The organism is Pseudomonas mercuritolerans, from assembly GCF_025706525.1.
Lineage (GTDB): Bacteria > Pseudomonadota > Gammaproteobacteria > Pseudomonadales > Pseudomonadaceae > Aquipseudomonas > Aquipseudomonas mercuritolerans.
In genome coordinates, this window is sequence record NZ_JAMSHA010000007.1 from 173015 (window position 1) to 230685 (window position 57671).

The window sequence follows — 57671 nt, forward strand, 5'->3', positions numbered from 1 at the left end:
GTTGCCAACCTCAAGTCATGGGCGCATGCCTGACCCAGCTCCGTCAGGCTGCGGAAGTATTAGTCGTCGAAGCGAATGCCGTTTCCGATAACCCACTGGTCTTTGCCGTTGAAGGTGACGTGATCTCTGGCGGCAACTTCCACGCTGAGCCAGTGGCCATGGCCGCAGACAATATGGCATTGGCCATTGCTGAAATCGGCTCGCTGAGCGAGCGCCGCATTTCGTTGATGATGGACAAACACATGTCACAACTGCCGCCGTTCCTGGTAGCCAATGGCGGCGTGAACTCGGGCTTCATGATTTCTCAGGTGACAGCAGCAGCGCTGGCCAGCGAGAACAAGGCGCTGGCTCACCCCCATTCCGTAGACAGCCTGCCCACATCCGCCAATCAGGAAGATCACGTATCGATGGCACCCGCCGCCGGCAAACGGTTGTGGGAAATGGCTGAAAACACCCGTGGAATCCTGGCTGTGGAGTGGCTAGCGGCCTGCCAAGGTCTGGACTTGCGTGACGGCTTGAAGACGTCGCCCAAGCTGGAACTGGCCAGGAAGAGTCTGCGAAGCAAAGTGGCCTATTACGAGAAGGATCGCTTCTTCGCGCCGGATATCAATGCGGCCAGTGAATTATTGGCTTCCGGCTGCTTGAACGACTTGGTATTGAACACATTATTGCCCAGCATCTCATAGATGATATCCGCCATGATCGCGTGAGTTATTCTAGCTGATAGTCCCGTACGCGTTAAATGCCCAGGCTGTTTTTTGCTCCACAGCTATGACGATAGATTCTCGTTTTGGCTGTGGAGCTTTTTATTGCTTCCCACTAATAGTCTTATGTAAGTGCGCGGAAAAATTAGCTTGACAACAGCATTACACCCCTAAGGCTCCTTATGCGCTCAAAATTCTGATACCAGCAGCATTCCCTGATCACGCGAACTCCGCTCAAGTATCTCCTGGTTCTGAGCCGGGAGAGCTCATCACTACAAATAAGGCATTAACGTCAATGCCCTCTCATCACACCAGCTCACCCCTTCTACGTCGACCGCACGATCAAGCCATTTGTAGGACACACTTGCATACCTACCAACTGGATGGTATGTTTTGATCAGTTTCACACCTCCCCTACACCTACAGGGCACCGCGCCCAAAGTGGAATATCCCATGCAAGATTGGAAGCAAACTCGAAAAGACGTCAGCGCCCGCCTAGTGCAACTGAATGGCCTATCCCCAGAGACCATGAAAGGTTTGGCTTCTTTAGGGAGCGCCGGCGAAAGAACAAACCACCTCGACGCTAAGACTCGTGAACTGATCTCACTCGCAGTTGCCGTCACCACCCGTTGCGACGGCTGCATCGCTTTCCACGCAGCTGAGGCCAAAAAGCTCGGCGTAACGACTGAAGAGGTCTCAGAAGCTTTGGGCGTTGCGATTAATATGAACGCTGGCGCTGCATTGGTTTACAGCACTCACGTTTTGGATGCATTCGATAAATCTTGATACCCAGCAGTGCGGAAGGATCAATAATAGTAGAGGCTTAGCTACCCCCGTCGCCAATTAAATCTGAGAAGCCGCTAAAGCCCTATAAGCTGTTCTGCATGCCATTAGCCAACCACGTCGTTGTGCTGATGGCCTGCCGATGAAATCAAAGTCTTTACATTATCCGAACTTCGTTATCGCTGATACTCCGGCTGAAGCGTAACTGTATTCAAGCAAAGGCTACGCTGGGCTAAACATGGCCTGGCCGGTCGCAAAGCGGAGCTTAGCTTGCCTATACGCCAGTCGGACACTTAGCCCAGCAACATCCTGACGCGCTTCCTACACTCACTCGGACAGTCAATTTGAGAGCGCATCGAAATTTTAGTCCGACCTACAGAACATCCTTTAAGTCAGCTAAGACTGCTTTCTTCAACGCGGCAGCCGATCGAGAGCCAGCCAAAACCAAACGTAATCGCCCTTCGTAGAAAATCGCCAAGGATGGAACCGACCGGACACCATGCATCTGGGAGATCGTGGGCGAAACAGCCACATCAATCTTCCCGAATGCGGCGCGCGACTGCAGCTTTTCTGACAGCTCATTAAAAACCGGTTTCATTTCTTGACAGGGCTTGCACCAGGACGCCGAAAACAGCACAGCGCAGTTACCTTTTGCAACGAATCGGGCGAACTCTCCGGCTTTCACGTCTACAATACGCCTCATCTGCACTTCACCCACAACATCATTCCAAACCCAGAAATTGCGGCACCAACAGTGCCGAAGCCTCTCTGGTATTAATTACATCCATCAAACCCGCAAACTTGACTGCTGGACGACTCATGTTCGTCACTTGGTTCGAAATACATTTGATTGAGTGCTTGAGAAAAGATCTCTTGAGGCTGAGCCCCCGAAATAGAAAATGAACTATTGAAAACAAAAAACGGGACGCCCGAGTGAAATTGGCCCATAGCACGCTCGTCTTCCTGCATCCGGTGAAACAATTCATTAGATGACCACGCGAGTCGAATCGACTCATCAGAAACACCTACAGATTTTGCAATCGACTCTAAACTACCTCGGTCAAATAGTGACTTACCCTGGGTAGTACTTTGCTCATAGAGCGCCTCCACCAAGTGCGTCTTCAATACTTCATCGTCAATCGCTTTGACGAGGACATGCGCACCCGCGGTGTCACCAAACATCATGGTTTCAAAACGGTAATCAAGCCCTGAAGATTGGCCATATTGCTTTACCGCACTCATCATATTCCAAGCAGCGGTTGAACTACCTAATTTGACTTTAAGGGCTCTCACCATAGGCTCAGCAGTATGGTTAGGGGCAAGACGATACGCTCTCACGTTTACCTGAACATCGTCTTTGTACGGAAAGTCCTCAAGCGCATTCTCAAAACGACGCTTGGCGACCCAACACCAAGGACAGACGAAATCAGACCAAATATCCACTACAAACTTTTTCGAAATAGCGCTCATACACCCCTCTATATTAAAATAAATAAAAAACGCTGCTACCCATTGAGCAAAGTTCAAAAACCGTTTAAAAACAGAGAGCAACGCGCTCAATTGCAATAGCAAAAGTAGCAACGCCAGTAGGCCTTGCCTACTGGCGCTCTCAAGGTTGTAAAGATGAAAGATCTGATAATTATCAGTCCTCACGAACCTCGAGGGTTGGCACCATGCGGATGGCTTTGGAGAAATTCGCGTAATTAACTGATGTTTTAATTACATTTTTGTGCAGTTCTTCTACACGCTCAAGAGGTGCATCGGTGTGAAGACGGATTACGACCCGCACTTGGTCGTACCCTGGGTTTACGCTCTCGTCGATGCCCAGAAAACCACGCAAATCGAGAGTGCCGTCGGTCTCAATTTCCAGACTGTGGATTTTAATGCCCATCATGGCTGCGTTAGCTGCGTAACCTACCGCCATACAGGCGTTCAGCGCGGCCATCAGCAGCTCTTGAGGATTTGGCGCCGAGTTCTGACCTAACAGTTCAATTGGCTCATCGGCGACGATTTCGAAATCACGCGAATAGGTTTCACCGGCTAAGCTGTAACGGCTGACTTTCGCCACAGAGCGCGTCTGGCCTTTCCACTGGGTATTGACGTTGAAGCTCGCGTGACGCTTATTCTCATCCTCCGCAACACCTTGAGCAAACTGCTGCAGAGCTACGACATCAATACCATTCAGATTAGTTGTCATTAAAAAACCCTCTATTGAACGCATTTTTTGGCTGGATAAATGTTACGCACAGCAATCCTACCTATTAGTAGGTTTGCTAGCAATAAAATTCTTTGACCTGGTACCCCACCTCCCACGTGCTAACGGTGCGATCAGCTCCTATCCCTAATTAAACGTAGCTTATGGCGAAGTACCGCCTGTCCGATCTGACAGGCGGAGAAACGCTTGGAAGGTGTGTGCGAACAGAAAACCTATTTGTGGGATTAGATCAGCTGTTGAGGTGGACTGCAGAGGGGGTAGAAATATGAAGCCCACCTAATAAGATGGGCAAACACAACGTGAAAGGCTTCCTACTGATTTTGGTAATCTGATTCTCAGTGTATATTACGAAACGACAATACTATTCAATATCAAATCAAACCCAGACTGATCAACAACTGTATCATTGAGCGCCCAAGATACAAAACTGCTACCCTCAAGCAAGCTCAATATTGCCCGTGAAACTGTTCTGGGATTAAGATCCGTCTTTATAACCTTTTCAGATTGACCCAATGCGAGATTATTTTCCAACCAAGCAATATGGATTTCAAAAAACCTCCTGGTCAAATCCTTAAGACTGTCCGGCAAAGCAGAAAGTTCGGCAGCGAGCGCACCACATAAGGGTAGCATTCCATTTTTTGAGCTATCAATAAACAGCTTAGAAAACTCTCTCAACCGAACGATCGTGTCGGAACTCTCTTCATTTATCAATTCTAGACTCTTCACAAACCTAAAAAGATAGCTATCAATAACGGCAATTCCAAGCCCTTCCTTTGTAGGAAAGTGATGATGAATACTCGCCTTTTTTATACCAATTTCGTTAGCCAAATCGGCATAGCTAAATGCAGCGTACCCTTTGGTACGCAGCAACAGCTCGGCAGTGGTTAAAAGGTCAGAACGAGTACTCATAAATCTTACCTTGCATTATTGACACACGCATATTAACTGCTTTACAGCAACGATTCAACTTAAAGCGATGAAAGCACGTCATAAACCGTGCTCTCATTGGCATTAAGCTATACTCCTACATGGCTCGAACTGTTCTCTATTTTTTCCGAGCGCACGGCTTTGGAACGGACGGCCTTTGCCCAACCCAGCATTAGAGCTCCAGCGACTACCGGTATAGATAAAACAGTATATGTTCCATTAGGATAATCGAAACCCAATAGCACCAGCACTACGAGCAAGAAACCCAGGGTCAGCCAAGAAGTAAACGGAGCACCTGGCATTCTAAACGAGACCATCTCGGCTTCACCTCTCTTCACCGCACGACGATACATTATTTGAGAAAGTACAATGAATGCCCAAGTGGAAAGGATCCCCAGAGAAACTAGATTAAGCAGCAGCTCAAATAGCTGGGACGGAATTAGAGAATTCAATAGCACGCCAAATACGTTGATCCCCATTGTCACCAAGATCCCCATATAGGGAACCCCTTGGGTGCTCATACGTTTAAACATCTTGGGGGCAGATCCTCCCATGGCTAGCGATCTCAGTACCCGCCCCGTTGCGTACAAGCCTGAGTTCAGACTAGAGAGTGCGGCAGTCATTACAACGATATTCATAACGGAGCCCATTCCAGGAATGCCGAGCGCTTCAAAGAACGTCACGAAAGGGCTGACATTAGCGCTGTAGGCCGTCCACGGCAATACAGTGACTAGCAAGAATACCGAGCCTACGTAAAAAAGCCCTATTCTCCAAACCACGCCATTGATTGCTTTAGGGATGACCCTTTTGGCATCTGCCGTCTCACCAGCAGCGGTTCCCACCAACTCTATACTCGCATAAGCAAAAATTACGCCTTGCACGATAATAATCGCCGGCAGAAAGCCATGGGGAAAAATACCTCCATTATCCGAGATCAAATGCAGACCCGGGATGTGCCCCGCCACCTCGTGGCCAGTTGCAAAAAAAAACGAGCCGACAATCAAAAAAATGCTGATAGCTGCCACCTTAATAACAGCAAACCAAAACTCCATTTCACCAAACCATTTGACACCAACCATGTTCATCAATGTCACAACGCCCAAGGCGCTAAGTGCGAATATCCACTGTGGAACGTCCGAAAAAACGCTCCAGTATTTCATGTATATCGCAATCGCTGTTATGTCAACTACACCCGTTAATGCCCAAACCAAGAAGTACATCCAGCCCGCTACAAAGGAGGCGCGCTCCCCCATAAACTCTCTAGTATAAGATACAAAACTCCCGCTGCTAGGGCGGTGCATAACCAGCTCACCCAATGCTCTTAGTATGAAAAAGGCGAAAACTCCACACACTAAATACACCACCGCAAGTGCAGGCCCGGCAATTTGAAGTCTGGCCCCTGCTCCCAAGAACAACCCAGTGCCGATAGCTCCGCCGAGTGCCATCATCTGCACATGGCGTTTTTTTAGGTGTTTTGAGTAGCCACTTTCATGAGAGTCAAGCCAGTTCGATCTGTCTCTCAATTCGCTTTCACACTGAACGGCTGGAACGGGCTGTACGTTTTTATTTTTCATGTGTCACCCAAACAATTAATTTGCAGTTATTTTTCTTATCCCTTGCAAACTTAAGTCTTTCCTCCCCAGCTTCAAAGAGAAGAAAGAGAGAGAGAGAGAGCGCACCGCGCCTTCACCATTACGGTTATTAGGCCTCGCTCTAGAAATGTCCTCGCGCGCCATAAGCATCACATTTCGGTCGAAAAAGTCCGAAACCATCAGGCACGAGAATCCTACCAACTACTCGGTAGCCATGCAATAGATTTTATAATACAAGGATAACTCTCTGTTTCTAAAGACGTTTTTACTAAACGCAAACCAAATGGTAGACATTTAATAAATTTAGTACTTTAATCTCAGTGACACGCGCAACGACACGCCCCCACTACTCAACAAATGGCAGCCTGTATGAAGAAATATAAAACCGTGCAAACCCTGCTCGCCCATGCTTCTATCAACCCCAATCAGCATCATGGTTTCGTGAATACACCGGTTTACCGGGGCTCCACCGTAGCTTTTCCTACATCGGAATCGATGCGCGAGGGTCGCCAAAAATATTCGTATGGCCGGTGGAACAACCCTTCGACAGAGGCATTGACTCAGGCCCTCCAGCAGTTGGAGGGAGCGGAAGGCACGGTTCTTTGTCCTTCAGGGCTCTCGGCATGCACGACTGCCATACTGTCTGTCGTGGGAACTGGGGATCATCTGCTAGTTGCCGACAATGTGTATGCGCCGATAAGGGCTTTTTGTGAGCAGGTGGGTCAACGGCTGGGGATTGAGGTCTCGTTTTACGATCCGACAATAGGAGCCGGAATCGTTGACTTGCTCAAGCCGAACACTAAAGCGATCTATACCGAATCTCCTGGCTCCTTGACTTTGGAAATACAAGACCTCCCTGCTATAGCCAAGGTTGCACATGATCATGACATCCTAGTTATTGCAGACAACACTTGGGGCACCCCGCTTTACTTTCCTTCATTGGAACTTGGTGTTGATCTGTCCATCATGGCAGCTACAAAATATATCGTCGGTCACTCCGATGCGGTTCTTGGCACCGTATCAGCCTCCAAGCGCGCGTGGGACAGCCTCAAACGATTCCATTTCAGCATGGGCTTATTTGCGAGTCCAGATGACGTGACGCTGGCGCTCCGGGGCATGAGAACACTTGATGTGCGACTGGAGCGTCATTACAGAAACGCTACGATTGTCGCCAAGTGGTTGGAGACACGCGAGGAGGTGAAAGCGGTTTATTATCCTGCATTAGAATCTCACCCTCAGCACCAGTTATGGAAGAGGGATTTTAGAGGAGCGTCCGGTTTACTCTCCTTCGTGACCAAACCTTCAACACAAGTAGCGGCAGATGCACTTTTGGATAGCCTATCGTTGTTTTCAATTGGTTACTCTTGGGGTGGTTTTGAAAGCTTGGCGATGATTGCCGACCCCAAACCCGTCAGAAGTGCGACCTCTTGGGAAATCGACGGGCACCTGGTGCGGCTTCATATCGGTCTTGAAGATCCATCTGATCTTATCTACGATCTCGAAGAAGGCTTTGCGAGGTTCAATATGTTACGTAGCCAGCAGATTATCGAATACTCATGAAACTGTGTTAGGCACAGCGCATTATGGGCTGTGCCTAACGCGTGAAGGCGATCAACCCGAAGGGTTTGGCCGCCCGGCACCAACTCATGTTCTCGCTTCATAACTCGACCCGGTGTCGCGGCAGCAAAAGTCGTTTTCCAAACAGGAGTGCGGTGTTCGAGGGAGGGCAGATGCAAAGTTTCCTGAAGTGGTCAACTCATCTCTCGTTTGTCAATGAGTAACACCTGACACACTCGAACGAACCAGAGGCGCTTTCTTGTCGGTCTTACTTTACTCAATGTTTGTAAACACTTGACACTCAAACCCACTGGGCCATCACGAGGATAACCGCTGGAAGTGCTAATCCTGCCAGCATGGTCTGGCAAGCGATGATCCCAGCCATAAGGGGGGCGTCTCCCCCTAATTGCCTTGCCATGATGTAGGAGGATGAGGCTGTGGGCAGTGCCTGGAATAGAAGGGCTGCAACCGCGGCCTTTCCTTCAAGTTCGAATAGGTGGCACGCCAAAAGCGTAACCAGTGGCATGATTAAAAACTTGGTCAGCGACGAGTAACCCACCGGGCGATACCATTGCCTTATGCTTCCGAACTCAAGCGCAGCACCAACGCAGAGCAATCCGAGCGGCAGTGACGCTTGTCCCAAGGCCTTGATCATCGGCTCAATACCGACAGGACAGGGAGAGGGTCATACGCGTGCCTTGGTTTTCTGTGCCGACGATTTACATACCACAATCAGTCGGCTCATCAGCGGCATGTCCACGGTAGGTCCGGTGATCATGGTGCCCTCGAGAACTCACTTGAATGAGGACCACGATAAGAGGTCGGACTCCAAAACAAAAACGTTTTAAACTTCAGCAATCAACAAGTATTGCTCATGGTTTACCGCGCAAGCTATGCGCTTTCACAGCGTTCGCCGCCGATGGTCAAATTGGACCTCGGGGTGCCTGACGTCTCCGACGCCAAGGCATGCCGCAAAACTGGCATTCCCCTCCCTGGCCGTGGCTATTGGGCGAAGTAGGAAAAGCAGCGTCAATGCAAACCCAAGCCTTCTGCCATCAAAGGGCGAAATTCAATTCCAAGTGTCGACCGTGCCCCTCCACATGTTGGCAATAACGCAAAGACAAACTCAGCCATAGTCCAGCGAATGATTGAGTTCCCGTCTCAATTGACCATGCCCCACGCCCTAGCGAGTCAATGGTTAAAAACGCAAAAGCAGTAAAGCTCAAAAATGGCTTCCTCGACTACGCAGGCAAGCATGTCTTAAATGCAATGATCTCCTCGTCGGTGATCGAACGCTGCGCAATCCTGTTTGATGCACTGATCAAAGAACGTGAAGCTGAAGGTTATACGTGGAAGATCAATGCTGAAGGAAAAACCATGGTCACTGTCAACGACGAGCCCATAGCCGTGCGACTCGTGGAACGCTTAGACAAACATCCGATACCGCCCCCCCAAGCGCCGCCCCGGCGCTCCTAGGGAACCTGATTTTATGTCTTTGCGAAGCCCACAGTTTGAGTGGGCCTCAACGGATGAGCTCCCTTTCAGATTGAAGCGCGGATGGATTATGGGTAACTGAAAAAATTGAAGGACAACAAGACCGCACCGTTCGAGAAAACTACCCAGCATTTTGTCCAGCCTCAAGTCCGCGTCAGCGTCCCTTTTAGCCCTTCGAGACAAGGAGGGGCGAGAAAACACCAATGGGTTGAGGACGAAAAACGTCGTCTTAAACGTGCCCGAGAAGCGGAAACACAACGTCGTCTCAGACGGTCATTCGTTAAGCATACGGAGTGCTGGGAACGCGCCAAGCGCTTAGTCCACGCCACCGTCCCCTGGGTTGGGATCATGATTTATTCTCCGGTGCTACATCGCTTTATCGACCAGGCCGAACGTGACGAACACAACGAGCGCCTGATCAACCGAGCGCTCAAGCTCGGTGCCAGCAGTACAATCATGTATCAGTGCTTCGGCTTGGCGCATTCGGAGACCGCCCTGCGCCGACGGCTGCTCAAGATAGAGCCCCGTAAGGGCCGCCCTAGAGCTTGAGCGAAGCGCAGGAACATGCACTCTGACAGCGTTGGTGCCAGCTACGCGCAGAGGAAGGTGCTAAGGATCAGCTCGACGCCATGATGATGTTGTCGGAGAAGCAACAGATCAGCTTGACCATCGTTTGGCAGCAGACCGATCATTACAGCAACAGAACATGACACTGCCCCGTCCGATCGCTGGCAAGGTGTCCTGCAGCATGCACCCAGCAACTGAGTGAACGCTGGCCCGCACGCCCTAGCACTGAGCATCCGTCCAATCAGTCCATGCTGGCGGGCTTTTTGTTCAGTGGCCAATCTTGCCAAGTCGTGCCGCGTCGCTTGCTGCTGAATAGTCGCTAACGCCATTGGAACGGAATGCCTGGCAGGTGTTTCGACTCATGCTGCAAGCCAGAGCGTGATTACGCCGCGCTATGAAGATCTGCAGCCTTACTTGTCGAGCGTGCCCTACGGTGCGTCAGCCTCCGTGAAACCATCGCTCTCATTTTGACGATGCTCAGGCTGACTCGCTGGCTCAGTTTGGTGAGGCGTGGTCGCGATCAGCTCAGCGGATGCCTACAAGGTTCTCTTTACGTCTTGCACGTTACACGATTCCGATTGGGTGGTGACCACCTCGTTCGAAATCGTGTGCAACCTCGTTCGGATTCCTAACCGGGTCTGAACGCAAAGGTTTCCGGCAGCGTTCGGAAATCGAACGCCGCCACTGTATTAAAAGAAAGTACTTGTACTGTACCGCGCGCGACCCCAGCAGCGGATAACCTGCGCTGGCCCGATCCACTGCATCTGAGCGCGGGACGATGCTTATGCCGACTGAGCGATCGTGCAGCTGGAAGAAATATTGATGCAGGCCAAGCCTGGGATGCTGGAACTGACCCGGCAGTTGGACCGGATCAGACAAGAGCTGCCCGCACAGATAGACATGAGCGATAACCTCAACATCCACCCTGTCACCTTGCCCTTGTACATCGGCAGCCAACTGGGGTTCCTCGCCGTCTACCTGCTGACTGACTACGACACGCTGGTGCGGCATACCCCGTTGGCCAATCAAACTGCTTGATCGGTCGTAGGGACATGGAAGCCTGGATCGATGACGGTGCCCATCTGCTGCGCAGCCTGTTTAGCCAGGCACAGCGTTATCGGCATGCCGGCGTCACCCGTGATGATATGGGAGCGAATAACGCTCGTGCGCTGGCGGCCATGGAGAAGTTTGGATTACTCCCTATAGACATCCTTGAGGGGCATCGCCGCTCCCATTTCGCGCTACCCATCGCTGTCGTGATGCTATGGCGGTCGATGACGCTGACGCGTTGGCGGACAACGCGGTAGAGCCAACCCCTCAGCGGAGCTTACTCATGTAGCTTTCAAGGGGGTCTTTGCCTAACACGCCCTGAGCTCCGGCCACCGAGTCGATAAACAGAGTAAACAATTCAGACTGCGCACCGATATCGAGCTTGGTGTAGATGTGTTGCGGTGGGACTTGATGGTGTCTTCAGAAACCTCCAGCCGCTCGGCCAAGGAGCGCGTGGAGTGACCGCGCAGGATCAACTGGGCGATCCGGCACTCGCGCTCGGTCAGCATTGATGATGCCGAAGTTGTTGAGCGCCGAATGGCTGGGCTGTTCCAGCGCGTTTTCAAACCGGGCTTCCTGGGCATCCAGGCCAACGAAGTGCTTACCCAGCAATACCAGCACTCAAGGTGCTATGAGCTTGAATTGCTGGGTCATCGCTGCGTCGAGCTTTTGGGTGAACGCCAGCGAGACGGCTAGGCTCGAGCCGTTGCTCGATTGCAGGATATAATTGAGCTCATTCTCTAGGTGTGAGTGGCGATAAACGACTGGAAGTACTCGCTGAGCTCGAGTGATCGTGGGTGACGTCGATCAGGTCGTAACAGCCCGATCCGCCCCCTTCCACGCACGCGCCGTAAAAAGGATCACGCAGATACAATCCGGACAGCTACTGGCGGACATTGCCTTGGGGCAACCACGGCTCATCCAGCTCAAATACACCACTTAGTACGCCGTCGAGTGGGTACAGTTACAGCGTGGTCGCCTGGATTGGCCATACGCAGCCCAGCGCCTCGGACAACGAGGCAGCAATCCTACCTAGCCGATATTCTCGGTCACGCAAGCCATCTGCTTGAACCATCGGAAAGAGAAAACCGATCGTCGTCTATGTCCAAGACTTGCTCAAATAACTTCCATAATGGTCCCACAGCGGCGCAGTCACCGAAATCACCCGACAGGGTGAGCCTGCATACGATACTTATGCTCACTTCCTAGCTTAATAATATTTTATTTATAGCCCCCCTCCCCCTAGCCTTGAAGTCATGCCAACGCTGAATCCAACTGCATAACGCAAGGACAGAGACATGACTCAAGCAATAACAAAAACAGACACCCTGGTGGTGGGCGCCGGCCAAGCGGGCGTGGCCATGAGTGAGCATCTGAGCAAGCAAGGCGTGCCGCACCTGGTGCTGGAGCGCAGCCGCATCGCCGAGCGCTGGCGCACCGGGCGCTGGGATTCGCTGGTGGCCAACGGGCCGGCCTGGCATGACCGGTTTCCCGGCCTGGCATTCGACACCGTCGCCCCGGATGGCTTTGCGCCCAAAGAACAGGTGGCCGATTACTTTGAAGCCTATGCCCGCAAGTTCAATGCGCCGATCCGTACCGGTGTCGAGGTGCTGTCGGTTGTACGCAATATTGGCCGTCAAGGCTTCACCGTGCACACCAGCGAAGGCGTGATTGAGGCCAACCGCGTCGTGGCGGCGACCGGGCCGTTCCAGAAGCCGGTGATCCCGGCCATCGCGCCCACCGACACGGCGCTGCACCAGATCCACTCCGCCGACTATCGCAACCCTGCGCAACTGCCGGCTGGCGCCGTGCTGGTGGTGGGAGCGGGCTCGTCCGGTGTACAGATCGCCGATGAGTTGCAACGCTCCGGCCGTCAGGTGTACCTGTCGGTCGGTGCCCACGACCGCCCGCCACGCGCCTACCGCAACCGCGACTTCTGCTGGTGGCTCGGCGTGCTGGGCGAGTGGGACCAGGCGGCGATGAAGCCTGGCCGTGAGCACGTAACCATCGCGGTCAGCGGCGCCCACGGCGGCAAGACCATTGATTTTCGCGAACTGGCCCAGCAAGGCATGGTCCTGGTCGGCCTGACGCAAGCGTTCAACGGCAGCGTCGCCACGTTCCAGCCGAACCTGGTGGAAAACCTGGCGCGCGGCGATGAAAACTACCTGGCCCTGCTGGATGCGGCGGATGCTTACATCGAGCGCAACGGCCTGGACTTGCCGTCGGAGCCCGAAGCGCGCCGTGTGTTCCCGGATGCGCAGTGCATCCAGCAGCCGATCCTGGAACTGGAGCTGGCCGAGGCCGGTGTCACCACGATCATCTGGGCCACCGGGTTTGCCGTGGATTACAGCTGGCTGAAGGTGGATGCATTCGACGCGGCCGGCAAACCGCAGCACCAGCGCGGCGTGAGCAGCGAAGCTGGGATCTACTTCCTTGGATTGCCGTGGCAGTCACGCCGTGGCTCTTCGTTTATCTGGGGTGTGTGGCACGACGCCAAGTACGTGGCCGACCATATCGCCATCCAACGGCAATACCTCGAGTACCGCGAAGCCGCCCCGGTGGTTCGCCAATCCCCTGTCAGCGCCTGATCATTTATTGCCGGAGTTTTTTTGATGCCTACTCACACTCGCATCCGCATGTTCAACACCAAGGAAACCTACCCTAACCAGAGCCTGGACAACGACCTGTGCCAGGCCGTGCGCGCCGGCAATACCGTGTATGTCCGCGGCCAGGTGGGCACCGACTTCGACGGTAACCTGATCGGCCTTGGCGACCCACGCGCCCAGGCCGAACAAGCCATGAAAAACGTCAAGCAATTGCTGCAAGAAGCCGGCAGCGACCTCAGCCATATCGTCAAGACCACCACCTACCTGATCGACCCACGCTACCGCGAGCCGGTGTACCAGGAAGTCGGTAAATGGCTCAAGGGCGTGTTCCCGATTTCCACCGGGCTGGTGGTCTCGGCCCTGGGCCAGCCGCAATGGTTGATGGAAATTGATGTGATCGCCGTTATTCCCGAGTGAGGAGCCGCACATGACCTTTTCAATCGTCGGCCGTTGCGCCGACACCGGCCAACTGGGCATCGCCATCAGCTCATCGAGCATCGCTGTGGGTGCCCGTTGCCCGTGGCTGCGGCCCGGCGTGGGTGCGGTGTCGACCCAGAACATCACGCTGCCGGCCCTGGGCCCGGACGTGCTCGACCTGCTGGAACAAGGCCTGGCACCCGCCGACGCTATCGACAAGGCTCTGACCCGCAACGGCTACAGCCAGTACCGGCAACTGACGGCGATTGATCACCTGGGCCGCAGCGTGCATTTCAGCGGCAGCGAAACCCTCGGCACCCACAACGCCGTGTCCGGCGAACAGTGTGTGGCGGCGGGCAATATGCTTGCCGACCGCGCGGTGATCGAGGTGATGGTCGCGGCCTTCGAGCAAGGCGAAGGCCAGTTGGCAGACCGTCTGCTGGCAGCGATGCACGCCGCCATTGCCGCCGGCGGTGAAGCCGGCCCTGTGCATTCTGCCGCGCTGGTGGTGGTCGGCGAGCTGACCTGGCCGATCATTAACCTGCGAGTGGATTGGGCTGACGAACAGCCGATTCTTGAGCTGCAAAAGCTCTGGGACGCCTATCGCCCGCAAGTGCAGGACTACATCGACCGTGCGCTCGCGCCGGACCGCTCCCCCGGCTACGGCGTGGCCGGAGACGACCGATGAGCAGCAGCCGCGAACTGCTGCAGATGCTGGTGGGGTTTGATACCACCAGCCGCGAATCCAACCTGCAACTGATCGAGTATGTGCGTGACTACCTGGCCGGTTTCGGCGTAGTCAGCGAACTGGTCTACAACGAGGAACGCAGCAAGGCTAACTTGTTTGCCAGTGTTGGCCCGGTGGAATTGCCGGGCATCGTGCTGTCGGGACATACCGACGTGGTGCCGGTGGACGGCCAGCCGTGGACCGTGCCGCCGTTTGAGTTGACCGAGCGTGACGGCAAGTTGTTTGGCCGTGGCACGGCGGACATGAAGGGCTATATCGCCTGTGTGTTGGCGTTGGTGCCAGCGCTGGTTGAGGCACCGCTGCGGGTGCCGGTGCATATCGCCCTGTCCTACGACGAGGAAGTGGGCTGCCTGGGTGTGCGCTCGTTGCTCAAAGTGCTGGAGCAGCGGCCGGTCAAGCCGATGTTGTGCATCATCGGCGAACCGACCGAACTCAAGCCGGTGCTAGGCCACAAGGGCAAGTTGGCCATGCGCTGCGATGTGCATGGGGAAGCCTGCCATTCGGCGTACGCGCCGTCTGGCGTGAATGCCATCGAACATGCGGCCGAGTTGATCGGTGAGCTGGGCCGCATCGGCCAGCACTTGCGGCACAAGCAGGATGCGCGGTTTGATCCGCCATTCAGCACGGTGCAGACCGGCGTGATCAGCGGCGGCAAGGCACTGAATATCGTCCCCGCCGATTGTCGGTTTGATTTTGAGGTGCGCGCATTGCCGGCCCAGGACCCGGGCGCGGTGGCGGACGAACTGAAGGCCTACGCCGAGCAGCATGTGCTGCCGCGCATGCGGGCAGTGAGTGCGCAGAGCGCGATTCGTTTTACCGAGTTGTCGGCGTATCCCGGGTTGGTGACGGATGAGCGCAGCCAGGCGGCGGAGTTGATCGCAGCGTTTTGCGGCTCGCGGGCATTCGGCACGGTGGCGTTTGGCACTGAAGGCGGGTTGTTCGATGAGGTGGGCATTCCCACGGTGGTGTGCGGGCCGGGGAGCATGGACCAGGGGCATAAGCCGGATGAGTTTGTGAAAGTGGAGCAGTTGGCGGGGTGTGATGCGATGTTGCGGCGGATGCTGGATTGGATTCGCGCCTGAATTGAACACTTAACCTGTGGGAGCCGGGCTCGCGCGATGGCGGCCGGTCAGTTGCCAAAGAAAGCTGACTGATACACATCTCCATCGCAGGCGGGCCAGTTTTCCCCGGCAATAATCCACGAATAGCTGTACCGGCTTGCTCAGCGGCGCAAGCCGCAGCCATATCGCTGACAAGCCTGACCGGTCAAAGTCCCGGGCAACTGCATACTCGCTCTAAATACAACTGACCTGCGAACACAAAAAAGACCTCTTTCTGCCACAGACATAATCATGGTTCCCCTTGCCGACATACCTTACGGAGATATTATGGATCATGGGTGCTGGCTACAAACTCGACGTCTCGCTGCCAACCTCAGTTTACGGAGGAGGATGAGAAGTGCCATATGGAGGCATCACTCCTCAATAGTAGAAGTTGCTAATTACAAAGCCGCTCTTATGCAGCGATATCCGATGGGGCTGGTAAGTGAGGCTGAAGTCGAGGCTCTATTGGTTAGTTGGTTACATGGATAGCGCTAGATTTTTCGAATTAATCTCAAAGAATGCGTCCATTGCCACCCCTGCAATCAAGTCAGCCCCGACCTTCCATCGTCCATGATAAATATCATTTTCCGAGTTGGATACGGTGAATTGAGTCTGAAGCGTCGCTCGTGGAGATACCTCAATCAGCTCGATAGCCAAGTCGCATAGAAGAATATAGAAGAGTAATTCTAAATATCCATTAGATGCCGCGGTAGTACTGTCGTCTCGCGGATCTTCCTTGGTACGAAATTTTACCGTTTGCCCACTCTCTTAAGCTGCACAACGATTCGACCATAGTTCTTGGAAACAACCGTGCCTTCTCGCGACCTAGGCTTTCATCGCTATAGCTGGCTGAGTTACCCCCGACTGACGTAGAGCGTGACGAAGGTTTGTCTATTCGGCCCAGGTTCGAGTAAAGTATAGATACGGTTTCAGGCCAGAATCACTCAATTAGCTGCTGCGAGCCAGACAGTGTAAAGCACTTCTTTTAGCCTGAACTCCATTGTTTCCAGCAGTGTACTTCGCAGCCTGACAGGGAAAATAGTGGATTCATCATATGCTTTTCGCACCCGATTTTCGTTCGTTACTTACGCACGCAATATCCATTCCGCAGCATCTGACATCTTCTCCCTTATCTGACATCTTCTCCCTTAATCGATCGAAGCTTGATGAAGCTCTGGCTCATAGCTATAGAATCCGTACCTATATGTGCTTTGTGCGCATATCTGAATCAGGGGCCTTTGGACAACGCATCGACCTTTGATCATGCAGTATTTATCAATAGTATGCCGACTTGGAAGGCTGGACTAACGCACCAATACTTGCCTTGCCCGTTAAAGAGCATACCTTCGACATTAAGATTACTAAGTAGCCTGGTGGCACTCCAAAGCGTAATCAGCCATCGGCCGTTGCGACGGATATGGTCACGAAACTAGAACATTTTGCGGCTTCGTTAATGACCAAGAAGTGCACACGCAGTTTACCTATGCACCTACACAGTGTGTCATCCCGAGCTCGGCGCTGATAGAGATCGTTACACGCGGAACTGATCCATTAACTTCATCTGATGATTGGCTAGTGAATTGAGCTGACTGCTGATGTGTGCCGATTCAGTGGCTTGCTCTGTCAGTATCTCAGTAACGTTGCGTATTGCTGAAACGTTACGGTTGACCTCCTCGGCTACAGCGCTCTGTTCTTCAGCCGCACTGGCTATCTGCAAATTCATGTCGCTTATTACCGTCACCGCATTGCGGATCTTTCCAAGCGCTTCAACGGCTTGTTGAATCTGCCCAGCGTTGCTTTGTGCCTGGTTCTGGCTGGAATACATGATTGTTACCACGCCCCTGGTACTCGTCTGAATGCGCTCGATGACGGTTCGAATTTCTTCGACCGAGTCCTGCGTTCTCTTGGCCAGGTTGCGCACCTCATCAGCTACCACAGCAAAGCCGCGGCCACTTTCACCGGCGCGCGCCGCTTCGATGGCGGCGTTCAGCGCGAGCAGGTTAGTCTGCTCCGCAATACCGCGGATCACCTCAATTACCAAGCCAATCTTCTCGCTGTTAACAGCGAGGGCTTCCACTTCCGTCACCGCTCTGCTTACCTCGTCGGCAAGATTGCTGATGTCGAGGGTGCTACGTTCAATGATGTCTACTCCTTCCTGAGCTGCCTGATCGGCGCCCCTCGCAGCCTGTGCTGCATTTGAGGCACTATTAGCGACATCATGCGCAGTCGCGCTCATTTCATTGGAAGCGGTTGCCACTTGATCTATTTCACGGAACTGTACTTGCATACCTTCGCTGGTTAGCCGAGCAACTTCCGAAGACTGAGCTGCGGTGCTGCGTGCATCAGTGATGCTTTGTTTGATCTGGGCAACGGTCGGTTGCAGTTTGTCCAGAAAACGGTTGAACCAGTTTACAAGCTCTCCAAGTTCGTCTTTCTTAGTGTAGTGAAGCCGTTGCGTCAGGTCTCCATCGCCAGTGGCAATTGCTTTGAGAGTATTGGCAACAGTATTGATGGGCTTGGTCACACCGGAAGCCGTCAACCATATCAACAGCAGCCCAAGCACGCCGGCACCGATGGCAAAGAGCAACGATTTGAGCGTGCCACTGGTCTGGGCGTCGTTAAGCAAGGTCTGGAGCTTTAAAGAATCGGCGAGCAGAACCTGTTTGGGCAAATCAATCGATACCCCCCATGTGGGCGCTTGAGGAATTGGCCTGAAGGGGTAGACCGCGCGGATCGAGTTATTATTGGTGAGTAATTCAACTGTATTATTTGCCAGTGTTTTCATGATGTTCTTGCCCTCTTCGCCAAGGGCGTCGCCAATGTTCTTGGCGACTTGGCTTGCATCGGCGCTATAGGCCGCAAGAACTCCGCTGCCAGACACAATCAGCACTTGGCCTGATCCATCAAACAGTTCTTTGTGAGCGCCAGTGGCGGATACTTGCAGCGAATCCAGAGAAATATCCACGCCAATTACGCCAATGACTTTACCATCAGCCATCAAGGGCACGGAAAGCGTTGTCATCAATTGCAGCTTTCCCACTTGAAGGTCGGCGTAAGGCGCCATGAGGCAAGAGTGCCGGGTGTCTCGGGGACAGGTATACCAACTGTTGTAAGGAACTCCACTAATGCTAAGTTCGGTTTTTTGCAAGTCACTTTCCGGAATCAAAATATTGACCGTTTGACCGCTGCCACGGTTCCAGGAACTGGCAAAGCGCCCTCTGTCATTTGAAGCGCGAGCCACATCGTCAACAAACTCGCTGTCCCTGCCGTCCAAGGCATCAGGCTCATAAGCCGACCAAATTGCCATCACGTTTGGGTTATGCTCAAAAACCGTTTTCAGATTTTGATTGAGCTCTTCGCGAAGAGCCGCTGGTGGCATGGCGCGCCGATTTGCGATGGTGCGTAAATCATTGGCTTGGCCGGCTGCTGTATTGATCAACAAAAGGCCGGCGTCGAAGGTTTTTTGAAGGATTGCGGCTTGCTCCGCGGCTTTGGCCAGCAGCAGATTCTCAGTGCTTTTTGTCAGCATTTTACTGCTTGAGGCACCGATTAACTGGTTATTCTGGCTGCTTTGAAACAGATTCATGCCGACGATCAGGCCGATCACGCCGAGTAAACACAAGCCGGACAAGATCACGATTTTTAAGCGGATAGAGAGTGCGGTGAGCATATGGCTACCTAAAAGGAATGGTTTGTTGATCGTTTAATCCGTTGATCTCGTTCGCTGTTTTTTCTGGTTAGTCTGTTATCGGCCTCACTGATATTTTTATGAGCCAGAGATCAAGAATGATGATGGCCAACCGACGACTGGTAGGTTCCATGTGCGGGCGGTTCACTTATGACATCTATAATGGGCTTCATAAATGATCAGGTGGCTGAAGAGTTCAGCCAAGACTTGGGACTCTGTGTCGAATCGCTGCCATGCTTGCGGGATTGCGACAATTCCATTCGCCTCGAAAGACCGGCCCGATCTCAGTTGATCAGGCCTGTCTTGGTCAGCAGCAGTCTCATTAATCGGTGCGCGCCCCCCTCTTTTACACCCGAGCCCCCTAGTTAACGTAATTGAAACCAGGTGGTTTTAAGTTGGGTGTATTTATCAAATGAATGCAGCGAAAGATCGCGACCAAAGCCAGACTGTTTGGCGCCGCCAAACGGTACCGACACATCCAGTGCGTCGATGGTATTGACCGAGACAGTACCGGCATTTAACGCGCGAGCCACGCGATGCGCACGATTCAGATCATCGCTCCACACCGATGCAGCCAAGCCGTAGATGCTATTGTTGGCTTGCTGAACCGCTTCTTCCTCGGTGTCAAAGGCGCTGATCGCCAAAACCGGACCAAACACTTCATCTCGCGAAATAAGCATGTCGCCGGTAACGTCGCCAAAGATGGTCGGTTGGATGAAGTTTGAAGACCCATTGATGATCAATTGCTCCCCACCGGACAGCAACGTGGCACCGTCAGCACGTGCCTGACCGATTGCTTTCATAATGCGATCGGTTTGCTCACTGTCGACGATTGCGCCAGCAGCGCTTCCAGGGTTCAGCGGATCGCCAGGCATCCACGCACGCGACTTGCGTATCAGGCGCTCGACGAATTCGTCATGGATAGAACGTTGCACATACAAGCGTGAATTGGCAGAACATACTTCACCTTGGTTGAAAAAAATACCGAAAGCGGCCTTCTCCGCCGCCAGGTCCAAATCCTGGCAGTCCTCGAAAACAAGATTCGGGCTCTTTCCCCCACACTCCAGCCAAACCTGTTTGAGATTGGACTGCGCCGAGTACTGCATGAAGTATTTGCCGACCTGAGTCGAACCTGTAAAAACCAAGCAATCTACATCCGGGTGCAGTCCGAGTGCTTTGCCGGCGCACTCGCCGAGGCCGGGCACCACATTCAGTACTCCTTCTGGAATACCTGCTTCCAAGGCCAACTGAGCCAGACGCATAGCAGAAAATGGAGACTGTTCGGCGGGTTTGAGCACCACGCTGTTGCCAGCGGCCAAGGCAGGTGCGAGCTTCCACGCGGCCATATCCAATGGAAAGTTCCAGGGAACTACCGCAGCAATAACCCCCAAGGCTTCTCGTGTAATGGTGGCCAATGCATTCTGGGCGGTAGGCGCCACCTGATCGTAGATCTTGTCGAGCGCTTCGCCATACCAAGCGAATACGTGTGCGGCGCCGGGCACATCCACGTTGTAGGCATCCATCACCGGCTTGCCCATGTTCAACGAATCGAGCAGCGCCAGTTCTTCGCGGTGCACCATCAGTAATTCCGAAAGCCTAATCAGAATTTTCTTGCGTTCCCCGGGAGACATACGTCGCCAATGGCCGGTGCTGAACGCCCGGCGCGCGGAACGCACAGCCAGGTTGACGTCTTCTTCGCCGCAAGCGGCGACACGTGCGAGCAATTGATTAGTCGCTGGGTTTATGGAATCGAAGGTTGCCCCAGAAATTGAAGAAACTTGCTGTCCACCGATCACGGCGGTGTTGATAAAGGTTTGGCGGGCAACACGCTGCTGCCAGTAGTTAAGGTCGAACACGTTGTACTCCCACATAGACCGTCTACACGGTCAGTTGTTGTTGATCGGGATGGAGGGTGCATAACTATTGAGCTCAGGACGCACGCCACTCGTCAAAATTAGGTCGACTGCTTTCTCACCAATCATGATGCAAGTTGCACTAGTATTGCGCGCTGATATAAGCTATAGCGCCAGCAGAAATCGTAATAGCCTGCTGTCAAAAACCGGCCGGGTTATGATGTTTCACTTCATCATTTGCAAGTCCGGCATCTTCACCCTGAACCCGCGCGTGACACCCAACAAACAAATCAGTCCCAAGCCCATCCAGCACAAACCGATCGTGAAAGACATGCCCGACAAACTCGTCCACAGCCAAATGGTGCTGAGGAACCCTAGGGCTGGCAGCGCTGCGTACATGAAGTAATTTCGGGCGCCTCGCAGTTTTTTGTCGATAAGGTAGTGCTTGATCACCGCCAAGTTCACCGCCGAAAATGCGAAGAGCGCGCCGAAGCTGATCATGTTTGCAACCGTATCCAAGGTAATAAACAAGGCAATCAACGAGAACAAACTGACGAGCATGATCGCGGTGGCTGGCACGCGCTTTTTTGTGACCAGTTTGCCAAATACCCTCGGCAATGCTCCATCACGCCCCATCGAAAACAGCACGCGCGATACACTGGCTTGGGACACCATTGCCGAAGCAAAGCAACCTGCTACATAGGTCGCGGTAAAGGCGGTCACTAGCAGTTCGCCGCCGACACGGCGCATCACGTCGACAGAGGCTGAATCAGAGTCGGCGAAACTGTTCCATTCAGGGAATACCATTTGGGCGAAATACGAAACCAGCAGAAACACCCCCCCCCCGAACAACGACACTACTATAATGGCGAGTGGAATCGTTTTTCGAGGGTCAGGAGTTTCCTCGGCCATGGTCGACACGGCATCAAACCCCAGGAACGACAGACAGAGCACCGCGGCACCCGCCATCACCAGCGGGACGCTGAACCCTTCATGATGGAACGGTGCTAACAGCGAAACCGGTGTGGAACGCCCACTGAGGTTGTTAAGCGATAACGCGACGAACACAACGATGAAGACCAATTGAGCAACGACGAGTATCCAGTTCACCCGAGTGATGGACTCGATGCCGATCATATTGAGCAGGGTGACTAATGCAATTGAACCGAGTACCCACACCGCAGTTGGAACCGCGGGAAAATATTCCGACATGTAAATGCCGATCAGCAGATAACTAAGCAATGGCAAGAAGATATAGTCCAGTAACAAGGTCCATCCGGCAACAAAGCCGAAATACGCGCCAAATGCTTTGCGCGTATACGTATAAACTGACCCTGAATAGGGATGTGCCTGGACCATGCGTCCATAGCTATAAGCGGTCAGCAACATCGCCGCGAGGGTTAGCAGGTAAGCCGTGGCCAAATGTCCTTTGGTCATTTGTGTAACCAGGCCGTAGGTAGTAAACACTGCCAGCGGAACCATGTACGCCAGTCCGAAAAGCACTAACCCGACAAGCCCCAAGGGTTGTCGAAACCTCCGTGACGAAGTGGTTTCGGATGAGGATTGATGGGGGGGAGTATCAGCTACGTTTGTTATTGTATTCATTGCAGACTCCTGGAAATAGGCATGCAGAATGCCGTGGTATTCGATGAGGTCGATACCGTCAACCGTTTTGAAAGTGAGCAGCCCGATGCGCGCTGAGCGAGGTGAGGACGTCGCCCCTCCCCAAAAAAATGGGAGAGGGACTAACCATTCACTTCACAGCTTTCCCGCGATCCGTGCAGTGCGGTCTACCGCAATATGGGTCTTCTCAACTAGCTCATCCAGTTCCGCGCGCGTTGCCACGAGCGCCGGCGCCATGATCATGCGACCGAGCGTCGAGCGAATGATCACCCCCTCTTCAAAACCAAAGGTGCGGCATTGCCAGGCTAGGCTGTTTTCATTGACAAAGCGTTTGCGCGTGCTCTTGTCCTCGGCGAATTGCAAGGCTGCGAGCAGGCCCGCGCCCTGGATCTCGCCGATCATCGGGTGGTTGCCGAACACCTCACGCAGGATCTGTTGCAAGTACGGCCCGGTGTCCTCCTTCACGGTGCGCACGATGCATTCATCACGCAGCGCCTTAAGGTTCGCCAGCGCTACCGCCGCCGCGACCGGGTGCCCGGAATAGGTCAAGCCGTGGGCAAACACGCCGCCCTGATCCACCAGCGCACTTGCAATGCGTTTGCCCAGTACCAGGCCGCCCATGGGTATATAGCCGGAGGTCAGGCCCTTGGCGATCGAAAGAGTGTCCGGCTCGAAGCCGAAGTATTCGTGGGCGAACCACTCGCCTGTACGGCCAAAGCCACCGATCACTTCATCGGCGCACAGCAGCACGTCGTACTGGCGGCAGATCCGCTGGATTTCGGGCCAGTAGCTTTCCGGAGGGAAGATCATGCCGCCGGCACCCTGAAAAGGCTCAGCGATGAAGCCCGCAACGTTTTCAGCACCCAGCTCCAGAATTTTTTCTTCCAACTGCATGGCACATTGACGACCGAACTCGGCCGGGGTCAGCTCGCCGCCCTGGGCGTACCAATAAGGCTCATCGATGTGCGCGACATCAGGAATCAGGCCACCCATTTCGTGCATGAATTTCATGCCGCCCAGCGCCGAAGCCGCCAGCGTGGAGCCGTGATAGCCGTTCCAGCGACCAATCATGATTTTTTTCTGCGGCTGGCCGACCACTTGCCAATAACGGCGAACGGTACGGATCAACACCTCGTTGGCTTCTGAACCGGAGTTGGTGTAAATCACGTGGCTGTAGTGACCAGGCAACAAACTGAAGAGCAGCTCGGACAGCTCGATCACCGCCGGATGGGTGGTGTGAAAGAACATGTTGTAGTAGGCCAACTGATCCATTTGCACCGCAGCCGCAGCGGTCAGGTCCTTGCGTCCATAACCAAGCTGGGTGCACCACAGGCCGGACATACCGTCCAGGTAGCGCTTGCCCTCGCTGTCCCACAAATAGAGGCCTTCGCCGCGGATAATAACCCTGGGGCCTTCGGCATTCAGCGCCTTCTGATCGACAAACGCGTGGATATGGTGGGCCGCGTCGGACTTCTGATAGTCCTGGGTCTGGCGTTTCGGTTCGAAGGGTAAGTTCATGGTTTTTCTCTCTTGTTAGTAGTCGCGCAAGGGGTCGCAGATCCGATCAGCGGATTTTTGTGCATGTAACGTTCAAGGGGGTCTTTGCTCAGCACGCCTTGTGCCTCGGCCAACGAATCGATGAACAACGAGAACAGTTCCGATTGCGCGCCAATGTCGAGCTTGCTGTAAATGTGTTTGCGGTGAGATTTAATAGTGTCTTCCGAGACGCCTAGGCGTTCGGCCAGCGAACGGGTGGAGTGACCACGAAGTATCAGTTGGGCAATACGGCATTCGCGCTCGGTCAGAATCGACGAGCCAAAGTTGTTCAGCGCCGAATGGATGCGTTGCTCCATCAAGCTTTCAAAGCGCGCACCCCGGGTATCCAGGCCAGTAAAATGTTTGCCGAGTACCGCCAGCACCCAGGGCGCTATCCGCTTGAACTGTTGGGTGGTGGCCGCCTCCAGCTTCTGCGTAAACGCCAGTGACACGGACAGGCTCAATCCGCTGCCTGACTGCAGGATGTAATTCAGCTCATCCTCTAGATGCGAATGCCGATAGAACGATTGGAAATATTCGCTCAGTTCGAAATGATCGGGGGCGACATCAGCAAGGTCGTAACACCCTGAACTGACGCTCTCTACGCACGCCCCGTAAAACGGATCAAGCAAGTAAAAACCGGACAGATATTGGCTCACATTGCCTTGCGGCAGCCACGGACCTCCCAACTCGAACAAGGCGCTGGGCATGCCGCCGTGGGGATACAGATACAGCGTCGTGGCTTGGATCGGCCAGATATAACCGAGTGCCTCAAACAAGGTGGCGGCGAAGTTCGCTTGACCGATGTTCTCGGTAACCCGGGCCATCTGTTCGAACCAGTACGCAGAAGAAAGCCGATCGTTTTCCACTTCGAAGACTCGTTGAAAAGAACGACAATGATCGTCCCACACTAGGGAATACATCGTAATCACCCGATAGGGTGAGCTTGCATTCAATATTTGTGCTCACTTCCCAGCTTAATAATATTTTTTATTTTTACCTCCCTCCCCCTAGCCTCGAAGTCATGACAACGCTGAATTCATCTGCATTACGCAAGGACAAAGACATAGCTGAAACAATAACAAAAACAGACACTCTGGTGGTGGGCGCCAGTCAAGCTGGCGTGGCCGTGAGCGAACACCTGAGCAAGCAAGGCGTACCCCACCTGGTGCTGGAGCGCAGCCGTATTGCCGAGCGCTGGCGCCCCGGACGTTGGGATTCGTTGGTAGCCAATGAGCCGGCCTGGCATGACCGGTTTCCCGGCATGGAATTCGACACCGTCGCGCCGGATGGCTTTGCGCCGAGAGAGAGCGTGGCCGACTACTTTGAAGCTTATGCACAAAAGTTCAATGCGTCGATCCGTACCGGCGTCGACGTGCTGTCAGTGGTGCGTAATGTCGGCCGCCCAGGCTTCAGGTGAGCAAGCGCGCGAGCTCTTCGCGGCAGTAGTCGACGAAGAGCTTCACCGGCTGGGTCAACGGCGCCCGCCGCAACCACACCGCCGACAAACCCGATCCAGTCACTGTTTCCGCCAAAGGAACACATATCAGCTGCTGCCCATCATAGGCATACTCGGTGAATGGCTTGGTCACCAAAATCGAGAACCCGAACCCCTGCCCCACCATACCCCGCACCATCTCGATCGAAGGTGAGCTGAACAAAATGTTCGGCGTCAAACCGCGCTCTTCAAAGATGCTCACGAAATACGTACGGCTCGGCAACAAGTCGAGCAAAATCATCGGTTCTAGCACCAGATCCGCCAGTGACACCCTGGCCTGCTGCGCAAAGCGATGGTCCGCCGGCAACAACGCGTAAGGCTGCTGCTGTGGCATTAGCGGCGAGGTCTCGACGGTACCGCCCAAGTCGTGTTCAAAGAGCATCGCCACGTCGATACTCCCGGCCGTCAGCGCCTGCACCAACTCCTGCTGTTCGCCATCGCGAATACGGATCTCCACCCCCGGCCAGCGCGCCTTGAAACCGGCGATCAAGCGCGGCAGGTACAGCGGCGCCACTGTTTCAAAGCAGCCGATATCGATCTGCCCGGCTACCACATCGTTGTCGGCCAGGGCGTTCTGCTCGAACTCATGGGCCACTCGTAGCAGCTTCAGCGCCTTGCGATAGAAGCGTGCTCCACTCGGTGTAAGCGACACGCCCTGGGCGTGATGACGAATAAACAGCTGTACGCCAAAGCTGTCTTCTAGCTGCTTGATCGCAGTGGACACCGACGGCTGCGCGATATACAGCTTGCGCGAGGCTTCGGCGACGCTACCGCACTCGGCCGTGGTGACGAAATATCTGAGTTGGCGAAGATTGTAGGCAGCCATCAGAGCCTCCTAATTTATGGAGCTCACTCCGTAAAAGTGAGAAAAACAACGCTTTTGTTCAATTCACGTCCATGCAACATACCGCAGGAAAAAACCAAGCGAGCTATATTTTTTAAGGTCTATAGCAATAAATCAACTTACCTCTCCGCCCGTTGCGAATGATCCCTTCAATAACAAAATGCCCCGCCAGTAGCGCACAGCTTATTAGGTCAACGTCCCGACGTACTCGCCTAGACTCGCAGCTCCTCATGATTAACACCGCCATACCCTTCGCCCTTTATCGAAAAACACACGATTAAATAAGTGTCCCCCGAAGATTGCCATGGAAAGTTCAGAGACCTGCTCATCCTGTGGTTCGCCGGCGACGTCACGCCGTTGCTGATCATCGCCATTGGACTGTCTGCGACTATTCCACATCAACCTGATCTCTGGCATCGTCGCCATTCTCGTTGGCCGCTCAGCCAAGACTCAATAGTGTCGGAAACGTGCTTTGCCTTCCATTCTTTTAGCGTTTTGTGATTTCCACCCTTAGTCTCAACGACCTGTCCCGTGTGAGGTTTTTTATAAACCTTCACTTGGCGAGGCCTGTGAACTGACCTAATGATTTTGGACACTTCAACGGGCGGTATGATAGCGCCCAAATTTGAGGTGTTTGGATATGCGTAAATCTTATTCGAGTGAGTTCAAGCTCAAGGCCGTCAGCATGGTGTTGGATGAAGGTCAGCCAGTTACCGAAGTCTGTGACAGCCTAGATATCGGCCCCACAGCGCTGCGTCGCTGGGTCGATCAAGTGGACAAAAAGAACGCTTGGGTTCGACTCCCTTAGGGGCCAAGGCGATTACCGCTGATCAACTAGAAATTCAGAGGCTCAAAGCTCTGCTCAGAGAAAAAGACCTGGATATCGAAATTCTAAAAAGGCCAGTGCTCTCCTGCTTTTGGACGCCGAAGATCATTCACGCTGATCGATGAACTGGACGAGCAGTACGGCGTTAAAAGGTGTTGCCGGGCGTTCGGGGTCAACCGCAGCAGTTTCTAAGCTTGGCGTCAGCACCAAGGCAGAGCAAATCCTGAACGGGACAAGCTTAAGACCGCGCTGGTCAGGCACCACAGGACGTCCAGAGAGCCGGCCGGCGCACGTACATTGTCCAAGGAGCTACAAGCCAAAGGGCATCGTATCGGACGTTATATGGCTCGCAGTTTGATGCGCGAAGCTGGCATTGCTAGTCGTCAACGCAGGCGCCATAAGTAAAAGTCGCCGGGCGTGGAGGCCTTGGTGGCGCCACACGTGCTCAAGCGGAAATTTGATGTGAAGGCGGTTAATCAGGTGTGGTGTGGCGACGTGACTTACATCAAGGTTGGCAAGCGGTGGATGTACTTCGCCGCCGTTCTGGATTACGCTCGCAGGATCGTAGGCTGGTCGTTCTTGATGATTTCTGATGCCAACGTGACCTGCGAAGCGCTACGCCTGGCGGTTGAGCTACGCGGCCATCCCCAAAATGTATTGTTTCATTCTGACCAAGGTTGTCAGGGCGGATTCAACCGGTCGTCGCAACACTGGATTGTTTTACAGACTTTAGATACTCATTCAGTGCTTCGGCAGGTGTTTTCCAGCCGAGTATTTTTCGAGATCTAGTGTTAAGTACGTGAGCTACCGCCTGTATTTCTTGGGCACTCCAACGAGAGAGGTCAGTGCCTTTCGGAAAGTATTGCCGTAGAAGGCCGTTCGTATTTTCGTTTGTGCCGCGCTGCCATGGACTATGTGGATCAGCAAAGAAAACCTTTACTCCGGATTCGATGGTAAATCGAGCGTGATCCGACAGCTCCTTTCCACGATCCCCGGTCAACGATCGCCACAGCTCGATGGGAAGATCAGTCACCGACTTCTTCAATGCGTTGGCCATACTAACAGCCCCATAGCCAGCCGGCGCCGGGCAGTTCTTCGTGCGGAAATTTGCCCATAACCTTCTCGCGAGGCGATGGACGAGCATGGTAAATCGAGTTGTGCGCTCGATCAGAGTTCCAATCGCAGAACGGTTCAGACCGATGATCAGGTCGCCCTCCCGATGCCCGGGTACAGACCGATCTTCTACCTCAGCAGGGCGACTGGAGATCATGACGTCCTCGCTGACGTGTGCCCACACTTTGGACTGCGCTCTGGCTCTCGGCACGCGCAATGCTCGTCCTGAGCGCAGGCAGCTCACCAGTTCGCGCTTGAGAGCCCCTCGACCCTGAATGTAGAGCGCCTGATATACGGCTTCATGAGATATGCGCATGGATTCATCATCCCGGAAAATCGATCTGGAGCCGGTTGGCAATCTGCTCAGGCGACCAGCCATTGACCCATTTACGGTCACTGCGATGCGGTTTATTTCGGCCTTTGAAGGGCGCTTGCCGAGGCCCAGAAATCTCACGACCATCGGCGTCTTGAACCTTGCCCTCAAGACGGTCGCGTACGTACTGGTGCAGTCGCGGGTTAGTGACCAGTTTCGCCGGTTTCGGCCTCTTGGCCACCAGTTCTGCCTTCCATTGCGCGGCTGACGCTCGATATTCAAGCCGACCGCAACGGGTAGCAGCACCGGTCGCCGGTCATGAAGGAAAGGTCGGCGGCGTGAACCGTAATCAGTGTCCAAGATTACTTGACCAGTTCACTGCGGCTCCCAGCTTTCGATTCTACAGCTGGAGCGCGGCGACCTGCCTGTGGATCGAGCACATTGATCACGTCCCTCAAGCTGTAACCGTACTTTGCGGGCAAATCGCGCAGCTTCGTTTCGAATTCGATTTCTTTCTTGAGGCCGGCGTCACCCTTGAGGGCTTGGAGAGCTTGGAGCTGTTCGACGAGGTGTTTTTCTAGTTGGCGTAATTCGGCAAGTTTGGACATGATAAGTCTCGATTAGATAGGTAACGATCGCCGCCATAGTTAAGTACAGCCAAGTGCGCGTTATCATCACCACAAACTTTGACAGATTAATGGAGAATGCCTTACGCGATCTTGGGACTGAGCCAACGGTGTTCACTTCAGCCGATACGTTGGTTGGAGCTGAACTGCTTACGCATACACAACGCTACATTTTCAAGGTTCATGGCGATTACAAAGATGCGAGGATTCTCAAAACAGACGTAGAACTGAGCGGGCACCCCTCCGAATTCAACACCCTCCTCGACCGCATCATCGATGAGTTTGGGTTGATAGTCGCTGGGTGGCAGAGCGAATGAGATCACGAGAACTGCGCTTCTTCGGGCTCCATCTCGGCGTTACCCTACCTTTTGGCTGGCACGTGGTCGGCTGTCCGAGCGCGGGGAGGAATTGGTAGCGCACCGCCGCGCATCCGTGGTTAGAGGTTCTTGGGGTGGTTTTCAAAGCTTGGCGATGATTGCCGACCCCAAACCCGTCAGAAGTGCGACCTCTTGGGAAATCGACGGGCACCTGGTGCGGCTTCATATCGGTCTTGAAGATCCATCTGATCTTATCTACGATCTCGAAGAAGGCTTTGCGAGGTTCAATATGTTACGTAGCCAGCAGATTATCGAATACTCATGAAACTGTGTTAGGCACAGCGCATTATGGGCTGTGCCTAACGCGTGAAGGCGATCAACCCGAAGGGTTTGGCCGCCCGGCACCAACTCATGTTCTCGCTTCATAACTCGACCCGGTGTCGCGGCAGCAAAAGTCGTTTTCCAAACAGGAGTGCGGTGTTCGAGGGAGGGCAGATGCAAAGTTTCCTGAAGTGGTCAACTCATCTCTCGTTTGTCAATGAGTAACACCTGACACACTCGAACGAACCAGAGGCGCTTTCTTGTCGGTCTTACTTTACTCAATGTTTGTAAACACTTGACACTCAACCCCACTGGGCCATCACGAGGATAACCGCTGGAAGTGCTAATCCTGCCAGCATGGTCTGGCAAGCGATGATCCCAGCCATAAGGGGGGCGTCTCCCCCTAATTGCCTTGCCATGATGTAGGAGGATGAGGCTGTGGGCAGTGCCTGGAATAGAAGGGCTGCAACCGCGGCCTTTCCTTCAAGTTCGAATAGGTGGCACGCCAAAAGCGTAACCAGTGGCATGATTAAAAACTTGGTCAGCGACGAGTAACCCACCGGGCGATACCATTGTCTTATGCTTCCGAACTCAAGCGCAGCACCAACGCAGAGCAATCCGAGCGGCAGTGAAGTTTGTCCCAAGGCTTTGAGCACCGGCTCAATACCGACAGGCAGTCCCCAGCCCGAGACCTGAACCAATCCGCCGGCGAAGCACGCGAGTATCAGTGGGTTCAATGCCAACTGCTTGAGGACTTTGCTAAATGGCATCCTGCCGGCTGCCCCGTACTTCGCGAATACCATTACGCACAGAATGTTCACACTGGGCACTATGGCTGCGTTCGCGACGGCGGCCAGGGCTATGCCTTGCACTCCGAACAAACCCGCCGCTGCAGAAACACCAACGTAATTGTTGAAGCGTATGCCACCCTGAAAAACCGAAGTAAATGCGGCATTGTTCTGAGTGATCAGCGATCTTGCGCCCAACAGCATCAGCGAAACCACAACAGTCGACAACACGAGCACCGAGACCATGCTTTGTAAGGGCACCCCATCAAGCTTGGCGGTCGCCAGTCCGTGAAAGAAAAGAGAAGGCAGCAGTACGTAATACGCCAAGCGCTCTGCCTGCCCCCAAAAGTTATCCGCCAGAAATTGACGACGTTTGAGCCATGCGCCCAACACGATCAGCAGTGCGATGGGCAACAAGGCCGTCAACAAAGAGAGGGTCATGCGCTTGCCTTGATTTTTAGCACCAACCGTTCACAGCCCGCGATCAGGATTGACTCATCAGTGGCGAATGAAAGCCTGAGATGACCAGGAATCCCGAAAGCGCTACCGGGAACCGTGGCTACGCCTGCTTCGAGTAGGATGAGCGCGAAAGCTTGATCATCTTTGATCGTTCTGATTCGAGGCAGCAGGTAAAACGCACCCTCCGGGCATGCGACATCAATCGCTTCGCAGGCCCCCAAGACGCTTAGAGCGGAATCACGCCGCCGGCGATAAATAGCATTTCTCTCTTTCACCAGTGCCTGAGACCCATTCAACGCAGCCACCGCCGCTAACTGGCTCAGGGTGCTGGTCTGAGTACAGTTCTGTGACTGAACTGAGCTAATCGCCGTGATCAGAGGCGTTGGCCCACACCCCCACCCCACCCGCCAGCCGGTCATTGCGTAAACTTTAGACACGCCATCCACGATCAGAATACGGTCTCTCAAATCAGGCGCCACCGCCGCCAATGTCTGATAGGGATCATTCGTGTAACGAATTTCTGAATAGATGTCATCTGATAGCACCATCACCCCTGGGTATCGACGCAGCACTTCGGCGATGGCCAACAGTTGCTTGCGCGAGTAGAGCGAACCGGAAGGATTGCCCGGCGCATTCAAGACGACCCACTTGGGCGACTTTGCCAGTCGAAGCGCTGCCTCCAAATGCTCTGCGGTGAGGCGAAAACCTTCTTCTCTCGTGGTCGACACGATCAGCGGTCGCGCGCCGCACATCTTTATCATGGCGGGATAACTCGCCCAATAGGGCGCAGGCACGATCACCTCGTCGCCACTTTTGAGGGTCGCTTGAAAAGCGTTGTAGATGATTTGTTTGGCGCCACAGCCGACGGTAACTTGGCCATCGGCGTAATCGAGGTTTCGAATGTCTTTCATGCGCATGCGGATCGCGTGACGAAGTGGCTCAACACCGTTCGACGGTGAGTAGGTCAGGCGACCGCTGAGCGCAGCGTGCGCAGCTTCAAGAACGTGTGGCGGCGCGTTGAAGTCCGGCTCGCCCAATGTCAGATCGATGACATCCCTGCCCTGCGCTCGCATCAACGCCGCTCGCTTTGCCATGATCAGGATAGAAGACTGCAGGATATTGTCTGCGGTAGGTGGAGTGCTCATGTCGCCCTCGAGAAATCGTCTGGATGGGCACCACGATAAGAATTCTGACTCTAAAATAAAAACGATTTAAAATTCAGCAAACAACAAGTATCACTCATGGGTCGACGTGCGGAGAATAAGCTATCACGGCGTTCGCCAGGGCTGAAGCCAGTCGCCCAAGCGGACGGTCTTCGCGCTCCAGCAATACCACGCGCCTGGTTTTTTGAGGTGTGCCGAACGGCTCAAAGGCGAGTGTTGTCAGGCTTTCGACTTGTTGCTGAGCGAGAGGAATGATGGATACTCCAAGTCCGCTTGAAACCATCTGGATAATCGCATCTTGGCTATCAAGCTCCATGCTGGTCTGCACCCGCATCCGCATAGTGCGAAGCTCTCGCTCAATGGTTCGACCCGCCCAGGCACGACGATCAAAGCGAATGAACGGCTGACTTTTGAGAAGAAGCTGCAAGTCCTCATGCGCGAGGGACACCGGCGCGATAATCCAGAATCCTTCCTCGTAAAGCACCGTGCTCGCCAGGCCATAAGGGTATGGTTTTACCGGTTCTGTGGTGATAGCAACATCAAGCTCGCCCGCTTCCACGCGCGTGGCCAACTCAGCAGACATGCCCGACGCAACAGTGATGCGCAGGTGCGGATGTTGGGCGCGCAATGCAGACAGTGCGAGGGGCAAAACACCTGCCAGTGCTGTTTGGATGGCGCCGATTCTAAGCCTGCCGCGTAACTCGCTGTCGCCGCCGATCTCAGAGGAGATGCCGTCGTACAAGGCTAGAATTTCTCTCGCGCGCTCCACGGCGATATGGCCCGCATCCGTTAGCACCGGCAACCGTCGTGAACGGTCAAACAGGAGCGCGTTGAAATCCTCCTCCAATGACCGAACATGCAGGCTGACCGCTGACTGGGTGAGATGCACGGCGTCCGCTGCTCTGACGAATGAACCGTGTTGGGCAATAGCAAGCAGTGTTCGAAGTGCGCGTAAAGACATAGCCATCATCCAACGAGTTGATGAGCGAGCTTACCAGTTGGTACAGGCGCCTTGTTCGGACGCAGACATCTTCCCTGCGATCCAATATGACCTGTGACGAAATAGCGCACCCCGTGGAAATTTACTTCACTCTTTAAAGCGGGCTAAATACCCGCCCCTTCGCGGCGACTTCATCTATGAGTTCGTTGAAACGCATCCGGCCTTGGATTGCTTGCCTGGCAGTCTTGCTGAACCTGTTCGCCATGCCGCTGAGTCGTGCGATGCAGACGCCGGACGTTAGCCTGATGCTTTGGGGCGGGTTCTGTTCGGGAGGGAACTCGAGTGCCGTTCCTAAAGATCTCGGCAAGGTGGTTGATGCCTTGCGGTCACCCCAATCGAAACCTGTCATGCAACACGGCGACTGCTGCTGTGGGCATGCAGGATTGGCAGCATTACCCTCTGATTACTATCGCCATTTCCTACCGCAATACACACCCGATACCGCCCTCGAAAATTCTCAACTACCGACGCTGCATCCAAGGATTCGTTGGCCCAGTCTAAGTCCACGCGCCTCTCCTTTCGCCTGATCACAACACCGCTGAAAACCTGCGGTGCTGCCCTCTTTAAATTCTTTTAGCGACCTGCAACGGGACGCTGAACGCCCTTAAAGTTTCTTGATCATCAGGAAGTGCATGCTATGCCTGCTCTAATTACTTTGCGTCTTGCAAAGCGTTTATCTGTGTCCCGCTCCATGTGGCCGCTGATGTCGGCTGGTGTCTTCGCAATGAGCCCTTTGTGCTCTGCATTGGCCGACGCTTCTAAAGTTGAAGACTCGGTTTTGACCCTCGGCACGGTAAATGTGCAGGGAACGGCCAGTGGCCCTTTAAGAACCAGCAGCGTACTCAGCTCGGTGGATATCCTGGGAGCAGATATCCTCGAAAAGATGCCGGTCAACTACAGTTGGGAACTGTTCAGCCGAGCCCCCGGAGTGATGCTCACGGAGTTCAACCAAGGCACCACCTCCGGCAAAATTTCCTTCCGAGGCTTCAACGGCGAAGGAGAAGTGAATGCTGTCAAATTGCTGATCGACGGAATACCAAGCAACAGCAACGACGGCAACATGCCGTACATGGACATGATTTTCCCCCTCGAGCTGGACAGCATCGAGGTCGTACGTGGTACCAGTGATGCTCGCTACGGCCTGAACAACATTGCCGGCAACGTCAATATGCTGACCCGCACGGGTGGCGACTACAACAGAGCGCGGCTGCGTTATGGCAGCTTCAATACTCAAGAAGCACAGCTTGCCAAGGGCATTGAGAGCAACAACTGGACGCAAAACTATTTCTTCGCCTATCAAAAAACCGATGGTTACAGAGATCACGCCGAGGCAGATAAGTTTTCAATGTCGGGCAAATGGTTCTACACACCGGACGATGACAGCTACCGTATCGGGCTTATTGCTCGTCACTACGAGACCGCAGCTCAGGAGCCAGGTTATCTAAGTGAAGACGATGCCCGTCATCACCCGGAAATGACCAACAGCTTCAACGCTACTGATAAGGGTACTCGTCGCATAAATCAGGTCAGTCTGCATTTCGATACAGATTTGGCTGAGACTCTCGCCTGGTCAGCGAAGACCTACGCCAACACTTTCGATGACAGACGTTGGACACAATACTGGAGTACCAGTGCACAGCAGGAACGCGACGCCTACGAGACACAATATGGCGCCGTCACCTCCCTGACCTGGCGACCCGAAGTCAGCTGGCTTTACGATTTTGCCCTCGAAGGTGGTGCAGACGTACAACAGCAGCAAAATAAAAGTGAGCGATATCGCACCAAAGACCGCACACGTCTAACTACCACCCGCAACCAGCAGTTCGACTTCGACACCTACGGCGCTTATGTCCAGGCAGAGATAAAACCTTTCGAGTCTCTGAAGATCGTACCAGCCTACAGGGTCGACAAGATCCAGGGCGACTTCACTAATGAAATGACCGGCATAGATTACGACATCAACGACTACGGGCTGATCAAGCAGCCGAAGATCAGCGTTGTCTATTCTCCGTGGGACGTTGCCAGCTTCTATGCGAACTGGGGGCGTACCTTTCAAGTGGGCACCGGGGCGGCGGCTTACAAGATTCCGCCCAGAGATACTGACCTAGCCCCTTCGATCAACGAGGGCTGGGAAACAGGCATCAAGTTCACCCCGGCTGGCTGGGTGGATGGACGCGTCGCCTATTGGCAGCAAGAGGCGTCTGGGGAAGTCAGTCGCCGGCTGAACGACCCGAGCGGTGAATCCGATAATGTCGGTGAAACACGGCGCTGGGGCTACGACTTGCAGATGAACCTGTATCCGAATGAACGCACCAATATCTGGATGGCTTATTCCTGGCAGTATTCGAAAATACTCCAGCCGAGTGCCACGTTGCCTAACAGCAAAGGTCAGGAAATCGACCACATCCCGCATCATCTCTATAACGCCGGCATCAGCTATGACGCTACACCCGCATTACAGCTGACCGCTTGGATGAATGGCCAGACTAACTACTATCTGGAGCGGGAAAATACAAAGGGGACTTACGGCGGTTACGTGCTAATGAACCTTGGCGCAACCTACAAGGTGACTCAATCAGTGAGTGTTGACTTGCAGCTGAAGAATCTCACGAATCGATACTACGAGTACGTCTGGTACGACCCGGACGGCGCCCAGGCATCACTGCATTCGCCAGGTGATGGCCGTGCGCTTTACACCGGAGTGACTTTGGACTTCTGACTCAAATAGTTGCCGGGGCCGCCTGGCCCTGGCGCTATGTAGTTATGGATGTATTACAGTCGACTGAAAAATTACTCGAACTTAATGCCTAAAGATAAAAGACGCTCTATTTTTTCAGTAGCTTCACGCATAAGTGTAGATAGCGTCGGTAAGTCACGCTCACTTTTACGATACTGGGGAATCGTCGCCGATATTGAGCCCCTAATTTTACCGTCGACGAAAAAAGGGACTGCCAATCCGAACGCCCCCAATACCCGTTCGCCCTCACCAGTAGCCCACCCCCGTTCCTTGATGTCTTTCAGCTCTTCTTTAAGCAATTTACGAGAAGTAATTGTCGCTTCAGTAATTCGTTCAAGCTTGAGCGAGTCGACCAATTGTGGGTCACAGTAGGCCAATACAGCCTTGCCTGCGGCACCGGCATACAGAGGAACATCTACGTTCACCTGAAGCTTGTATTGGATAGGCCTCCAACCTGGTATCACATCAAGAAATTCAGCCCTCTGAGTGGTTTCATCGTACGAAAGAAGGGCTATCGTCTCACCGGTTTCCTGGACTAAAGATGACAGGATTTTCCGGGTGATATCGGCGAGGTCGCGATGAGCTGAGTTAACTCGTGCGGCCCATTGATAGAGCCTTGGGCCTGGATACAAGGTAGTTTCAACCAAGCTGACCAGCTCGGCCTGAATCCCGGACTCTATAAGTCGTTTGGCCGTGGCCGCATTGCACAAGAGATGATCGTGCAAACCGACAGAGTTTTTTATACCCTGCGGAAAAACGCAGGCTAACAGCAGAAGTCGTTCAAGGCGACTGACCGTGGATTTGGCATCCTGTGCGCAGACATTATTAATAACCTGAAGCCTGTCAACGCTCTTGGAATCTATACCAGCCTGTATCTTTTCAACAACGCGCTGGATGTCCGTATCCAAATGACGAAGTCCCTTGGAGCCTGAACTTCCAGCTGAGTGAAAAGAGGCAGACATGATAAGCCCACTCGCTGTTTCGCTCACAACTATCGATAGCGCACTGGGAAATTCCGACTCCGACATGAGGCCAAGGGCATCATGATCGGGGAAGATACAGTCATCACCACCTGCCGCGCCTGATGTTTTCAATCTTGAATCGTTAGCGCCGATAAATTCTGCAAACTTGCGTCCGATGTCTCCAAATGTGAGTGGATAGACCACCCCTAGCTCAGGCCTGAACGTCAGCGCTGCCTTGGCTTCGCTGCAGGCCGCGATGAAATAGCCATTACTGCGCGGGCATAACACAGAAACGAGCGCGGTGCACTTTGAGGCGTCAGCGAGTTCACCGAGCGATTCACTACTGCGGCCCAGAAGCACACTTGAATCAATGAGCGATTGAGTAAGGACGTCAATTCTCGGCCCTATGCTGTATTTCCCAACCCCGACTTCGCTAGCCAGACCGATCTCAACCAAGGAAACAAGAATCCGATTAACGGTACTTCGGCTCTCTGACAGCTCTGCCGCCAGCTCTCGAACCCCCCAAGGCTCGGCACCGGTTCGCCTCACAAGTGCGTCCATTACCTGAATCATCCGGGTGTGGCTGGACGCAGGTACGGTGGTGAAAGGTGTTGTGCTAGAGCGGTTTGACTGAGGCATCACAAGTCAGATCGATTGGTTCGGGCCTCCATTCTGGGGTCTAACACTGGCCTACGGCAAATCACACCAAGCTGTTGACAACCGCCACGGCGTTCTAGAAGCTAGACAAAACAAAAGCAGGACGCTGTCCCATTTTTTGAATGGCGACGTCCGATAACCCGAGGTGCCCATGAACAACAATAACGTTATGGCCGAGCCTGTCGTTCAGACCGTTGAAGAAACGGAGCAGACGAGGAAAGCCAAGAAGGCCACAAGGGCCGCTGTATTCGGAACCTTTGTCGAGTATTACGACTTCAGCGTTTACGGGTATGTAGCTGCAACCCTCGCCATGGTTTTCTTTCCTTCAGATGATGCGACGACCGGCCTGTTGAACACTTTTCTGGTGTTCGGCTCAGCGTTTTTGGTGAGGCCGCTTGGTGCTATTGCTTTCGGCTGGCTCGGCGACAAGGTAGGCAGACGCTTTAGCCTGATCGCCAGCATCACCCTGATGGGGGCTGCGGCCACGCTCATTGGCGTGCTGCCTGGTTATGCGCAGATAGGCGTCTGGGCGCCGATACTTCTCGTCGTGCTGCGCATGCTGCAGGGCTTCTCCGCAGGTGGCGAAATCGGTGGCGCCGCTAGCTACATCCGCGAGTGGGCACCGCCTAAGCGCCGCGCGTTGTACATCTCCTTTCTTCCTTCCATAGCTCAATTCGGCAAAGGCCTGGCGGCTGCGATTGCAGGTCTGGCAGCGGCGACCCTCACCGATCCGGAGATGCTTTCCTGGGGCTGGCGTATCCCGTTCCTGCTGGCACTGCCACTGGGGATCATCGGTCTTTACATGCGACTGAGCATTGAAGACAGCCCTGAATTCGCATCCAAGAAAAACGATGCGGAAGTCAAAAAAGGTCAGCCTTTTGCCGAGCTGATTCGAGACTATCGCAAGCCTTTGGCCAAAGTGATCATGATCGCGATGGTTCAGAACATCGGCACTTACATCGGCACCGTGTTCATCGCGGCGTACTTTAGTTCGATTCTGGGGTACTCGAAAGGCGAAGCTTCCACCATCGTTCTAATTGCCGTGATTCTTGCTGCATTCCTGATCCCTCTCGCCGGCCAACTCGGATCTTATCGCGGCGGAAAGTCCATCCTGCGTTACTCCTACTTGGCCTACGCCGTAGTGTCCATACCGTCCTTCATGCTGATGCAGCTAGGCTCGGTCAATCTGGCAATGGCTGGGCTGGCGCTCGGCATGATCCCGTACGCCCTCTGCCAGGCGGGTACTTATTCGGTGATGCCGGAATTCTTCCCGATGCATATACGCCACACCGGCGTTGCATTCGGCCACAGTGTAGGCGCGGTGATCGGCGGCGGTTCAGGCCCGTTCCTAGCCACTTGGCTGATCGGTGCAACCGGCAACCAGTCCACCCCCGCGTACATCTTGTGCCTGTCAGGTCTCCTGGGACTGATCGTTATCTCGACCGTTCGTAAAAATGCGCCGGCGGCTGGCGATGACGCCAATACCCACCAATTCTCTTAAGGTGATGATCATGCCTTTGATTTATGTGACAAGCCCGATCCACCCAGACGTACTCAAAGCCCTCTCCTTGGTAGGTGAAGTTCGACTTGGCTATGGCTCTGACGCGGTCTCTTACGCAGACATACAACAGCAAGTAGATGCCGTTTTTTTGCGCGGAGGTCATATCTCTGCAGAGATGATCGCCACCTCTCCGAACCTGAGAATCGTCGCCAGGCACGGCGCGGGTTACGACAACGTCGACTACAAAGCAGCAGAGGAACTTGGCGTCTGGGTCACTAATACACCCGGCGAAAACCGTAGAAGCGTCGTGGAACACGTGTTCGCTCTGCTATTGGGTTTGAGCCGTAAAATTCAGTTGGCAACCGACCAGACCCGCAACGAAATCTGGGCGGCAGATCGACTGTCTCTCACTGGCATAGAACTCGAAGGTCGCACCTTGGGTTTGATTGGATTTGGCGACATTGGTCGGCACGTTGCGCCAGTTGCTGAGGCTTTTGGCATGAGGGTTCTGGCGACTGACCCGGCTTATGACTCGAGTTTCGATGAACGTTTGGTCGATCTCGATACCTTGTTAGCACAAGCAGACGTGGTCAGCCTCCACGTGCCCCTGCAACCTGGCACAGAGAATCTCATTGGCGGTGCCGAAATCGAGAAGATGAAAACCGGCGCGATCCTGATTAACACCAGCCGTGGTGGAGTGATCGATGAAGCTGCGGTTGCTGATGCGCTTCGCAGCGGCAAGCTGGGTGGTGCAGGTGTGGACGTGCTGGCTGCAGAAAACATCGACATGATCACACCCTTCAGTTGCAACACATTCCCCGTTTCCGACTTACCTAACCTGCTCGTTACGCCCCATGTTGCTGGGCAAACAAATGAGTCGTTGCTGCGCGTTGGTATGAGCGCGGTAGAGGCTATTTCCGCAGTCTTGCGCGGTGAAGCGCCCCTGCACCCTGTCAACAAGCCTGCACCCAAGACGTTCAACTAATAGCGCTTTAAACGGATTTACGCCGAGGTCACCATGTTTATCAATGTATCTGATGAAAGCATCACCGTGAGCGAAGATTGGGAACGCGCGTCCCTTAAACAAATTGAAGAAATAGCACATTACCCGGTCGCACTGATCGGCGACGTATTGCAGCGCTTGGGGATGATGGCTTCCGCTATCCATCATGTTGCAGGTAAGGCTTCGTTCTACGGAACCGTACTGCCTGTCCTCACTTGGGAAGGTGACAATCTGGCTATCCACAGGGCATTGGACGACGCCAAGCCAGGTGATGTTCTGGTGATCAACGGCAACGGTGAAACCAACCGTGCGGTCTTTGGTGATCTGTTGGGCGAGGTGTGTCTAGCACGAAAAGTCGCAGCGGTAGTTATCGATGGTGCAGTTCGCGATATTGAAGAACTGAGTGTCATGGGTTTGCCAACCTATGCGCGAGCTGTGAATCCGGCGGGCCCCTCAAAATACGGTCCAGGCCAAGTCGGTGCGCCAGTTGCGTGCGGTAATGTCGTGTGCAACCCAGGCGATGCGATTCTGGGTGATAAAGACGGCATCATCGTCATCAGCCGCCATTTGGTTCCATCGCTCGCCGACAAGCTAAAGATCCAGGATGGAATCGAGAATACTTTCAGGGAAAAAGTCCGCGCGAGCATTCGCTAAGCATCGTCCGCGAGCAAACGGGGGGCTGATAGTTTGCCTCCCACGGACTCTGCTCAACGCTAAAAGCTGACCTCCACGACACCTTGCATCTTGCGTGCTGGTCAACTCACAAACCACCCAAAAACATAAAAAACGGGAGTTTGGTCATGCGCAGACGTTACTGGGTATATGGACTTTTGTTTTCGCTGACTGCGATCAACTACATTGATCGTATGGCACTAGCAATTGCCTCTAACCAGATTACTCAAGAATTTGACATAAGCCCATTCATGCTGGGGCTTCTGCTGTCCTCTTTTTTATGGCTTTACCTCTTCGCACTTATCCCTATGGGCATGCTGGTAGACCGCTATGGCACTCGGCTTGTCAACGCTTGGGGCATCGGTGTTTGGTCTGTGGCCACCCTCCTCTCTGCAACATCAGGGGGTTTCTTTTCGATGCTGATAACTCGCTTACTCATGGGCGTTGGAGAGTCGACCTCCTACCCCGCCGGCGGACGTGTCCTGCGCGAATGGGTTCCTGCCGGTGAGCGCGGCATGGCGACTTCACTCTTTCACGCAGGAAGCCTGATTGGGCCGGCAATAGCCGCGTTGGGCCTAAGCATCATCGTCAACAGTTATGGATGGCGTTTCGCCTTCGTCATCGCTGCCGCAGTAGGGTTCGTGTGGCTGGCCGCTTGGTTGATCTGGTTCAGGCAGCCTGAACTTGCGCACTGGTTATCGCCGGAAGAACGAGATTTGATCCTGAGCACACGGGATACCGGTATAGCCTTGCCATCAGCGAACGAGCCAAAGCTGGGATTGAAAGCGCTGCTTCGCTCTAAAACCATCTGGGCCATAACGTTTACGCACGGTTGTGCCGTCTATACCACCTACCTATTTCTGACTTGGCTGCCCGGCTATCTCCAGGCCGAAAAAGGCCTCACTTTGTTGAAAAGTGGTCTGTACACCGCCATCCCTTATCTTGGTGCTGCAATATTAGGCATCTTCATCGGGATGGTCGGCGACCGCGCTATGGCCGGAAAATCATTGGGGGGCGGCCAGAGAAGAGTTGTGGTCGCAGCCTGCCTTTTAATGTCGACGCTGATCTTCTTCGTGCCATTTCTGGACGACATAAGGGTCATTCTCGCTTGCTTTACCCTTTCATTAACGGGCTGCACCGCGGCGGTCGCCGCGAATCTGTCGCTCATCAACGACCTGATCCCATCGAAGGAAGATTCAGGAACAGCCATCGCGGTCATCAGTACGGGGGGTAACTTCTTCGGCATCGGCGCACCTATTGTGACGGGCTATGTGATCTCCATGACCCACCAATACCACTACGGGTTTGTGATTGCCGGCGTGCTCCTAGCGTTAGGCGCTCTCGTCTCGATGTTTTTGACGCGCAATTCAATAGGCCAAGCAAAGGAGACCGACCATGTACGCGTCGCCCCCCGTCCTTCGCACTGAGTTATTCGCCACCTACCCCTCCTCTCTACAAACTGGAGATGAGCATTCCACCTGGAGTTTGGCACAGCCCGGCAAGCATATTTTCAAGAGTTTCCTGGAGGGCCCGTCCTTTGATAAAAACGGTGTGCTCTGGTGTGTGGATATAGTTAATGGTCGCCTGCTCAACATCGATAAGTCAGGCGTATTCTCTGTTGCCGTTGAGTACGACGGCTGGCCGAACGGGCTGAAAATCCGTGAGGACGGGCTGGTTTTCATCGCCGATTACAAGCACGGAATCATGACTCATGAACCAGGCTCCGGAATAGTAAAGCCATTGCTTGAGCGTGCAGGTGCAGAACGATTCAAAGGCGTAAACGATCTGTTCTTCGCTCGCAACGGAGACCTCTACTTTACCGATCAGGGTTTGACGGGATTGCAAGATCCAACGGGTCGTCTGTTCCGCATGACGCCGAGCGGGCGCATAGATTGCATTCTCGACGCTGTCCCCAGCCCAAATGGTTTGGTTATGAACCTGGACGAAGATGCCGTACTTCTTGCGGTGACACGCGCTAACGCAATCTGGCGAGTTCCTTTTGCCGGCTATGGCGCTGCAAAAGTGGGCAACTTCATACAGCTGTCAGGGGGGATTGGCCCTGACGGCTTAGCACTGGATTCAGAGGGCGGTCTGTGGGTCGCACATGCAGGGTTAGGCTCGGTCTGGGGTTTCAACGCGATTGGCGAACCCCAGTCAAGGGTGAAAGTACCAGCGGGTTTGCTTACCACGAACCTGGTCTTCGCTTGTGACGGCACCACCGACCTTTATGTCATCGAGTCCTCTACCGCAACGATCCATCGAGTCAATGCATCCGTTTCCGGTAAAGCCATGGCTTCGCACAGTTAGGCGTTTTGACACTGACCAGCACACCACCATCTGAGAAAAAAACTGGGCTTTGTTGCTGGAGTTCAGTGAGGACTTGTTATGCAATTCACCCGGCGCCGATTCATAGAAATTGCTGGAACACTGACAGCCTGTTGCCAGATCCCGGCGTGGGCGGTGCCTTGGTCACAGGGTGAAGAACTTCCCAGCCTCGAGGTTCCAACGGGAAGCGTGGACAGTCATATCCATCTCTATGACGACCAGGTGCCACCTGTCGCGGGTGCCACACTGACTCCTCCAACAGCATTGCTTGCTGACTATCGCCTTCTTCAGCGCCGCTTAGGCCTTCAGCGAATGGTCATAGTGACGCCTTCGACGTACGGATTCGACAACAGCCTGATGCTGGAAGGGCTGGCCGAAAGCAACGGCAGCGCAAGAGGCGTGGCCGTGGTTCCACCGACCATAACGGATGAAGAACTGAGCAATATGGATCGGGCTGGAGTCAGAGGTATTCGATTCAACCTGAGCTTCGGCGGTACCAAGATCGAAGAGCTGGAACGTCTTGCTTCAAGGGTCGGTGAACTCGATTGGCATGTTCAACTGGTGTCGCCAGGCGATCAGTTGCCAGGATTGGAATCAAAGTTGCTCAAATTGCCGTGCCCATTGGTGATTGATCACTTGGGTCAACTTGCTCAACCCGGTGGTGTGGCTTCAGAGGGATTTGTGGCACTTTCGAGATTACTCGCCACAGGTCGCGTATGGACGAAGCTGTCCGCCCCCTACAACACCTCGAAAAGCGGCGCGCCTGAATATCTTGATTTTGGGCAGGTTGCTTCAGAGCTCGTGAAGCGCAGACCCGACAGGCTGATGTGGGGCAGTGATTGGCCTCACCCGACAATGAAATCCAAGAAGCCCGACGATGCAAAGATCCTCGATCTTATGGCGATTTGGGCCCCCAAAGAAAGTGACCGGCGGCTCATCTTTCGAGATAACGCGGTGAAGTTGTACAGATTTGATACCTGATCCAACACACTCAAACGCGACGCTTCCATTACTGCCGACAAGTTATTCTGTTCAAGAAAACCGCATGCCGGTTGGAGTTTTATTATGATCGCTCGGTTGCTCCCGTCCAAAAATCAAAGCGTGAAATACGTCGAGTTTCTAAAGCAGCTCGCTAAAGCTGGCTTCCAAGGAGACATCGCCTACAGCTATGGCCAGCGGATGGTGCTCGCAACAGATAACTCCATCTATCAGCGTTTACCTCAGGCCGCCGTGTTCCCCGCAGATGCGAAGGACGTAGAGATTATTGCCAAGTTGGCAGCTGATCCCGAGCATAAAGCTGTCGTCCTGACACCTCGAGGTGGGGGAACGGGAACAAATGGTCAGTCGTTGACCGATGGGATCGTCGTCGACCTGTCACGTCATATGAACACCATTCTTGAAATCAATGCTGAAGAGCGCTGGGTTCGCGTTCAAACTGGCGTGGTCAAGGATCAGTTAAATGCCGCGCTGAAACCCTACGGACTGTTTTTCGCGCCAGAACTGTCCACCTCAAACCGAGCAACGATTGGCGGCATGATCAATACCGACGCCAGCGGCCAGGGCAGTTGCACCTACGGCAAAACCCGTGACCACGTGCTCGAGCTTTCTACTGTGTTGCTTGGCGGCGAATTACTCCGCAGCGGCGTGGTGGGTAAAAGCGCTTTGGGGCAAGAAACTGCGCGTCGGGATCGGATCGGAGAGGTTTATCGATGCGCTGTCGGCATTGCGGATAATCAGGCCGATCTGATCGAACGAACCTTTCCGAAATTGAATCGTTGCCTCACCGGCTACGACCTGGCGCACCTTCGAGAGCAGGGTGACAGCTTCAATCTCAACAGTGTGCTGTGCGGCTCCGAAGGCTCCCTGGGTTTTATTGTTGAGGCCAAACTCAACGTCTTGCCGATCCCGAAGTACTCGATCCTGGTCAACGTCCGTTATGCAGGCTTCATGGACGCATTGCGTGATGCAAAGGCTTTGATGCTTCTCAAGCCTTTGTCGATTGAGACAGTGGACTCAAAAGTTCTGATGCTGGCGATGAAGGACATTGTCTGGCATGGCGTTGCCGAATACTTCCCCGAAGATCCAAGCACACCTACCTTGGGCATCAATCTCATCGAGTTCAGTGGCCACGATGAAGCCGCTGTTCAGCAGAGCGTTCATGACTTTGTTTTGCACCTGCAGCGCGATACCTCGGTGGTACGCCTGGGTCATACGCTTGCCATAGGTGCCGATGCACTGAAGCGCGTCTACGCGATGCGCAAGCGGGCTGTTGGGTTGCTGGGCAACGTCAAGGGTGAAGCCAGGCCCCAACCTTTTGTAGAAGACACCGCCGTCCCTCCTGAGAATCTCGCTGATTTCATCCAGGAGTTCCGGGCGCTGCTGGACAGCTACGATCTGCAATACGGGATGTTTGGCCATGTCGACGCTGGCGTACTGCATGTGCGCCCGATTCTCGACATGAAAGACCCGGTTCAGGCAGCCCTGATTCGTCCCATTTCCGACGCCGTCGCTGCCTTGACGCAGAAACACGGCGGCTTGCTGTGGGGCGAACACGGGAAGGGATTGCGATCCCAATACGTGCCCGACTACTTCGGCGAGCTTTATCCGGCCCTGCAGGAGTTGAAAGCGGCGTTCGACCCATGGAACCAACTCAACCCCGGTAAAATCGCAACGCCAAAAACGCTGTCGGATAGCCGGCTAACACGCGTTGACGAGGTGACGTTGCGCGGCGAACTTGACCGAACCATTGATGAGCGAGTTTGGCGAAGCTACGACACCGCACTTCATTGCAATGGAAATGGCGCGTGCTACAACTTCGATGCTGATGACGCCATGTGTCCGTCATGGAAGGGCACTCGTGACCGGGTTCACTCACCTAAAGGACGCGCTTCGCTGATCCGCGAATGGCTAAGATTGCAAGGTCAGCAAGGCGTAGATGTGTTGGCGGCAACTGATCACGTTCGATCAAAGAGCAACGTCGCCAGCCTTGCAAAACGTGCAGTCAACACGGTCGCGCAGAAAATGGGGCAGCAGGATTTTTCTCACGAAGTCTATGAGGCAATGGCTGGCTGCCTTGCGTGCAAATCCTGCGCGGGGCAGTGCCCGGTGAAGGTCAACGTGCCTGAGTTCCGCTCTCGGTTTCTGGAGCTTTATCACAGCCGCTACCTTCGTCCACTCAAAGATTATTTGATCGGCTCGCTGGAATACACGATTCCCTATATCGCTCGTGTCCCACGCCTGTACAACTTTTTTATGGGCGCCCGCCCAGTACGCTACGTGCTTGAGCATGTGGCCGGGATGGTCGATAGCCCATTGCTTAGCATCACAGACTTCGGCGCTGTATGCCGTCGTTGGAACGTTCAGATCGCAACGCCTGAGCTACTTTCGACATTGGATAAGCAGCAGCGTGCTCGTAGCGTAATCATCGTCCAGGATGCCTTTACCCGCTACTTCGAGACCTCTGTGTTATCGGACTGGATCGAACTGATCGCAAGGCTTGGCTACCAGATCTACATTGCCCCGTTCGCGCCCAATGGCAAACCGCTTCAGGTGCAGGGTTTCGTCAGATCTTTTGAAAAAGCTGCGCATTTCAACAGTGACGCTCTGAGTCAGCTTCAGTGCTACGAGATGGCGCTTGTAGGACTCGATCCCGCGATGACTCTGGTGTATCGCCAAGAGTATGCGAAAACATTGGGCAGCAAAAATGCCCCCACAGTTCTACTGCCTCAAGAGTGGCTCGCCAGCATCCTTCAACCAACACAAAGCGTCAAAGATGACGCGCCTTATTACTTCCTTCCCCACTGCACTGAAAAAACTAATGAGCCGAGCAGTATCGGTCTCTGGCAGCAAATCTATGAGCGCATGGGACTGAATTTACAAGTTCAGGCGAGCGGGTGCTGCGGCATGTCTGGCACTTATGGGCATGAGACGAAAAATGCCGTCACGTCCACGGTTATTTATAAGCAGTCCTGGGCGCCGCTCGTGGCGAAATTCAATGCTTCAGGTCGGTTGTTGGCCGACGGTTATTCTTGCCGGAGCCAAGTGAAACGACAGGATGGTGTAGTTATCTTACATCCGCTGCAGGCGCTGCTCGCTGTTGTCCGAAATGTGGCGCCTTGAACTACGAGCCAAAGTTAGCCTTCACCTAGGAATGGGCAGATGGCTAAGCAGTACGCTCACTTCCATCCGTCTTCAGGCCGGGCTTCATTTCACGGAAAAACATTCGCCGATACTCAGAAGGCGACGTGCCAAGGTGAACGCCGAACTGTTGTCTCAACGACAAAGGCGTTCCGAAACCCGCCTCACCGGCGACACACTCGATAGGCAAGTCGGTTGTTTCGAGTAACTGCTGTGCTCTGGCGACTCGTTCAGCATTCAACCATTTGGAGACGGTGCTGCCTGTCGCCTCTTTGAAACGCCTCGTGAATGTGCGCCGACTCATTTTCGCCATGTCCGCCAGCACGTCGAGCGACAAATCATTCGCCAGGTTAAGGCGAGCCCACGCCAGAACATTGGACAAATGTGTCTCGCTAGACAGCTGCGGCACAGGATGTTCTACGTATTGAGCCTGGCCTCCCAGCCTGTGCGGCGGCGTCACCAGCATCTTCGCAGTGCGATTGGCAACATCAGCACCGAGTCGCTGGCGAATTAGATGCAGGCAACAATCTATTGCTGCCACGGTTCCCGCAGACGTGATGATGTTTTCGTCACTGACATATAGCACTTCAGGCCTAAAACGAACTTCTGGGAAACGTCGCCCAAATTCATCTCTGGCTGCCCAGTGAGTTGTTGCTTCTTTGCCGTCAAGAAGGCCTGCATCGCCAAGCACAAATGCTCCCAAACATAAGCCGACGATGAGTTTTGCTTGGGTATTTGCAAGCTGTAAAGCTTGCACAAGCGGTGCAGACGCCGCGACCGAGTGACCGCCCCACGCAGGGATGATAATTACGTCGGACGCCTCCATCAGTTCCAAGCCATGACTGACCGCTAACCCTAAGCCCTGGTCGCTTGTCACCATTCCCGGCGTCTCTGCGCAGTAATTGACTTCGTAATGATGCTCACCGGGTGCGGACTGGGCCGTCCCCAACACCATTCCAGGCACGGAAAGATGGAACAGGCTGACGCCATCGAAAGCCAAAACAGCAACGCATATGGATTGCATCAATCAGCCTCGTGTTCGAGAACAGCGCAGGAATCGTGGCCCGATTATATCGAAATCTGTCATTCAGGCCACTGTTGAGTCTCTGGGCATTCGGCAAGAATGGAGTCACTCATGCAATAACAGGATTAATTAGATGATCTTTAAAACACTTCCGCTCGTCCTTAGCCTTGCCTGTGCTGCCGCGACCTCATCGGCATTTGCGGGTTCCGACGCCCCCGAGTCCCCGGAGGCAGCCCATAAAGTCGACTTGCAGCAAGTTCGTAACGCAACGGTAAAAATCTCCTACGGCGACACGACCTTTCTGATCGACCCGATGCTGTCCAAAAAGGGAACCTATCCAGGATTTGAAAATACTTACCGGAGCAACCTGCGCAATCCCTTGGTCGATCTGACCGAGTCGCCCGAGAAGGTCATCTCTGGTGTTGACGCCGTCATCGTCACTCATACGCATCTCGACCACTGGGACGATGCCGCACAGAAAGCGCTGCCTAAAGACATACCGCTGTTCACACAGCACGAGGAAGACGTGAAGTTGATTCGCTCACAAGGCTTCAAGAACGTACGCGTTCTTACTGACGAAGCGGAATTCGGCGGCGTGAAAATCACCAAGACGAGCGGCCAGCACGGCACAGACAAGATGTATGCCGCCCCCCCACTCGCGAAACTTCTGGGCGAGGCCATGGGCGTTGTGTTTCAAGCGCCAGGCTACAAAACCCTCTACGTAGCCGGCGACACTATCTGGCGTAAAGAGGTAGACCAAACTATTGAGAAATATCACCCTGAAGTCATCGTACTCAATGCCGGGAAAGCGAAAGTGAACGGGTTTGAGGGCGCGATCATCATGGGCGAGGAAGATGTACTTCGCGCTTCTAAGGCAGCCAAAGACGCGAAAATCGTCGCCGTGCACATGGACGCAGTTAACCATATGTCGCTGACCCGCAAGGAATTGCGCGCTTACGTCAAACAGCACGGTATCGAAAGTCGGGTAGATATACCAGAAGACGGCGCTTCGCTGGAATTCTGACTTAAACCATTTGGAGCTGAGGTAAAAGTAGGCGCTCTACGTCCAGAGCTCTGTCTTTAGAAACCAGCCCCAATGCTCGAATAATCCAACCGGAGATTGCTCATGAAGCGTTGCGTTGTAGTAGTTGATCTGCAGAACGAATATTTGCCCGACGGCAAACTGCCTTTGAACAATATCGTAGCGGCTGTTGGAAATGCCCGGAAGGTAATCAGCCACGCTCGAGAAGCGGATATCCCAGTTTTTCACATACGGCATGAATCCGATGATGACGGCATTCCAATCTTCGTCAAAGGCTCGAACGGCGCGCAAATTCAGCCTGCAGTTGCACCCGTGGGTGATGAGCCTGTGATTGTAAAAGCACACATCAACGCCTTCCGGGAGACCGATCTCAAGCAGCAGTTGGAAGCCTCTGAGATACAGGAGCTCGTGGTAATAGGTGCCATGAGCCACATGTGCATCGACGCCGTGGTACGCGCAGCGGCTGACATGGGATATTCCGTTATCCTGTTACATGATGCCTGCGCCACCCTGGATCTCACATCTGGTGGTGTAAACGTTCCTTCGGCTCACGTGCATGCAACGATGATGGCCGCGCTTGAGTTCGGCTACGCCACCGTCAAATCGGTGGACGAGTACCTGTCGGCCTAACCGCGCGACGACTTAATTTTGCAGGGCCCATAGGGCCCTTGCTTTCATCATCAACGCACTAGAAATTTGATGGCGCCGGCAACGAGTTAAGCATTCATCGCCTCAGACTCAAACGGATCATACCTCGTCAGGATCGTCCCGCTTGTGCACTAGCCGACTATACCGATCTCTTTGAACACTCCAGCCTTGCAACGCAATAACTCCTCAATGTAGGTATCGCGAGCCCTTTCGAAACGAAATGTAGGGATTGGCATTGAGATTGCGAAACGGCCTAACACCGTATCCAGCGCGACAGCTGTCGTGGTGATGCCCTCGATGAGTTCACCGTGATCGCTCGAAATCCCGGTTTTGCGAATATCGACCAACTGATTCAGCAGCCTCTGGGATACCGAAGTTTTTTGCTTCGTAGCGCTTTCAGTTGCAAACAAAGCCTTCACGTCCTCATCCTTGTCTAAAGCTAGGAGAGCCCGTCCTGCTGACGTCCCATACAGTGGCGTATCCAGTTGGCCAAGACGTGGCGTTACCTGCAACTCCCGATCAGCAACAATACGATCTTCAACTATCAGCTGGATGCCAGTAGGCCTCGAAAATACAACGGTCTCTTGAACGGCCTCGCTCAGCTTATGCAGCCAAGGGCGAACGACGGTCATACGGTCAACATGTGCATTCGCAACGAGCCTCAACAAACCCGCCCCAAGACTGATTCCGCCAGCGCCTTCACTTCGAATCATTCCCTGCTCTTCAAGCGCTCCTACGATGCGCTGCACCGTTGAGCGAGGCAGATCTACTGCCTGGGCTATTTCTCCCAGGCTCATACCACCGGCGCTTCTTCCCAATAGGTTCAGAATTTTCGCTGCGCGGGCAATGACCTGAATGCCCCCGCCACGCTCATCGTTGACTCCAGTCTGAATCCGCTCGTCCATCAATACCTCCAATATTTCGGGCACTGTACCATATTGCGATACAGATCATATACGCGGTACAGTTACCGCATTGCGATACAGAAAAATTGTGAGGCTGATAATGCTGCGTGAATTTTCAGTCGCAGGCCTGTTGATCACCCCCATGGTGATCTGCGTTGGCGTTGCGGCATCTCTGACCATGATCACGCACCTACTCATTCCGGAATGGGTAATACGGCGATGGATTTGGAAGCGCTCGTGGTTTGGGCTTTCGCTATTCGTCTGCTACATCGCTACCGCAGTCGCCTTTCTTGATGGGGGATGGAAATGACCTTATCGACGATCTGAGCCAGGCGCTGGGCTCGTCTCAAATTTGAGGCGAAAAGGTCGGCTAGGACTTTTATCCTATCCGCATTGCTCATTAAGTAAGTGGCCATGGGGGCTGGCTGCGTGGCCGTAGATCTACTGTGCGGTGACGTCCTTCGCTTGACAACAATCGCGGCATATTTACCGTTCTAAATTTTGCGCCAACGTCACCAAGCCCGGAGAAAAGGTTCGGGCACCTGGCGCCGTCGCCCTCCTCTGACACATCGGCCTAATCCTAATAATGGCGAGCCGTCCAATATGGCGTAAAAAATTCATAATTTGACATTTTTGCGAGAAGCGAACGTAGTATCATGATAAAAATAGAAATTTCATTTTTATACAATTGCAATCTTATTGATAAGATACGAGATAAAATCTGCCCCAGAAGAGCAATACACAAAAAAAACTAACAACAGTTTAAACTTGCAATCCCGTCAACGCCGCGGGCCTCAACCCCCTGTTTTTTCTGCCAAGATCAAGAGACCTCACATGATAACCCCCCCCCACAAACGCATCAACAAATTATTTTCTCTATAATCATACGGAATATAAATACACCATTACGAAGCGATCATCATACATCTCAATCGTGGCGACAACCCGCTCTTTTTAAGGACTCGGGATTCGCAGCATACCAAACAACCATACGTTCACTTGCAAGCGAAGGAGCAAAACATCTCAATGGAGTGATTCGTTATGTACGCAAACCAAAGCTGCAATCTTTATGCAAAACTCTTTTACAGACCCGTTGATGCAGCCTTGCGCTGGTGCAACTTGACTACCTACGAAAAAGAAATACTCGAAGTAGCCCAACACTGTCCAAGCAGGCTCAAAACCAACTTCCCGCAGTGGCCCTGCCTGCATGTAAATACGGAAAAAATTTTCGATGCCATTCAACACGGGGAGCTCGCTTATGGATGTTTCGGCGTACCGGTGGCCATTGGTACTCCCGTTGATTACGACCATATAACCGTCCGCCACACCGATCTAAAATGTTGGATGTCGCGATATTATCCTGACCAACGACCAGCGTTTCTCTTTGGACAGCCCCTCCATCAAAAAAATGGCATCAGCATTGAGACATACTTAGCATTGCAAGGTGATCGGGATGCTTTGCAAGTGAGCATAAAGAGGTTGGAAGCAGCTCATCAGCAGTTGCTTAATGACCTTGAAGCCATCGGATTAGAAAGAAAGAACATACATCACTTGCTCAAGACCAATCGTAAAGTCAGCGATCGCAGCGAATCCGTTTATCTCAACATTATCGGGGCGATGGTCAATCTGTTTCTCGATAAGTCCCCGTCTGGAAAACCATTGTCAGTTTTCCAATCCCAAGCGGCCATCGTTGACGCGCTAACCGCTCACTATAAAGACGTACCGGGCATAACCAAGCGTACGCTGGACGAAAAATTTGCTGCTGGTAAGCGCAGCCTCATAAATCAATGAGACGGATTGCGTTGCAGTCACTCCCGTTGCGGCGCAATGACTCCCGTCCATTTTTGCTATTCAATTTAGGTCACTTCCCACCACGCGCCAGTCAGCGCCAAGAGAGACCGCCATGTCCAGCCAATCCTCCTACATCACTGAAACAGACCAACCGGCGCTCGAACGTCATATCATGCGGCGCGAAGAAGTCGAACGAAGAACCGGCTTCAAACGTTCACACATCTACAACCTGATGAAGGAAGGCAAATTCCCTAAAGCCAAACGCGTGGGGCTACGCGCAGTCGGCTGGGACTCACTGGAAATCGAGCACTGGATTGCAGAACGCCTTTCGCGACAGGAGTGAGGTGATGCACGTGGTCTCGGTGGTGTCCACCAAGGGTGGCGTAGGTAAAACTACAGTAGCGGCGAACCTCGGTGGCCTGTTGGCCGATGCTGGTCTGCGTGTTCTGCTCTTGGATCTAGATAGCCAACCCACCCTCTCCAGTTATTATTCACTGAGCCAGAAAGCTCATGCAGGTGCATACGAGCTCATTGCACTCAATCTAACAGTGCCTGAACGAATAATATCTAGGACTGCAGTCGTCGGTCTCGACCTGATTTTCTCCAACGACGATCAAGGTCGACTGAGCACCTTGTTGCTGCATGCACCTGACGGACGACTGCGCCTGCACAATTTGCTCAATGAGTTGAGTCTCAATTATGACCTGCTTTTGATCGACACACAGGGAGCACGCAGTGTATTGCTGGAGATGGCCATCCTGGCCTCCGATCTCGCCCTCTCTCCCATCACGCCGGAAATGCTCGCTGCCCGCGAAATGCGCCGTGGCACCTTGAAGTTACTGAGTGAGCTCGAACCGTTTCGCCACCTAGGCATCGACCCGCCGCCCTTACGGCTCTTACTGAACCAGGTGAACGTCAATCGAGTGGACACCCGGATGATCATCCGAAGCCTGCGCGAGACTTTCGCAGAGGCTACCAATATCTCGGTGCTAGACACCGTAATCCCCGACCGCGTGGCATATCTCAATGCCGCCTCCCTCGGTTTACCGGTCCACCGAATAGATAAGTGCCTATCGAGTAAACGCCGACGCTCGCCGTGTGCGTTAGAAATCATGCAAGCGCTGGCTATCGAATTATTTCCTGAATGGCGCGATGCAATCTCATCGGTAATGTGTTGTGCGGAGCCTCGGTAAAAAATCGCCCAATCAACATTTCACCGTTTTTTGTTTGATCGACCTTGAAACCAACAGGGCTTGGTAAGGAGTTTTCTAATGTTGGATCAGTTTCCTATCGTTGTTCAGCCTTCCATTCGACCACGCGACGCGGCTTGCGAGGAGTACTGCACCGTGGTTTTTCGTTTGCAAGGGGGGCGCTCGGCCATGGTGTGGTTCCTCGCAGAACTATCCCACCATTTCGAAGGTTCAGAGACTGCCGAAATCGTGAAATTCGAGGTCGGTGACCATTTGCGTAGCCGGAGTTGATCGAGGCGGTTCAGATGAAGAAGCTCAGTCAGGAGGAAATCACCGACAAGCTGCACCAGGACCACTTCACTCAAGGTCCTGGACTGGAGCGACTGCCCGATCCAGTCATCGACACTCCCATGCTAGTCACTCTGGAACAGTTACGCCCCTACGAGCACAACCCACGCTTCATCCGTAATCCGCTTTATGACGATATAAAGGCGTCGATCCGTGAACGCGGGCTGGATCAACCGCCACCGATTACCCGCCGTCCGGGTGAAACGTCTTTCATCATCCGCAACGGCGGTAATACGCGCTTAGCAATTCTCGGCGAGCTGTGGCAGGAAACTCGCGACGAGCGTTTCTTTCGGATTCACTGCCTGTTCCGACCTTGGAGCAATGAAACCAACGCCCTACTCGGCCATCTGGCGGAAAGCGACCTGCACGGCCAACTCACGTTCATCGAAAGAGCCCTGGCAGTAGCCAAACTCAAAACCATGCTTGAGTCGGATGGCCCAGAGCTCTCACAACGGGAGCTGGCTCGACGTCTTGCCGCTGGAGGCTATCCGGTTTCGCAGTCGCATATCAGCCGGATGCTGGACACCCTCGAACACTTATTACCCGCCATTCCACAAACTCTGTATGCCGGCTTGGGTAAGCCTCAGATAGAACGTCTGATCGGTCTACGTAGTCAGGCTGAGCGAACCTGGAACCGCTATCCAACCGCCACAGTCGCGTTTGCAGAGTTCTGGCTGGAGACCATGGGCTACTTCGATGGCGATCCTGAATCCTTTGATCTTGAGCAGATCCAGGACGAATTGCTCGAACGCATGAGCCACTTGCTCGGACAGTCCTGCCGTATGCTGGCCCTGGAGCTGAGCGATACCCAACGGGTCGTCTCCACGCCTGGGGCTGTCATCACCACACCCTCAGAAAGCAGCCATCGACCAAGCGTGCATGAAACTGCGGCAGAGTTGCCCTCCTCCGACACTAAACCCGAATCAACTGATGCCAAGAGCAAGATAGAGCCAGTTTCAGAAGAACAGCTCAACGCACCCGAAACAAATACTTTACCTGCGGTCAGTCGCCTATCACGCGTTCAACAGATTCGTGAGCAAATCGATCGCGAGATCATTACCGAAACGGAGTCTTCATTCGAAACCTGCACAATCGACGACCTCTGGACCATCGCACCAACGCTGGATACGCCCGAACAACTGCGTTTAAGCATTGCAGGACTGGCCCGGGAAATGGCGGCGTATGCCGGAGATGCCGAGAGCATTATTAATCAGAAGCTTGGCTTGGGCTTCTCTTTGGACATTGAGCGACTTGATCTTTCAGCACCCCGCTCGACCGGCATTCACCTAATGCTCCTGGCCCTGTTACGGGCTCAAGACGAGGTGAACTGGGAGGATCGCAAGCAAATCCCTTCCGCACTGTTCGGGCAGTTGTTGCTGGGTGTCTATCAACTCCCTCTACCAGATAGACCAGTCACGGACGTGGGGCTGGAGCGACTGCCTGACAGTCTGTTAATTAAGCTGTTTCGCTTGATACGCCTGGCCCGGCGTCTAATCGACTTAACACTCATCTCTGAAGACAAAAACTCACCGGAGGCGCTGAGATGAACTTGTCCTTCAATATGCTCAATCAAGCCATGCTAACCCAGGTACTGCACGAACTACGCCTGGGCAACCTGCAACGCTGCAAGGCACTTGGACTGAGTGAGGATGACATCTTCGTGCTGCAATCCTTACCACCGACCACGTTATCGCGCCTGGCCCATGCCACAGTCCCTTGGCTCGAGGTCAAGATTGACTCGCCGGTGCTGCATCGTTTGATCGAACAAGCTGAACGCGATGAACAAAACGAACGGTTGATCAACCGAGCGCTCAAACTCGGCGCCAGCAGCACCATTATGTACCAGTGTTTTGGCTTGGCGCATTCGGAAACAGCCATGCGTCGGCGTCTACTCAAGATAGAAACTCGTAAAGGCCGCCCCCAACATTTAAGCGAAGCGCAGGAGCATGTGTTGTGGCAACGTTGGTGCCAAATACGAACAGAGGACGGCACCGAGGATAAACTCGACGCCATGATGATGCTTGCCGAAGAACAGCAGATCAGCTTGACCATCGTTTGGCAGCAAATCGACCAGTACAGCAACAAAACATGAATGCTGTTCCCGCCAGTCGCTGGCAACGTGTCCTGCAGCAATGCACACAACAGCTGCATGAGCGCTGGCCAGCACGCCCTACCACTGAACAGCCCTCCAACCAGGGTCTACAGGCTGGTTTTCTGTTTAGTGGCCAATCACACGAAGTCGTGCCACGTCGGCTGCTGTTGGATAATCGGCTGACGCCATTGGAGCGAAATGCCTGGCAGGTATTTCGGCTCATGCTGCAAGGCCAGGGCGTGGTTACGCCGCGCTATGAGGATTTGCAGCCTTACCTCTCGAGCGTGCCCTACGGTGCGTCAGCCTCACGTGAAACCATTGCACGCGTGTTGACGATGCTCAGGCTCACTCGTTGGCTCAGTTTGGTTAGCCGCGGTCGCGATCAAATCAGCGGGCAGCTACAAGGTTCTTTGTACGTTCTGCACGATGAGCCGTTAACCCCCGCCGAAGCCATGGAGCTCGATCAGGACTACCTAGAACTGGTCGGACATGCCCTCGGTCATGCGACAAAGGCCGTGCGTATTGTCGCTCAGCACATTGTGGAGGAGGTCCGACAGGACACGAATATCGATCAGGGTCGGTTACCGACGCGGCTGGACAGTTGGGGCGAACAGTGGGCGCAGCAAGGCTTGGATCAGCCACCCGGTGATGCATTCCACGATTCCGAACGTGGGGAAGATCACCACGTTCGGAATCGTGCAGGCCCTCGTTCGGATTCCGAACCAGGCTGGAACGCCGGTGCTTCCGGCGCCGTTCGGAATTCGAACGCCGCCTGTACTGTATTAAAAGAAAGTAAATGTACAGTACCGCGCGCGACCTCTACTGTGGATAACCTGCACTGGCCCACTTCGCTACACCTGAGCCCAAGCGAACGTCAGGCCGTCGCCGTGGCGCTGAACAAGCTCA

Annotated in this window: 47 protein-coding genes and 12 pseudogenes (2 of these 59 running past the window's edge); 35 read left to right on the plus strand and 24 right to left on the minus strand. The window is 53.8% G+C overall.

The genetic code is table 11. From position 1 onward, the window contains the following. Both hutH and ND528_RS20450 read left to right on the plus strand, forming a co-directional pair. Positions 1 to 686, plus strand: the 3' portion of a protein-coding gene (gene hutH, locus ND528_RS20445) for a histidine ammonia-lyase (RefSeq protein WP_263471069.1). 850 nt of this gene lie to the left of the window's left edge; 686 of the gene's 1536 nt are visible here — the last part of the coding sequence; the start codon falls outside the window, past its left edge; the stop codon is at positions 684 to 686. A gap of 471 nt (positions 687 to 1157) precedes the next feature. Beyond that, the gene (locus tag ND528_RS20450) at positions 1158 to 1490 is read left to right on the plus strand and encodes a carboxymuconolactone decarboxylase family protein (RefSeq protein ID WP_025214435.1); all 333 of its coding nucleotides are present in this window, start codon (positions 1158 to 1160) and stop codon (positions 1488 to 1490) included. Between the two features lie 370 nt (positions 1491 to 1860). Here ND528_RS20450 and ND528_RS20455 read toward each other — a convergent pair whose 3' ends face one another. From ND528_RS20455 to ND528_RS20475, 5 genes are all read right to left on the minus strand, one after another. Beyond that, positions 1861 to 2190: a thioredoxin family protein gene (locus tag ND528_RS20455; protein WP_269077040.1), complete on the minus strand. Its 330-nt coding sequence runs from the start codon at positions 2188 to 2190 to the stop codon at positions 1861 to 1863. Between the two features lie 71 nt (positions 2191 to 2261). Then, positions 2262 to 2957, minus strand: a complete 696-nt coding sequence (locus ND528_RS20460) for a DsbA family oxidoreductase (RefSeq protein ID WP_263471181.1) — start codon at positions 2955 to 2957, stop codon at positions 2262 to 2264. A gap of 172 nt (positions 2958 to 3129) precedes the next feature. Next, positions 3130 to 3684 carry an OsmC family protein gene (locus tag ND528_RS20465; RefSeq protein ID WP_263471071.1) on the minus strand — a complete coding sequence of 185 codons (555 nt, stop codon included), beginning with the start codon at positions 3682 to 3684 and terminating at the stop codon, positions 3130 to 3132. A 363-nt stretch (positions 3685 to 4047) separates the two neighbouring features. Further along, positions 4048 to 4611 carry a TetR/AcrR family transcriptional regulator gene (locus ND528_RS20470; protein ID WP_263471072.1) on the minus strand — a complete coding sequence of 188 codons (564 nt, stop codon included), beginning with the start codon at positions 4609 to 4611 and terminating at the stop codon, positions 4048 to 4050. 107 nt (positions 4612 to 4718) lie between these two features. Continuing rightward, positions 4719 to 6203, minus strand: a complete 1485-nt coding sequence (locus ND528_RS20475; protein WP_263471073.1) for an amino acid permease — start codon at positions 6201 to 6203, stop codon at positions 4719 to 4721. Between the two features lie 387 nt (positions 6204 to 6590). On the opposite strand from ND528_RS20475, the gene metC reads away from it, so the two are divergent. After that, positions 6591 to 7781 (plus strand): cystathionine beta-lyase, encoded by a 1191-nt coding sequence (gene metC, locus ND528_RS20480; RefSeq protein WP_263471074.1) that lies wholly within the window; start codon positions 6591 to 6593, stop codon positions 7779 to 7781. A 298-nt stretch (positions 7782 to 8079) separates the two neighbouring features. Here metC and ND528_RS20485 read toward each other — a convergent pair. After that, a pseudogene (locus ND528_RS20485) lies at positions 8080 to 8451 on the minus strand (AEC family transporter); the annotation flags it as partial. A 521-nt stretch (positions 8452 to 8972) separates the two neighbouring features. Here ND528_RS20485 and ND528_RS20490 point away from each other — a divergent pair. The 4 genes and pseudogenes from ND528_RS20490 to ND528_RS20505 form a co-directional block, all read left to right on the plus strand. Next, on the plus strand, positions 8973 to 9254 hold the full coding sequence (locus ND528_RS20490) for a hypothetical protein (RefSeq protein WP_263471075.1): 282 nt from the start codon (positions 8973 to 8975) through the stop codon (positions 9252 to 9254). Positions 9255 to 9584: 330 nt separating this feature from the next. Beyond that, positions 9585 to 9982 (plus strand): annotated as a pseudogene (locus ND528_RS20495) (STY4526/YPO1902 family pathogenicity island replication protein); the annotation flags it as partial. Next, a pseudogene (locus tag ND528_RS20500) lies at positions 9963 to 10609 on the plus strand (STY4528 family pathogenicity island replication protein); the annotation flags it as partial. The pseudogenes ND528_RS20495 and ND528_RS20500, both read left to right, overlap by 20 nt. Then, positions 10608 to 11178, plus strand: a pseudogene (locus ND528_RS20505) (PFL_4669 family integrating conjugative element protein); the annotation flags it as partial. The pseudogenes ND528_RS20500 and ND528_RS20505, both read left to right, overlap by 2 nt. Here the strand turns inward: ND528_RS20505 and ND528_RS20510 are convergent. Further along, positions 11157 to 11951: pseudogene (locus tag ND528_RS20510) on the minus strand (helix-turn-helix domain-containing protein). The pseudogenes ND528_RS20505 and ND528_RS20510 sit on opposite strands and share 22 nt — an antisense overlap. 236 nt (positions 11952 to 12187) lie before the next feature. On the opposite strand from ND528_RS20510, the gene ND528_RS20515 reads away from it, so the two are divergent. From ND528_RS20515 to argE, 4 genes are read left to right on the plus strand one after another with little or no spacing between them, the layout of a single operon-like run. Continuing rightward, positions 12188 to 13477: a flavin-containing monooxygenase gene (locus ND528_RS20515; protein ID WP_263471076.1), complete on the plus strand. Its 1290-nt coding sequence runs from the start codon at positions 12188 to 12190 to the stop codon at positions 13475 to 13477. 24 nt (positions 13478 to 13501) lie between these two features. After that, positions 13502 to 13912, plus strand: a complete 411-nt coding sequence (locus ND528_RS20520; RefSeq protein ID WP_263471077.1) for a RidA family protein — start codon at positions 13502 to 13504, stop codon at positions 13910 to 13912. A gap of 10 nt (positions 13913 to 13922) precedes the next feature. After that, a complete protein-coding gene (locus ND528_RS20525; protein ID WP_263471078.1) occupies positions 13923 to 14600 on the plus strand; it encodes a DUF1028 domain-containing protein in 678 nt (225 codons plus the stop codon). After that, positions 14597 to 15742, plus strand: a complete 1146-nt coding sequence (gene argE, locus ND528_RS20530) for an acetylornithine deacetylase (protein ID WP_263471079.1) — start codon at positions 14597 to 14599, stop codon at positions 15740 to 15742. The genes ND528_RS20525 and argE overlap by 4 nt, the downstream gene beginning before the upstream one ends. An 87-nt stretch (positions 15743 to 15829) precedes the next feature. Here argE and ND528_RS20535 read toward each other — a convergent pair. The 7 genes and pseudogenes from ND528_RS20535 to ND528_RS20560 form a co-directional block, all read right to left on the minus strand. After that, a pseudogene (locus ND528_RS20535) lies at positions 15830 to 15922 on the minus strand (LysR family transcriptional regulator); the annotation flags it as partial. Between the two features lie 1372 nt (positions 15923 to 17294). Next, positions 17295 to 18050, minus strand: coding sequence for a methyl-accepting chemotaxis protein (locus ND528_RS28500; RefSeq protein WP_408005055.1), 756 nt, complete (start codon positions 18048 to 18050; stop codon positions 17295 to 17297). Positions 18051 to 18152: 102 nt separating this feature from the next. Continuing rightward, positions 18153 to 19433, minus strand: a pseudogene (locus ND528_RS28505) (PDC sensor domain-containing protein); the annotation flags it as partial. Between the two features lie 383 nt (positions 19434 to 19816). Further along, entirely contained in the window at positions 19817 to 21307 is a 1491-nt protein-coding gene (locus ND528_RS20545; protein ID WP_263471081.1) for an aldehyde dehydrogenase, read from the minus strand. Between the two features lie 222 nt (positions 21308 to 21529). Then, entirely contained in the window at positions 21530 to 22909 is a 1380-nt protein-coding gene (locus ND528_RS20550; RefSeq protein WP_263471082.1) for an APC family permease, read from the minus strand. 153 nt (positions 22910 to 23062) lie between these two features. Then, positions 23063 to 24445, minus strand: a complete 1383-nt coding sequence (locus ND528_RS20555; RefSeq protein ID WP_263471084.1) for an aspartate aminotransferase family protein — start codon at positions 24443 to 24445, stop codon at positions 23063 to 23065. Beyond that, a complete protein-coding gene (locus ND528_RS20560) occupies positions 24442 to 25290 on the minus strand; it encodes a response regulator transcription factor (protein WP_263471182.1) in 849 nt (282 codons plus the stop codon). The genes ND528_RS20555 and ND528_RS20560 overlap by 4 nt, the downstream gene beginning before the upstream one ends. Before the next feature lie 197 nt (positions 25291 to 25487). Between ND528_RS20560 and ND528_RS20565 the strand changes: the two are divergent. Next, positions 25488 to 25877 (plus strand): annotated as a pseudogene (locus ND528_RS20565) (hypothetical protein); the annotation flags it as partial. Here the strand turns inward: ND528_RS20565 and ND528_RS20570 are convergent. Together ND528_RS20570 and ND528_RS28510 are read right to left on the minus strand one after the other, a co-directional pair. Then, the gene (locus ND528_RS20570) at positions 25876 to 26787 is read right to left on the minus strand and encodes a LysR family transcriptional regulator (RefSeq protein WP_263471085.1); all 912 of its coding nucleotides are present in this window, start codon (positions 26785 to 26787) and stop codon (positions 25876 to 25878) included. The pseudogene ND528_RS20565 and the gene ND528_RS20570 overlap by 2 nt on opposite strands. Positions 26788 to 27203: 416 nt before the next feature. Next, positions 27204 to 27374, minus strand: a pseudogene (locus ND528_RS28510) (hypothetical protein); the annotation flags it as partial. 71 nt (positions 27375 to 27445) lie between these two features. Here ND528_RS28510 and ND528_RS20580 point away from each other — a divergent pair. The 3 genes and pseudogenes from ND528_RS20580 (at position 27446) to ND528_RS20590 (ending at position 28420) form a co-directional block, all read left to right on the plus strand. Continuing rightward, positions 27446 to 27613, plus strand: a complete 168-nt coding sequence (locus ND528_RS20580) for a transposase (protein WP_263471086.1) — start codon at positions 27446 to 27448, stop codon at positions 27611 to 27613. Positions 27614 to 27871: 258 nt separating this feature from the next. Beyond that, positions 27872 to 28036, plus strand: a pseudogene (locus ND528_RS20585) (IS3 family transposase); the annotation flags it as partial. A gap of 75 nt (positions 28037 to 28111) precedes the next feature. Continuing rightward, the gene (locus ND528_RS20590; RefSeq protein ID WP_263471183.1) at positions 28112 to 28420 is read left to right on the plus strand and encodes a DDE-type integrase/transposase/recombinase; all 309 of its coding nucleotides are present in this window, start codon (positions 28112 to 28114) and stop codon (positions 28418 to 28420) included. On the opposite strand, the pseudogene ND528_RS20595 reads toward ND528_RS20590, so the two are convergent. After that, a pseudogene (locus ND528_RS20595) lies at positions 28323 to 29361 on the minus strand (IS30 family transposase); the annotation flags it as partial. The gene ND528_RS20590 and the pseudogene ND528_RS20595 sit on opposite strands and share 98 nt — an antisense overlap. Positions 29362 to 29437: 76 nt before the next feature. Continuing rightward, positions 29438 to 29665: pseudogene (locus tag ND528_RS20600) on the minus strand (histone-like nucleoid-structuring protein, MvaT/MvaU family); the annotation flags it as partial. Positions 29666 to 29718: 53 nt separating this feature from the next. Between ND528_RS20600 and ND528_RS20605 the strand changes: the two are divergent. Further along, positions 29719 to 30000: an SIR2 family protein gene (locus ND528_RS20605; protein WP_263471087.1), complete on the plus strand. Its 282-nt coding sequence runs from the start codon at positions 29719 to 29721 to the stop codon at positions 29998 to 30000. Positions 30001 to 30623: 623 nt separating this feature from the next. Here ND528_RS20605 and ND528_RS20615 read toward each other — a convergent pair. From ND528_RS20615 to ND528_RS20625, 3 genes are all read right to left on the minus strand, one after another. Continuing rightward, positions 30624 to 31550: an AEC family transporter gene (locus ND528_RS20615; protein ID WP_263471088.1), complete on the minus strand. Its 927-nt coding sequence runs from the start codon at positions 31548 to 31550 to the stop codon at positions 30624 to 30626. Continuing rightward, on the minus strand, positions 31547 to 32713 hold the full coding sequence (locus tag ND528_RS20620) for a pyridoxal phosphate-dependent aminotransferase (RefSeq protein ID WP_263471089.1): 1167 nt from the start codon (positions 32711 to 32713) through the stop codon (positions 31547 to 31549). Before ND528_RS20620 ends, ND528_RS20615 begins: the two co-directional genes overlap by 4 nt. 94 nt (positions 32714 to 32807) lie before the next feature. Further along, on the minus strand, positions 32808 to 33692 hold the full coding sequence (locus ND528_RS20625; protein ID WP_263471090.1) for a LysR family transcriptional regulator: 885 nt from the start codon (positions 33690 to 33692) through the stop codon (positions 32808 to 32810). Positions 33693 to 33868: 176 nt separating this feature from the next. Here ND528_RS20625 and ND528_RS20630 point away from each other — a divergent pair, with 176 nt between their 5' ends. Both ND528_RS20630 and ND528_RS20635 read left to right on the plus strand, forming a co-directional pair. Continuing rightward, positions 33869 to 34258: a DUF2946 domain-containing protein gene (locus tag ND528_RS20630; protein ID WP_227974134.1), complete on the plus strand. Its 390-nt coding sequence runs from the start codon at positions 33869 to 33871 to the stop codon at positions 34256 to 34258. Between the two features lie 197 nt (positions 34259 to 34455). Beyond that, entirely contained in the window at positions 34456 to 36450 is a 1995-nt protein-coding gene (locus ND528_RS20635) for a TonB-dependent receptor (protein ID WP_408005056.1), read from the plus strand. A 71-nt stretch (positions 36451 to 36521) separates the two neighbouring features. On the opposite strand, the gene ND528_RS20640 is transcribed toward ND528_RS20635, so the two are convergent. Beyond that, a complete protein-coding gene (locus ND528_RS20640) occupies positions 36522 to 38069 on the minus strand; it encodes an IclR family transcriptional regulator domain-containing protein (protein WP_330221318.1) in 1548 nt (515 codons plus the stop codon). 169 nt (positions 38070 to 38238) lie between these two features. Here ND528_RS20640 and ND528_RS20645 point away from each other — a divergent pair, with 169 nt between their 5' ends. The 7 genes from ND528_RS20645 (at position 38239) to ydiJ (ending at position 47707) form a co-directional block, all read left to right on the plus strand. Next, the gene (locus tag ND528_RS20645) at positions 38239 to 39588 is read left to right on the plus strand and encodes an MFS transporter (protein WP_263471091.1); all 1350 of its coding nucleotides are present in this window, start codon (positions 38239 to 38241) and stop codon (positions 39586 to 39588) included. A 10-nt stretch (positions 39589 to 39598) separates the two neighbouring features. Then, positions 39599 to 40573, plus strand: coding sequence for a hydroxyacid dehydrogenase (locus tag ND528_RS20650; RefSeq protein WP_263471092.1), 975 nt, complete (start codon positions 39599 to 39601; stop codon positions 40571 to 40573). Positions 40574 to 40606: 33 nt separating this feature from the next. After that, entirely contained in the window at positions 40607 to 41245 is a 639-nt protein-coding gene (locus tag ND528_RS20655) for an RraA family protein (RefSeq protein WP_263471093.1), read from the plus strand. A gap of 146 nt (positions 41246 to 41391) precedes the next feature. After that, complete coding sequence (locus ND528_RS20660) at positions 41392 to 42690, plus strand: MFS transporter (protein ID WP_263471094.1); 1299 nt, start codon at positions 41392 to 41394, stop codon at positions 42688 to 42690. Beyond that, positions 42659 to 43570, plus strand: coding sequence for an SMP-30/gluconolactonase/LRE family protein (locus ND528_RS20665; protein ID WP_263471095.1), 912 nt, complete (start codon positions 42659 to 42661; stop codon positions 43568 to 43570). The genes ND528_RS20660 and ND528_RS20665 overlap by 32 nt, the downstream gene beginning before the upstream one ends. A 78-nt stretch (positions 43571 to 43648) precedes the next feature. Then, a complete protein-coding gene (locus ND528_RS20670; protein ID WP_263471096.1) occupies positions 43649 to 44569 on the plus strand; it encodes an amidohydrolase family protein in 921 nt (306 codons plus the stop codon). A gap of 84 nt (positions 44570 to 44653) precedes the next feature. Beyond that, on the plus strand, positions 44654 to 47707 hold the full coding sequence (gene ydiJ / locus ND528_RS20675) for a D-2-hydroxyglutarate dehydrogenase YdiJ (protein ID WP_263471097.1): 3054 nt from the start codon (positions 44654 to 44656) through the stop codon (positions 47705 to 47707). A 43-nt stretch (positions 47708 to 47750) separates the two neighbouring features. Here the strand turns inward: ydiJ and ND528_RS20680 are convergent, their stop codons facing one another. After that, a complete protein-coding gene (locus tag ND528_RS20680) occupies positions 47751 to 48749 on the minus strand; it encodes a GlxA family transcriptional regulator (RefSeq protein ID WP_263471098.1) in 999 nt (332 codons plus the stop codon). 133 nt (positions 48750 to 48882) lie between these two features. Here ND528_RS20680 and ND528_RS20685 point away from each other — a divergent pair, with 133 nt between their 5' ends. Both ND528_RS20685 and ND528_RS20690 read left to right on the plus strand, forming a co-directional pair. After that, positions 48883 to 49773, plus strand: a complete 891-nt coding sequence (locus ND528_RS20685; RefSeq protein WP_263471099.1) for an MBL fold metallo-hydrolase — start codon at positions 48883 to 48885, stop codon at positions 49771 to 49773. Positions 49774 to 49875: 102 nt separating this feature from the next. Further along, a complete protein-coding gene (locus ND528_RS20690; RefSeq protein WP_263471100.1) occupies positions 49876 to 50421 on the plus strand; it encodes a cysteine hydrolase family protein in 546 nt (181 codons plus the stop codon). A 149-nt stretch (positions 50422 to 50570) separates the two neighbouring features. Here the strand turns inward: ND528_RS20690 and ND528_RS20695 are convergent, their stop codons facing one another. Next, entirely contained in the window at positions 50571 to 51344 is a 774-nt protein-coding gene (locus ND528_RS20695) for an IclR family transcriptional regulator (RefSeq protein ID WP_263471101.1), read from the minus strand. Positions 51345 to 51444: 100 nt separating this feature from the next. Here ND528_RS20695 and ND528_RS28515 point away from each other — a divergent pair, with 100 nt between their 5' ends. The 8 genes from ND528_RS28515 to ND528_RS20725 all read left to right on the plus strand — a co-directional run. Beyond that, positions 51445 to 51654, plus strand: coding sequence for a DUF1656 domain-containing protein (locus ND528_RS28515; protein WP_408005048.1), 210 nt, complete (start codon positions 51445 to 51447; stop codon positions 51652 to 51654). A 731-nt stretch (positions 51655 to 52385) separates the two neighbouring features. Beyond that, entirely contained in the window at positions 52386 to 53135 is a 750-nt protein-coding gene (locus ND528_RS20700) for a hypothetical protein (protein ID WP_263471102.1), read from the plus strand. A gap of 112 nt (positions 53136 to 53247) precedes the next feature. After that, entirely contained in the window at positions 53248 to 53478 is a 231-nt protein-coding gene (locus ND528_RS20705) for a helix-turn-helix transcriptional regulator (RefSeq protein WP_263471103.1), read from the plus strand. A gap of 4 nt (positions 53479 to 53482) precedes the next feature. After that, positions 53483 to 54328, plus strand: coding sequence for a ParA family protein (locus ND528_RS20710; protein ID WP_263471104.1), 846 nt, complete (start codon positions 53483 to 53485; stop codon positions 54326 to 54328). Between the two features lie 78 nt (positions 54329 to 54406). Further along, the gene (locus ND528_RS28280; RefSeq protein WP_330221319.1) at positions 54407 to 54616 is read left to right on the plus strand and encodes a hypothetical protein; all 210 of its coding nucleotides are present in this window, start codon (positions 54407 to 54409) and stop codon (positions 54614 to 54616) included. Positions 54617 to 54630: 14 nt separating this feature from the next. Continuing rightward, positions 54631 to 56220 (plus strand): ParB family protein, encoded by a 1590-nt coding sequence (locus tag ND528_RS20715; protein ID WP_263471105.1) that lies wholly within the window; start codon positions 54631 to 54633, stop codon positions 56218 to 56220. Beyond that, positions 56217 to 56765: a DUF2857 domain-containing protein gene (locus ND528_RS20720; protein ID WP_253397394.1), complete on the plus strand. Its 549-nt coding sequence runs from the start codon at positions 56217 to 56219 to the stop codon at positions 56763 to 56765. Before ND528_RS20715 ends, ND528_RS20720 begins: the two co-directional genes overlap by 4 nt. Next, on the plus strand, positions 56762 to 57671 hold the 5' portion of the coding sequence (locus ND528_RS20725) for an STY4528 family pathogenicity island replication protein (RefSeq protein WP_263471106.1). Its footprint extends 278 nt past the window's final position; the window shows 910 of its 1188 coding nt (coding positions 1-910); its start codon is at positions 56762 to 56764; its stop codon lies off the right edge, out of view. The genes ND528_RS20720 and ND528_RS20725 overlap by 4 nt, the downstream gene beginning before the upstream one ends.

Excerpts from the sequence above, each read along its gene's own strand:
- ND528_RS20475 (WP_263471073.1), bottom strand. The coding sequence starts at position 6,203 with ATGAAAAATAAAAACGTACAGCCCGTTCCAGCCGTTCAGTGTGAAAGC.
- ND528_RS20645 (WP_263471091.1), top strand. The coding sequence starts at position 38,239 with ATGAACAACAATAACGTTATGGCCGAGCCTGTCGTTCAGACCGTTGAA.
- ND528_RS20615 (WP_263471088.1), bottom strand. The coding sequence starts at position 31,550 with ATGACCCTCTCTTTGTTGACGGCCTTGTTGCCCATCGCACTGCTGATC.
- ND528_RS20570 (WP_263471085.1), bottom strand. The coding sequence starts at position 26,787 with ATGGCTGCCTACAATCTTCGCCAACTCAGATATTTCGTCACCACGGCC.
- ND528_RS28515 (WP_408005048.1), top strand. The coding sequence starts at position 51,445 with ATGCTGCGTGAATTTTCAGTCGCAGGCCTGTTGATCACCCCCATGGTG.
- ND528_RS20555 (WP_263471084.1), bottom strand. The coding sequence starts at position 24,445 with ATGAACTTACCCTTCGAACCGAAACGCCAGACCCAGGACTATCAGAAG.
- ND528_RS20630 (WP_227974134.1), top strand. The coding sequence starts at position 33,869 with ATGAGTTCGTTGAAACGCATCCGGCCTTGGATTGCTTGCCTGGCAGTC.
- metC (WP_263471074.1), top strand. The coding sequence starts at position 6,591 with ATGAAGAAATATAAAACCGTGCAAACCCTGCTCGCCCATGCTTCTATC.
- ND528_RS20460 (WP_263471181.1), bottom strand. The coding sequence starts at position 2,957 with ATGAGCGCTATTTCGAAAAAGTTTGTAGTGGATATTTGGTCTGATTTC.
- ND528_RS20665 (WP_263471095.1), top strand. The coding sequence starts at position 42,659 with ATGTACGCGTCGCCCCCCGTCCTTCGCACTGAGTTATTCGCCACCTAC.
- ND528_RS20670 (WP_263471096.1), top strand. The coding sequence starts at position 43,649 with ATGCAATTCACCCGGCGCCGATTCATAGAAATTGCTGGAACACTGACA.
- ND528_RS20700 (WP_263471102.1), top strand. The coding sequence starts at position 52,386 with ATGTACGCAAACCAAAGCTGCAATCTTTATGCAAAACTCTTTTACAGA.
- ND528_RS20720 (WP_253397394.1), top strand. The coding sequence starts at position 56,217 with ATGAACTTGTCCTTCAATATGCTCAATCAAGCCATGCTAACCCAGGTA.
- ND528_RS20550 (WP_263471082.1), bottom strand. The coding sequence starts at position 22,909 with ATGAATACAATAACAAACGTAGCTGATACTCCCCCCCATCAATCCTCA.
- ydiJ (WP_263471097.1), top strand. The coding sequence starts at position 44,654 with ATGATCGCTCGGTTGCTCCCGTCCAAAAATCAAAGCGTGAAATACGTC.
- ND528_RS20465 (WP_263471071.1), bottom strand. The coding sequence starts at position 3,684 with ATGACAACTAATCTGAATGGTATTGATGTCGTAGCTCTGCAGCAGTTT.
- ND528_RS28280 (WP_330221319.1), top strand. The coding sequence starts at position 54,407 with ATGTTGGATCAGTTTCCTATCGTTGTTCAGCCTTCCATTCGACCACGC.
- ND528_RS20455 (WP_269077040.1), bottom strand. The coding sequence starts at position 2,190 with ATGAGGCGTATTGTAGACGTGAAAGCCGGAGAGTTCGCCCGATTCGTT.
- ND528_RS20520 (WP_263471077.1), top strand. The coding sequence starts at position 13,502 with ATGCCTACTCACACTCGCATCCGCATGTTCAACACCAAGGAAACCTAC.
- ND528_RS20620 (WP_263471089.1), bottom strand. The coding sequence starts at position 32,713 with ATGAGCACTCCACCTACCGCAGACAATATCCTGCAGTCTTCTATCCTG.
- ND528_RS20515 (WP_263471076.1), top strand. The coding sequence starts at position 12,188 with ATGACTCAAGCAATAACAAAAACAGACACCCTGGTGGTGGGCGCCGGC.
- ND528_RS20580 (WP_263471086.1), top strand. The coding sequence starts at position 27,446 with ATGCGTAAATCTTATTCGAGTGAGTTCAAGCTCAAGGCCGTCAGCATG.
- ND528_RS20705 (WP_263471103.1), top strand. The coding sequence starts at position 53,248 with ATGTCCAGCCAATCCTCCTACATCACTGAAACAGACCAACCGGCGCTC.
- ND528_RS20690 (WP_263471100.1), top strand. The coding sequence starts at position 49,876 with ATGAAGCGTTGCGTTGTAGTAGTTGATCTGCAGAACGAATATTTGCCC.
- ND528_RS20525 (WP_263471078.1), top strand. The coding sequence starts at position 13,923 with ATGACCTTTTCAATCGTCGGCCGTTGCGCCGACACCGGCCAACTGGGC.
- ND528_RS20660 (WP_263471094.1), top strand. The coding sequence starts at position 41,392 with ATGCGCAGACGTTACTGGGTATATGGACTTTTGTTTTCGCTGACTGCG.
- ND528_RS20650 (WP_263471092.1), top strand. The coding sequence starts at position 39,599 with ATGCCTTTGATTTATGTGACAAGCCCGATCCACCCAGACGTACTCAAA.
- ND528_RS20715 (WP_263471105.1), top strand. The coding sequence starts at position 54,631 with ATGAAGAAGCTCAGTCAGGAGGAAATCACCGACAAGCTGCACCAGGAC.
- ND528_RS20635 (WP_408005056.1), top strand. The coding sequence starts at position 34,456 with ATGAGCCCTTTGTGCTCTGCATTGGCCGACGCTTCTAAAGTTGAAGAC.
- ND528_RS20685 (WP_263471099.1), top strand. The coding sequence starts at position 48,883 with ATGATCTTTAAAACACTTCCGCTCGTCCTTAGCCTTGCCTGTGCTGCC.
- ND528_RS20680 (WP_263471098.1), bottom strand. The coding sequence starts at position 48,749 with ATGCAATCCATATGCGTTGCTGTTTTGGCTTTCGATGGCGTCAGCCTG.
- ND528_RS20695 (WP_263471101.1), bottom strand. The coding sequence starts at position 51,344 with ATGGACGAGCGGATTCAGACTGGAGTCAACGATGAGCGTGGCGGGGGC.
- ND528_RS20490 (WP_263471075.1), top strand. The coding sequence starts at position 8,973 with ATGGTTAAAAACGCAAAAGCAGTAAAGCTCAAAAATGGCTTCCTCGAC.
- ND528_RS20655 (WP_263471093.1), top strand. The coding sequence starts at position 40,607 with ATGTTTATCAATGTATCTGATGAAAGCATCACCGTGAGCGAAGATTGG.
- ND528_RS20560 (WP_263471182.1), bottom strand. The coding sequence starts at position 25,290 with ATGGCCCGGGTTACCGAGAACATCGGTCAAGCGAACTTCGCCGCCACC.
- argE (WP_263471079.1), top strand. The coding sequence starts at position 14,597 with ATGAGCAGCAGCCGCGAACTGCTGCAGATGCTGGTGGGGTTTGATACC.
- ND528_RS20640 (WP_330221318.1), bottom strand. The coding sequence starts at position 38,069 with ATGCCTCAGTCAAACCGCTCTAGCACAACACCTTTCACCACCGTACCT.
- ND528_RS20470 (WP_263471072.1), bottom strand. The coding sequence starts at position 4,611 with ATGAGTACTCGTTCTGACCTTTTAACCACTGCCGAGCTGTTGCTGCGT.
- ND528_RS20710 (WP_263471104.1), top strand. The coding sequence starts at position 53,483 with ATGCACGTGGTCTCGGTGGTGTCCACCAAGGGTGGCGTAGGTAAAACT.
- ND528_RS20450 (WP_025214435.1), top strand. The coding sequence starts at position 1,158 with ATGCAAGATTGGAAGCAAACTCGAAAAGACGTCAGCGCCCGCCTAGTG.
- ND528_RS20625 (WP_263471090.1), bottom strand. The coding sequence starts at position 33,692 with ATGTCTTTACGCGCACTTCGAACACTGCTTGCTATTGCCCAACACGGT.
- ND528_RS28500 (WP_408005055.1), bottom strand. The coding sequence starts at position 18,050 with ATGCAAGTACAGTTCCGTGAAATAGATCAAGTGGCAACCGCTTCCAAT.